This is a genomic window from Pseudomonas sp. Leaf48 (assembly GCF_001421885.1).
GTDB lineage: Bacteria > Pseudomonadota > Gammaproteobacteria > Pseudomonadales > Pseudomonadaceae > Aquipseudomonas.
In genome coordinates, this window is the sequence record NZ_LMLH01000030.1 from 1 (window position 1) to 57,267 (window position 57,267).

Sequence of the window (57,267 nt, forward strand, 5' to 3'; positions counted from 1 at the left end):
AAGCCAGCGTGTAATCGCGCTGACTGCGCCTTTTCCCCGAATCCATTGCTCCCTCCTGAAAATAGGTCAGAAGGTGTAAACCTTATTCAGGACGGGACACAGGAACAAAAAAAGCCCCTGTCACTGACGAAGTGACAGGGGCTTTTTCATGCCCGGCGATCAGGCGCGATCGCGTTCCAGCAGCGGCTTGAGGTAGTAGCCGGTGTGGGATTGCTTCATTTCGGCGACTTCCTCAGGCGTACCGACGGCAATGATCTGCCCGCCCTTGGAGCCACCCTCAGGACCCAGGTCCACCAGCCAGTCGGCCGTCTTGATCACGTCCAGGTTGTGTTCGATCACCACCACGGTGTTGCCGTGGTCGCGCAGGCGATGCAACACGTCGAGCAGTTGTTGTATGTCCGCGAAGTGCAGGCCGGTGGTCGGCTCATCGAGGATGTACAGGGTCTTGCCGGTATCACGCTTGGACAACTCGCGGGAAAGCTTCACCCGCTGGGCTTCACCACCGGACAAGGTGGTCGCCGATTGCCCCAGCTTGATGTACGACAGGCCGACGTCCATCAGCGTCTGCAGCTTACGCGCCAGGGCCGGCACCGCATCAAAGAACACCCGCGCTTCCTCGATGGTCATCTCGAGGGTCTCGTGGATGCTCTTGCCCTTGTACTTGATCTCGAGGGTTTCGCGGTTGTAGCGCTTGCTCTTGCACACATCGCAGGGGACGTAGATGTCCGGAAGGAAGTGCATTTCCACCTTGATCAGGCCGTCACCCTGGCAGGCCTCACAGCGTCCGCCCTTGACGTTGAAGGAGAAACGCCCTGGTCCGTAGCCCCGAGAGCGGGATTCCGGCACGCCGGCGAACAGCTCGCGGATCGGCGTGAACAGCCCGGTATAGGTCGCCGGGTTGGAACGCGGTGTACGGCCGATAGGGCTCTGGTCGATGTCGACGACCTTGTCCAGGTGCTCCAAGCCTTTGATGCTGTCGTGAGCCGCTGCCTCAAGTGTCGTGGCTCCGTTAAGGGCCGTGGCGCTCAAGGGGAAAAGCGTGTTGTTGATCAGGGTCGACTTGCCCGAACCGGACACACCGGTCACGCAGGTCAGCAGGCCGATCGGAATTTCCAGGTCGACGTTGCGCAAGTTGTTGCCGCGAGCGCCCTTGAGTGACAGCAACAGCTTTTTGTTACGCGGCGTGCGTTTGGCCGGTACTTCAATTTTCACCCGCCCCGACAGGTACTTGCCGGTCAGCGAATCCGGGTGGGCCATGACCTCGGCCGGCGTACCTTCGGCGACGATATGTCCGCCATGAACCCCGGCACCCGGGCCGATATCCACCACGTAGTCGGCCAGGCGAATCGCGTCTTCGTCGTGCTCGACCACGATCACCGTGTTGCCGATATCCCGCAGGTGCTTGAGGGTGCCGAGCAGGCGATCGTTATCGCGCTGGTGCAGGCCGATCGAGGGCTCATCGAGGATGTACAGGACCCCCACCAGGCCGGCGCCGATCTGGCTGGCCAGGCGAATACGCTGCGCCTCTCCGCCGGACAGGGTGTCGGCACTGCGGTCCAGCGACAGATAATCGAGGCCGACGTTGACCAGGAACTGCAGGCGCTCACGGATTTCCTTGAGGATCTTGTCGGCAATTTCGCCGCGCCGGCCGGTGAGCTTGAGCCCGCCGAAGTAGTCGCAGGCATCACCGATCGGCAGGTTTGTCACTGCCGGCAAGGTTTTTTCACCCACCCACACGTGCCGCGCTTCACGCCGCAAGCGGGTGCCACGGCAGTCCGGGCATGACTGGGTGCTGAGGAATTTGGCCAGCTCTTCGCGAACCGAGGCGGACTCGGTCTCGCGGTAGCGTCGTTCCAGGTTCGGCACGATGCCTTCGAACGGGTGTGAGCGCTTGACGATGTCGCCACGGTCGTTCAGGTATTTGAAGTCGACGTTCTGCGAGCCGCTGCCATGCAGGATGAATTTCTGCTGATCGGCGGGCAGCTCGTTGAAAGGAACTTCCAGGCTGAATTTGTAGTGTGAGGCCAGCGAGCCGAGCATCTGGAAATAGTAAACGTTGCGCCGGTCCCAGCCACGAATCGCACCTTCGGCGAGAGTCAGTTCGCCGTTGACCAGGCGCTTGATGTCGAAAAACTGTTTCACACCCAGGCCATCGCAGGTCGGGCAGGCGCCGGCCGGGTTGTTGAAGGAAAACAGCTTGGGTTCCAGCTCGCTGATGGCGTGGCCGCAGATCGGGCAGGCGAAACGCGCCGAGAAGATCATCTCTTCACCCGGCTCGTCGTCCATCGGCGCCACCAGAGCGATGCCGTCCGCCAGCTTCAAGGCAGTTTCGAACGACTCGGCAAGGCGCTGCTGCATATCGGCGCGGACCTTGAAACGGTCGACCACGACATCGATTGTGTGCTTCTTCTGCTTGTCGAGTTTGGGCGCTTCGTCCAGCTCATAGAGCTTGCCGTTGATCCGGGCGCGTACGAAGCCCTGGGCACGCAGCTCTTCGAAGACCGATAGATGCTCGCCTTTCCGCTCGCGGATCACTGGCGCCAGCAGCATAAGCTTGCTGCCCTCGGGCTCGGCAAGGACCAGGTCGACCATCTGGCTGACGGTTTGCGCTTCCAGCGGGATATCGTGATCCGGGCAGCGCGGGATACCGACGCGGGCATACAACAGCCGCAGGTAGTCGTAGATTTCGGTGATGGTGCCGACCGTCGAGCGCGGGTTGTGCGAGGTCGATTTCTGTTCGATGGAAATCGCTGGCGACAGGCCTTCGATCGTGTCGACGTCGGGTTTTTCCATCATCGACAGGAACTGGCGGGCGTAGGCCGACAGCGATTCGACGTAGCGGCGCTGACCTTCGGCGTACAGGGTGTCGAACGCCAGGGACGACTTGCCGGAGCCGGACAGGCCGGTGATGACGATCAGCTTGTCCCGGGGCAGGGTCAGGTCGATGTTCTTCAGGTTGTGGGTTCGAGCCCCACGAATCAGGATCTTGTCCAAGGTGGCCTCGCTCGGCGGGCGTCGAAAACGTAAGAGTATACGGCCAAATACTGGATGGATGCACACTATCAAATCAGGGATATGCCGGCTTACATGAAGAGTCTGTCAGCAATGCGCGGCAAAGCGTCGCGATATATCCTGTCAATCGATGGGACTGGTAGAATCGCCGCCGGTTCACATGAGGTTTTTCCATGCACGATCCCCACAGCGAACGCATGAGTGGTAGCGAGAACCGCGCAGCAAGCGGTCTGGCCCTGGTGTTCGCCTTCCGTATGCTGGGCATGTTCATGGTGTTGCCGGTACTGGCGACCTATGGCATGGACCTGGCGGGAGCGACGCCTGCCCTGATCGGGCTGGCGATTGGCGCTTATGGCCTGACCCAGGCGCTTTTCCAGATCCCGTTCGGCTTCATTTCCGACCGTATCGGTCGACGCCCGGTGATCTACCTGGGGCTGATCATCTTTGCCCTCGGCAGCGTGCTGGCGGCCAACGCCGATTCGATCTGGGGCGTGATCGCCGGACGCATCCTGCAAGGCGCCGGGGCGATTTCCGCCGCGGTCATGGCCTTGCTCTCAGACCTGACCCGCGAGCAGCACCGGACCAAGGCCATGGCCATGATCGGCATGACGATTGGTCTTTCGTTCGCCGTTGCGATGGTGGTCGGCCCGCTGGTGACCCATGCCTTCGGCCTGTCCGGGCTGTTCCTCGCCACGGGCGGCATGGCGCTACTGGGCATCCTGATCGTGATGTTCATGGTGCCGCGCTCCACCGGGCCGTTACAGCATCGTGAGTCCGGTGTCGCCCGTCAGGCGCTGATCCCGACGCTCAAGCATCCGGATCTGCTGCGCCTGGACCTGGGCATTTTTGTGTTGCACGCCATGTTGATGTCGAGCTTCGTCGCCTTGCCGCTGGCCCTGGTCGAAAAAGCCGGCCTGCCCAAGGAGCAGCACTGGTGGGTCTACCTCACTGCGCTGCTGATTTCGTTCTTCGCCATGATCCCGTTCATTATCTACGGCGAGAAGCGACGCAAAATGAAACGAGTATTACTCGGCGCCGTCGTGACGTTGATGCTCACTGAGCTATTCTTCTGGCAGTTCGGCGATAGCTTGCGGGCTCTGGTAGTCGGGACGGTGGTATTTTTCACCGCGTTCAATCTGCTGGAAGCTTCATTGCCATCGCTGATCAGCAAGGTTTCACCGGCGGGCGGTAAGGGCACGGCGATGGGGGTTTATTCCACCAGCCAGTTCCTCGGCTCGGCACTGGGTGGCATTCTCGGCGGCTGGATGTACCAGCATGGCGGTCTGTCGGTTGTGTTCCTCGGATGCGCCGGTCTGGCTGCCATCTGGCTGGTCTTTGCTGTTACCATGCGCGAACCTCCCTACGTCACAAGCCTGCGCTTGCCGTTATCGCCTGAGGCGATCCGTGAAGCGGGTCTGGTCGAGCGCCTGAAGGCGGTCGTAGGGGTAACAGATGCAGTGATCGTCGCAGACGAAGCGGCCATTTACATCAAATTGGACACCGAACTATTGGATCGCACCACCCTTGAAAGCCTGGTGAACAACCCGGCCGGGGCAGCGTGCGTAGCCTAGGAGAACGTTATGGCCCGTGGGGTTAACAAAGTCATATTGGTCGGCACTTGCGGCCAGGATCCCGAAGTTCGCTACCTGCCTAACGGTAATGCCGTGACCAACCTGAGTCTGGCGACCAGCGAGCAGTGGACCGACAAGCAAACCGGCCAGAAAGTCGAAAAGACCGAATGGCACCGTGTGTCGATGTTCGGCAAGGTTGCAGAGATCGCCGGCGAATACCTGCGTAAAGGTTCGCAGGTGTACATCGAAGGCAAACTGCAGACCCGTGAGTGGGAAAAAGACGGTATCAAGCGTTACACCACCGAAATCGTGGTCGACATGCAGGGCACCATGCAACTGTTGGGCGGCCGTCCACAGGGCGACCAGCAAGGCCAGGGTGGCGGTAACAACTACCAGCAATCCGCTCCGCGCCAGCAGGCTCCACGTCCTGCGCCGCAACAGCAGCCACAGCGTCCAGCCCCTCAACAGGCTGCTCCGCAACCGGCTCCGGATTTCGACAGCTTTGATGACGATATTCCGTTCTAAAGCAGCCGTTAGCCTCCAGCTACAAGTGGCAAGCTGAAATACCAAACCCGCACTTCGGTCAGAAGTGCGGGTTTTTTGTTTGTGGCGAAACTGTGTGAGATGAAACTCAGGCCGCGAGGAATTCGTCGGTGGACACTACGCTGGCGTAAGCAAAAGCCAGGGCTGCCATGAACGCCGCGTGCACGTGCGCTGCTGGAGCCGTCACGCCATTGAATTCCAGGTCACGGGTCGCACAGGCATCGTGAATCACCGTCACCGTGTAGCCAAAGTCCGCCGCGGCACGGGTGATGCCATCGACGCACATGTGGCTCATGCTGCCGACCACCACCAACTCCGTGATGCCTTGTTCGTCGAGGATCGATTTCAGCTCGGTTTCGCGGAACGAGTTGACGAAGTGCTTGAGCACCACCGGTTCGTCGGCGCGGTTGAGGACTTTGGGGTGCAGCTTCGCGCCTTCAGAGTTCGGAGTGAAAAACGGCGCCTCTTCGGAGGTGAATTCATGGCGGATATGCACCACCGCATCGCCAGCGTCGCGGAAGGCCTTGAGCAGTCGTACGGCGTTGTCTGCGGCGGCGTCGGCACCGACCAGCGGCCACTTGCCTTGGGGGAAGTAGTCGTTCTGGATATCGACTACGATGAGCGCTTGCTTGGCCATGACTGTTTCCTCGAAGTGTGTGTTTGGTGTGGAATGAAGTATTGGCTCCGGCAGGCCATTGCGGGATTGGCCGCACCGACAATAAGAGGGGGAAAACTGACAATGGACGCACAAAGGGCAATCGCCGAACTGGCTGTGCTGATCTACCCCGGTGCGCAGATGGCGGCGGTGCATGGCTTGACGGACTTGTTCGGCGTGGCCAACCGCATTGCTGCCGAGCATCAGGCCGCGCAGTTGCCGTTGTTGCGAGTCAGCCATTGGCAGGTCGAGGCTGAGCAGGCGCCGGTGCGAGTCTATGACAGCCTGCCCGGCCCGGACCGCAACCTGGTAGCGGTGCTGATTCCGCCCTCTATCGCCGGATTTTCCGAAGGCCAGGCGCCCCAGGGATTGATCCGCTGGTTACGCCAGCAACATGCCAGCGGTGCAACCCTGGGCGGGGTGTGCGTCGGCTCGATTCTGTTGGCCGAAAGCGGACTGCTCGATGGTCGCAGCGCCACCACCCACTGGACCTCGGCAAAAGCCTTCGCCGAGCGTTACCCGGCGATCAAGCTCAAGGCCGATACGCCGATTGTCGACGATGGCGACCTGATTACCACCGCCGGGCTGATGGCCTGGTCCGAGTTGGGCTTACGGCTGGTCGATCGCCTGCTTGGGCCGAGTATTGCCACCGCTACCGCGCGTTTCCTGGTGGTGGAGCACAGCGACAGTGCCAGCGAGTGCGGCAGTAACTTTGCGCCGATTCTCAGCCATGGCGACGCCTCGATCCTCAAGGTGCAACACTGGCTGCAAAGCAATGGGGCGACCGATGTTTCGCTGACGGCGATGGCCGACCGGGCGGGGCTGGAGGAGCGCACTTTCCTGCGGCGGTTCCGTGCGGCCACCGGGCTCAAGCCCACCGAATACTGCCAGCACCTGCGCGTTGGCAAGGCGCGGGAAATGCTTGAATTCACCAACGGCACCATCGACCACATTGCCTGGACCGTTGGCTATCAGGACCCCGGGGCGTTTCGCTCGACATTCAAGAAGATTACCGGGCTGGCGCCGAGTGATTACCGGACGCGGTTCGGGGTGACGCCGAGTGCTGCAACGCGCTGATCATTACACCGCAAAACCTGTGAGCGAGCGTGGCCGGCACACCCAACATCAGTGGCGACTGACACGCCGCCATCGCCGGCAGGCCAGCTCCCACAGGGGGGCTATGCCCTGTTTGGATCGTGCAAAATGCCAGAGCCTCAAGTCCTGTCGTGCAGAATAAGACAGGCAACATGCCATCACCAGTGACGCAACTGTCTGATTTGCCAACTGTTGTTTTACCCAGCGCCTTGGCCTGATCTCTGCACCCCTCCATCTACATCCATCAAGCGCCAATTGAAGGGGGATGCATGACCCCAGCGAACCGCAAAAAATTGGTAGTTGCCCATTCGGTGCTGCCCGATGCGCCGCTACACGAAGTCGAAACCAATCGCGCTTTGGCGCGCTGGCTGGCGCAGGTACTAGGGCTCAAGTACGGCGGTAGTTACGACATGGAGCAGCACAGCGGGCGGGATCTTTACCTGTTGCCGACCCAGACTCTGGTCGGCGCCGCTGCGGCACGGGAGCTGGGAGTCAAGGGGCCGCAGGATCTGTGGGGCGGCTATGTCGACCACGACTTCATCTGCACCAAAGCCATCAGCCACGGTTTACTCAATCGCCACGCGCATGCACCGCAGGGGTGGGAGCCACAGTTTTCCGCGCGGGTGCGCAGCGTAGTGCTCGATGGTCTCAGCGTGTTTGCCTTCGACGATGCACGGCCGGCGGCAGAGCATCTGCTGTACACCGGCCCCATTCGCCTCAAGCCGATACATGCCTGCGCCGGGCGAGGTCAAGAAGTGATCAGGAGCCTGGAGGAGTTCGATGCCGTTCTCGCCCGGCCCGAGGCCAAAGCCCTGTTCAGTGAAGGTGTGGTGCTGGAACAGGACCTTCAGGAGGTCATCACCCACAGCGTCGGCCAGAGTTTCGTCGGCGAAAAGGTGCTCAGTTACTGTGGTGAGCAATACTTGACCGAAGACGGTAATGGCGAGCCGGTGTATGGCGGTTCCGACCTGCTGGTGGTGCAGGGGACTTACGACGATCTGCTCAAGCTTGAATTACCGGAAGACGTGCGTCTGGCGATCCGCCAGGCTCAGGTGTTCGACAGTGCAGCGGATGAAGCTTATACGGGTTTCTACGCTTCGCGGCGCAACTACGATATCGCCCAGGGCCTGGACAACAGCGGCAAGCAGCGCAGTGGCGTGCTCGAACAGTCCTGGCGGCTGGGCGGCGCGAGCAGTGCCGAACTGGCGGCCTTGCAGAGCTTCGTCAACGACCCGGGAATGCGCGCGATTCGTGTGTCCTCAGTCGAGACCTATATCGATCAACCGTTGCCGGCAAACGCTATCGAGGTGTATCGCGGTCCGGCAGAGAGCAGTGATTTTCTCCTCAAGTACGTAACGGTTAAATCCTATGACGGCTAGAAGCGAACCCATACAGATCGACATCGACAATGAACAAATGAGCGGGACGTTTCTCAGTCCCAAATCGAAAGTCCCCGGCGTGCTCTTTGTGCATGGCTGGGGCGGCAGTCAGGAGCGCGACCTGGAGCGGGCCAAAGGCATTGCCGGGCTGGGCTGCGTGTGCCTGACGTTCGACCTGCGTGGGCATACCGGCGGCAGCGGTATTCCGCTATCCAGGGTCACCCGTGAAGACAACCTGCGGGACTTGCTGGCAGCCTACGATCGCCTGTTGGCGCATCCGGCGCTGGACACCTCGGCGATTGCCGTGGTCGGCACCAGTTACGGTGGTTATCTGGCCGCGATCCTCACATCGCTCAGACCGGTGCGTTGGCTGGCGCTGCGGGTGCCGGCGTTGTACCGCGACGATAAATGGCATACGCCCAAGCGTGATCTGGACAAGCTGGATCTGCGCGACTACCGCAGCACCCTCGTGCGCGCTGACAGCAATCGTGCGTTGCATGCCTGCGCGGAATTTACCGGGGATGTGCTGTTGGTGGAGTCCGAGACTGACGACTATGTGCCCCATGCGACGATCATGAGTTATCGCGCGGCGTGCCAGCAGACCCACTCGCTGACCCATCGCATCATTGATGGCGCCGACCACTCGCTGAGCGACCCGGTTTCGCAACAGGCCTACACCTCGATACTGGTGGACTGGATTACCGAGATGGTGGTGGGGGAACGGTTGAGCATTATTCAGTCCCATTGAATGGGGGTAAACCTTCGGACGCCTTCGCGAGCAAGCACGCTCCCACAGTGATCCCGGTCGCCACAGTTTCATGTACACCCATTAACCCTGTGGGAGCGGGCTTGCCCGCGAAGGGGCCATCAAGAACACCCCAAGAACACCCCGAATCACCCAGGTTTCTTCTCGATCCGCAACGCCTTGGCCTTGGCTTCCACCACCAGATACATCACCAAAGTGATCAACAACGGCAAGATGAAATAAATCGCCCGGTACGCCAGTAACCCCGCCACCAGGCTGCCCCGGGAAGCCTGGTGCTGCAGCAGCGCAACGAACACCGCCTCCAGCACCCCGAGCCCGGCCGGTATATGAGTGATGACGCCGGCGATGGCGCTGATCAACAGCACCCCCAGTACCAGTGGATAATCCAGCTTGCTCGGCAGCAGGGTGAAAATCACCGCGGCCATCAGCGACCAGTTGAGGGCCCCCAGACCCAGTTGCAACACCGCCATGCGCAGGGACGGCAGGTCGATTTCGATCCCGCGGATTGCCCACTCCCGGCGCTTGGCAAAGCGGCAGGCCGCCAGATACCCGGCACTCACCAACAGCAGCAGCGCACCCACGCCCTGCAGCGCACCGGTGCTGAGTTTCCAGCCAGGAGGCATGTGTACCAGGCCGCTACTGAATACCACCCCGGCAATGGTCATGTAACCGAACCAGTTGGTCGCCAGGCTCAGACCGAGGATCTTGGCGATGTTGCTCTTGCTGACCCCCAGCCGTGAATACAGTCGATAGCGCATGGCAATGCCGCCGACCCAGGCACTCAAGTTCAGATTGAACGCATAGCTGATGACACCTACAGGCAGGATCTGCTTCCAGGTCAGGTCCTGACGGATGTAGGTGCGGCCGATCAGATCGAAGCAGGCGTACACCAGGAAACTCACCAGCGTCAGTCCCGACGCGATGATCAAGGTGCGCACCTTGAAATCGGCCAGTGTGTCGAACACTTCGTTCCATTCGATGCGCTGGGCGAGCATGGTGAACAGCACGATCAGCAACAGGAAAAACAACATCGTCAGCGGCCGCTTCCAGCGACTCCAGCGGGACTTGCCCGGTGTCTTGGTCTGGCTCGCCGAGTGGGTGTCGGCGCGGTTCATTGATGTGCGCTCCCATCGGGGCGTGGAACAGGTTTGAGGCGCGGTTTATGCGCCGGCAGCCAGCCGGCCCAGGCCGGAAAGTGGCGCAGGCAGTGGAACACCAGAAAGCCTACGGTCATGTGCCATACCCGCCCACGCGGTGCGATCTCGGGTGACATTATTTTGCAGTGGTGATCGCTGAGGTCTTCGAGTCGCTCGAATAACAGCCGATTGAAGCTGCGGTCCCGGATCAGCACGTTGGCTTCCAGGTTCATCGACAAACTCAACGGGTCCAGATTGCTTGAGCCAACGGTGCTCCAGTCTTCGTCTACCAACGCAACCTTGCCGTGTAGCGGACGGTCGCAGTACTCGTAGATTTTCACCCCGGACTTGAGCAAGTAGTCGTAGGTCATGCGCGCCGCGAGTTTGGCCACCAGCATGTCCGGCTGGCCCTGCAGGATCAGCCGCACATCGACGCCACGGCGTGCGGCGTTGCGGATCTCGCGCAACAGCCGGTAACCCGGAAAAAAATAGGCGTTGGCAATCACCACGCGCCGTTGCGCCAGCCGCAGTACCTGGCGGTAGACCTCTTCGATATCGGTGGGGTGTTCGCCGTTGTCGCGAAACACCAGCCGTACCTGTCCATCATGCTCAGTGAAGGCCAGTTCCGAGCGCCGCTGCCTGCGCCGTTGCCACCAGTATTTGGCCCGCACCGGACGACCGCATTGCAGCAGGGCAAAGTGATGAATGTCGGCCACTGCCGGGCCTTGCACTTCAACGGAATAATCCTGCTTGGCCTCGGGACCGAAATCGGCCAGATGGTCGGCGGAAAAGTTGATTCCGCCGATGAACGCGATGGTGCCGTCCACCACTACGATCTTGCGGTGCAGGCGGCGGAACCAATTGGTGCGGATGCCCAGACGTTTCGGAGCCGGGTCGAACATCTGCAAATGCACGCCAGCCGCGCTCAGGGCTGAGAGAAAGCCACTACTGAGTTCGCCGCAGCCAAAGCCATCGAGGCTGACCGTGGTGCGTACGCCCCGTTGCGCGGCTTCGATCAGGATCTGCTGCAGTTCGTTGCCGACCTTGTCCTCGAACACAATGAAGGTTTCCAGAAGGATTTCATTCTGGGCCTGACGCAGCGCTTCGAACACCCGGGGAAAATACTCTTCGCCGTTTTCCAGCAGTTCAACCCGGTTACTGCCTTGCCAGCCGTACTCGACATCGACTGCTGTCGGCATTTGCAGCGGCGGCGCAGGGATGTGCTGCATCGTGGTTTTTTCCATTGGCTGGCTGCTCATAGCTCAATCTCCACCGAGAGCGGAACGTGATCGGAAAGATGTGACCATGGCCGGGTGGTCAGCACTTGCGGGCGGCTGGCCTTGAGGTTGCGTACGTAGATGCGATCCAGACGTAATGTCGGCATTCGTGCGGGAAAGCTGCGCGCCGGTTTGCCATGGTGTTCGGCAAAGACTTCGCGCAATCCGCAGGGTTTGAGCAGCGCATCGGCGCGCTGGCGCCAGTCATTGAAGTCACCGGCGACGATTACTGGCGTCTGGTCGTGCAAAGCATCCAGGCGTTGCGCCAGCAACTTGAGCTGGGCGTTACGATGGGTTTCGCGCAGCCCCAGATGCACGCAAATGGCATGCACTTCCCGGCCATTCCCGGGCAGGCGCAATACGCAATGCAGCAGTCCGCGGTTCTCGTGGCCACTGATGGAAACGTCGAGGTTGTCGTGGCGAATAATCTGGAATTTCGACAACAGCGCGTTGCCGTGATCGCCCGCCGGATAAACCGCGTTACGTCCATAGGCGAATTGCGGCCAGAGGGTGTCGGCGAGGAATTCATACTGCGGGATCGCCGGCCAATTGTCATAGCGCTTGGGGTGGTGTTCGTGGGTGCCGTGGACTTCCTGCAAAAACACCACGTCGGCAGCCACACCACGCACCGCTTCACGCAACTCCGGGAGGATGAAGCGGCGGTTGAGCGCGGTGAAGCCTTTGTGGGTATTGACCGTCAGTACTGTGAATCGGCGGACCTCGGAGTTGCTCGGAGGCTGAGTGTCAGTCATGCCGACAGGTTCGGGAATACTCATGACAACACGCCCTCAAAGTTTTCGTGGCAGATTTCCACGGCATGAAACATGGGCGTGCACGCTTGCAGTGTGGTGTGGTCGTTTACCTTGGCTTCGTGCTGGCGGGCGAGGGCGGCGGCCGGATCGGCACCCCTGGGGAGTGGCTCGAAACAACGATCATTTTGTTCAGTATTGAATATAAAATCGCGCGCAAACGGCCAAAGGCTGATGCCCGCCCGCGAGGCGAATAGCAATTCGCGCTTGTGGGTCAAACCCTTCGGGTAGTAGTCGCCCCGCCAAGGCATATAGCGCCAACCTGAAATACCCATATGAATTGCCGTCATGCCGCCTCCGGTGGGACTGGCCCTGTTTTTGAAGGACTGTCGGGTGGTGGCGAAAGTTTCGATGGTGCTACGGACGGTACTGCTCCAACGGTAGGAACAAGGTTTGTGGCGAGGGGGCTTGGCGGAACACAGCATCGCCCCGTTGGACTGCGCAGCCGTCCCCAATATCTGGATACTCTGTGGTCAGTTAGTACCCGATTTTTTGGATATGGGAGGGGCGTTTCGCGCCCCAACGGGGGCAAGCCCCCCCTCGCCACAAAGCCCCCTCGCCACAAGGCCCGCTGCTGCAGAGGTCATCGATGCCAGTGACGATCGCTTGCGGCCCATGCGTGGTAATGTCTGCCCCGAACGATAGGGCCGCTGTGGGCAATGTCCGAACTTGCCCGCCGTTTCCCGATCAGTTGCTTACAGTCACAGCCAAAGGAGCGGTTGCCTTGATCAAGCTCAAGACCGTGATACTACTGGGGGCGTTAGTGTTCCTGGGCAGCGAGGAGCTGGAAGCGGCAGCCATACCGGGGCTGCCGGGCGCTAGCACCGCGGCACCACAGGCACACCCTCAACCGCTGGTGCAAGGTGGGCTGCTCGGCGCCATCAGTTCAAGCATCGACGAGGTGCAGCAAAAGCTCGACCTCAACGAAAACCTGCTCGACGCCTGGCGCCTGCGCGCCGATCGCGCGGTCGACGAAGCGGATGAACTGGTCAATCAGCCCTCGGCCCGCTCGAGTTGGAGTGTCGTCAGGGACTTTATGCTGCTGACCTGCGTCTGGGTCGGCACTTTCGCCGTGCTCTGGCTACTCGGCCGGCAAGCCGCCCAACGCCTCTGCGAGCACCGCCTGCTGCTTAGCCGGGAGCGTGGCCAGGCCTTGCTCGGTTATGTATTGCCGTACACCCTTCCAGCATTGGCCAGTTTGCCGCTGACGATTTATACCAGTCAGTTTTTACCGGTTTCAGCCGGGCGGGCGCTGGCGCTCTGTCTTGCCTATGCGACCAGCGCCGGGATCTTTGCCGCATCGTTGGTGATGTCCCTGGTGGTGCTGTTCAACACCGGTCACAAGCGTCGGGCAGTGCAGATCATCCACCAGCACAGTCCTCGACCCTTGTTCGGCATCGGCTTTCTGGTGGCCCTGAGCGACGCCCTGACCAGCCCGCAGATTGCCCATCAACTGGGCAACAACCTGACCAGCAGTATCGCGGTGTTCACGGGCCTTGCGGCTTCGATTTCCTTCGGCCTGCTGGTCATCCGCATGCGTCGGCCTGTGGCCCACGTGATCCGCATTCTGCCGCTGGCCCAGCGCACCCGCCAACCGGCGCTGCGCGAAACCCTGCGGATCTTTTCCGGGCTCTGGTACTGGCCGATTCTGTTGATGGTGCTGGTCTCGATCATCAACCTGATCGGCATTGGCGATGACAACCAGCAAGTGTTGCGCAGCGCGTTGTTTACCACGGTGTTGCTGATTGCCACGGTGTTTCTCAGTACCACGCTGCATCACCTGTTCCGATCCCGTAATGAGTCAGATCCGCGTCGCAGCAGCGCCTATAAAGAACGATTTCTCAACCTTTCCCATGCCTTGCTGCGGATCGCCATGGCCATCGTGTTCATCGATATTCTGGGGCGGATCTGGGGCGTGTCGCTGTTCGAGTTTGCGGTGAGCAATGCGGTGGGTCGGGCAATCAGTGATTCGCTGAGCCACATCGGTTTGATATTCCTGGTGACCTGGATGGTCTGGGTTGTGCTCGACACGGCGATTCAGGAAGCCCTGAAGCCATCGGCCAACAAACGCTCGGCGCGCCAGCCGAGTACGCGGGTGAAAACCATCCTGCCGTTGTTGCGCAACGCGATCAAAATCATCCTGGTGGTGATCTGCGCCATCACCACCATGGCCAACCTGGGCATCAATGTCGCGCCGTTCCTCGCCGGTGCAGGGGTCATCGGCTTGGCGATCGGTTTCGGTTCCCAGCAACTGGTGCAGGATGTGATTACCGGCCTGTTCATCATCATTGAAGACACCCTGTCCATCGGCGACTGGGTGGTGCTCGACTCCGGCCACGCCGGCACCGTCGAAGGCCTGACCATCCGCACCTTGCGCCTGCGCGACGGCAAGGGCTTCGTGCATTCGGTTCCGTTCGGCCAGATCAAGGCTGTGACCAACCAATCGCGGCAGTTCGCCTACGCCTTCTTCTCGGTGCAATTCACCTACGACACCGATGTCGACAAGGCCATTGCCCTGATTCGCGAAGCCGGGCACTCCATCAGCGACGATCCCTTCCTCAAGTACAACCTGCAAGGGCCGCTGGATGTGTTCGGAGTCGACAAGATGGACCTCAACGGAGTGGTGCTGACGGCGCAGTTTCGCACGGTGTCTGGCGGCCAGTACGCGGTGAGCAGGGCGTTCAACCAGCGGTTGAAAAAGCTTGTGGATAACAGCCCCTGGGTGCATTTCGCGCAGACTTATCCACAGCAGGTGCTGGTGCCCAGGCATGCAGTGGAGTCGCCGGAGGAGCATGCGGTTGAGCCGGAGCATTCGGCGGTGTTGATGCCGGATCGGTCGCATTCCCAATAGGGTGGCGACTGCACTGGCCTCAATGCTGGATCAGCTTGCTACGCACCTCGGCACTGGCCTGCTGATCCAGCTCCAGCCAGAAATGCTGCTGGCCGGCAATCTCGGCAGCCGCCGGCAGGCCATCGCGATACACCAGCCGATTACCGGCCAGCGCCGGCACTTTCGCACCCGGCAAAAGCGTGCCGGCAAGGTTCAGCGGATCAACCCCGCACACCGCGATCAGACTGCCGTCCTTCGGTCGGCGGCGCACTTCGCGCAATAATCCAATCGCCTCTGGCAGGGCGAACTGCTCACCCGCCAAGCCGCTGACAAACCGCCCGCCACGAATCTCGCCGCGGGCCTCCAGCCGGTGGAAAGTACGCAGCAGCTCACGCCAGCTTGGCAACCAGTGCGCCTCGCGCTCCAGTAGACGCCAGAACACCACGCCATAGCGGCGCAACAGAGTCATGGCGATGTGCTCAAGCGTGTCGGAAGGCGTAGCCGCCGGACGCTGGTTATCCACAACCGACGCGGCAGTGGCGCGTCGTAACAGGGCCCAACGCCCGGCATCGTCCATGCCCCCGGAAAACGCTCCGCGCCCGCGACGAGTGCTGCGGTTCTGGCGTTTGCTGGCCGGGGTGATCAGCGCCCGCAGACCGGCGAAGCTGTCGGCGTTCACCAGGCCGGCGCCCACCAGTTCCTGCAGGGCGATTTCCAGCTCGGCACGCAGCAGGTGCGCTTCATGAACCAGCTCATCGAAAAACAGCGCGCCATGCTGGCTGAGGGCGGTGTGAACCTTCTGTGCCTTGGGTGACAGTTCGCTGGCTGGCGTCTGTTCGGTCAACCCGCTCCAAAGCCCGACCTGATTGCGAGGCAACAATACAATCGGCGTACTGCGCAGCGCCGTGCTGGCGCCCTTGTTGCTTGCGGTCAGGCGCACCCACACCAGCTTGCCGCTGCGGCACAGTTCATCCAGCCAGCTCGCCGAGTAATCCTTGATGCGCGCTGCCAGGACGTCGCTGTCCCAGGCCGAGGCAGCGGCGGGGTAGCCTTCGAATTGCGCGGCGATAGCCGGCAGCATCTTTGCGCCCTGGCCTTGGGTTGCGGTCGAGACATGCTGCCAGTCGAACAGAAAACGCATGAAGTCCTGCAATGCCACGGGCTCGATTTCCCGACGCAGACGCTTGACCGTATAACGATGAATCCGTGCCAGCAAATGCCGCTCGCACCATTGCTCCTCACTGGCGCCCGGGGTGAAGCGGCCACGCAAAACGTACCCCTCGCGTTCCAGTTGCGCCAGAGCCTGAGTGACTTGCGATGGTGCCATTGCAAGTGGCTCGGCGATGCTGTTCAGCGGTAGCGGGCCGAATGCACTGAGCCGTGCCCGAATTACTTCGAGTACAGCCTCATCCGTGCCCCAGCTTTCGTGGAACCCCGGCAGTGCCTGCAGCGGCGGCGATAAAACCGCCTGTGGATAAATCGCCTGCAGGCAAGTCAGGCGTTCCACGGCCAGCCACACGCAATGGCTGGCGTTGATTTGCAGGCGACTGGCGCGTCCACCTCCGGCCAGGGCGTTGAGCCAATCGAGCCACTGTGCATTGGCCTGGGCCTCGGCATCGGTGATGCACGCCAGGCTCATCAATGCCTCGTGCATTTCATCGACGCCATTGGGTGCGGGCCAGGCTTCTTCGCGCACGGCGGTGATGGCGTCGGCATCCAGCTTGCCAAGGTCATCGGTCGATTGCGGGTCGCTCCAGCGCCGGTTGAGCACGGCCTGTGTGCGGCGTTCCTCCAGCGGTGCATCGTCAAGAAAGGTGTAGGGGCGTGCGCTGAGAATTTCCGCTGCCAGCGGTGAAGGTGCCGGCAAGTCGCGGCTGATCAGGCGGATATCGCCGCCCTCGATACGACGTAACAACGCGAGCCAGCCTTCAGTGTCCATGGCCTCGTGCAGGCAATCGTCGAGGGTTTGTTCCACCAGCGGATGGTCAGGAATCTCCCGTTCACCCGCGAGGTTTTCCACGCAGGCGATCTGGTCGGGAAACACGCTGGCGATCAGGTCTTCGCTTTTCATCCGCTGGATCTGCGGCGGCACTTTGCGTCCGCCACTGTAACGCGGCAGGGCCAGGGCCACGCCGGCATTCCAGCGCCAGCGCACACCGAACAGCGGCGCATCGAGCACGGCCTGGATCAGGGTGTGTTCGGCGCTATTGCTGTGCAGGTAGCGCCAGACATCATCGAGTTCAAAACTGTGACTGGTGGACAGTGACAGCACGATGGCGTCTTCGCTGGCGGCGGCCTGCAATTCGAAGTTGAAGGTGCGACAGAAACGCTTGCGCAGGGCCAGGCCCCAGGCGCGGTTGATACGGCTGCCGAACGGCGTGTGGATGATCAGTTGCGTGCCGCCCGACTCGTCGAAACACCGCTCCATCAGCAGTGTGTCCTGGGAAGGCAGGGCCCCCATGGTCTGCCGCGCCGGGGCCAGGTATTCCACCATTTGTTCGGCACTGGCGAAGTTCAGGCCGAGGGTGTCGGTCAGCCAGTCGAGGGCCGGTTGCAGGTTGCCCGGCGTGGCACCGAGCAGGTCGTCGAGGTGCGCTTGCAGGCGCGCTACCGCCATCGACAGTTCGGCACTGCGCCCCGGGGCTTCACCGAGCCAGAACGGAATGGTCGGCGGCTGCCCTTGGGCATCTTCGACCCGGACCTTGCCGGTCTCCACGCGCAGGATTCGATAGGAGGTATTGCCCAGCTGGAAGACATCCCCGGCGATGCTTTCCACGGCGAAGTCTTCGTTGACGCTGCCAATGTTCAGCCCTTGGGGCTCCAGCAGCACGCTGTAGTCGGCGTTGTCCGGGATGGTGCCGCCACTGGTCACCGCCGTCAGCTTCGCGCCCCGGCGACCGCGCAGGGTGCGGCTCACGGCGTCGCGATGCAGATAAGCGCTGCGGATGCCCTGGCGACCGTTGTAGCCCTCGGCGAGCATCGGCAGCAGCGCCTGATAATGTTGGTCGTCGAGCCCGGCGTAGGGCGAGGCACGGCGCAGCATTTGCAGCAGAGCCTGTTCCTGCCATTGCTGGCAACTGACCTCGGCGATGATCTGTTGCGCCAGCACGTCCAGCGGTGCCACAGGGATCAACAAGGTGTCGAGTTCGCCCCGGCGCACGCAGTCCAGCAGTGCCGCGCATTCGATAAGGTCGTCGCGGGTCGTGGCGAACAAGCGGCCCTTGGGCGTTCCGCCGACCTGGTGACCGGAGCGGCCGACCCGCTGCAGGAATCCGGCGATAGAACGCGGCGAGGATATCTGGCAAACCAGGTCGACGTCGCCAATGTCGATCCCCAGCTCCAGCGAAGCGGTGGCAATCAGCACTTGCAGATCGCCGCGCTTGAGCCGCTGTTCTGCGTCCAGGCGAAACTCCTTGGCCAGGCTGCCGTGGTGGGCGGCCACGGCGTCCTTGCCGAGGCGTTCGCTCAGATGCCGACTCAGGCGTTCGGCCAGGCGCCGGGTGTTGACGAAAATCAGCGTGGTCCGGTGTTGCCGGGCGAGAGCGGCGAGGCGGTCGTAGACCAGATCCCAGACATCGTTGGACATCACCGCCGACAACGGCACGGGCGGTACTTCGATATCCAGATCCCGCGGGCGGGCGTGGCCGATGTCGACGATCTCACAGGGGCGGTCCTGCCCCACAAGAAACCGCGAGACGGCCTCGATGGGTTTTTGCGTGGCCGACAGGCCGATGCGCAGCAGCGGTTCGGCACACAGGGCTTGCAGGCGCTCCAGGCTCAGGGCCAGGTGACTGCCGCGTTTGCTGGCGGCCATGGCGTGGATTTCGTCGACAATCACCGTGCGCGTGGAACTCAGCATCTGCCGGCCCGAGTCGGACCCGAGCAGCACGTAAAGGGATTCGGGGGTGGTCACCAGGATATGCGGCGCATTCTTGCGCATCGCCGAGCGTTCTTTTTGCGGCGTATCGCCGGTGCGCACGGCGGTGTTGATCTGCAGGGGCGGCAAGCCCATCGCGTGCAGTTGTCCGGTAATCCCGGCCAGCGGGTCTTGCAGGTTGATCTGGATGTCGTTGGACAGCGCCTTGAGCGGCGAGACGTAGACCACCAGGGTTTCGTCGGGCAGGCCGTCGGGGCTTTCCAGGCCTCGGTGCACCAGGTCGTCGATCACCGCGAGGAAGGCGGTGAGGGTCTTGCCGGAACCGGTGGGCGCGGCAATCAGCGTCGAACGGCGCTGGCGAATCAACGGCCACGCACGGGCCTGGGCGGCGGTGACCGTCGCGAAAGTGTGACTGAACCAGGCGCTGACGGCGGGGTGGAAGCCGTTCAGGGCACTGTCTGCAGGGATGGGCAGGTTCATGGAGCCAGTTATGCGGGTGGGGGGCGCAAGATGCAAGTACCGCTTGGGATCTCCAGTGGCCGGCACGGGCACCGCAAAAGCAGGATAACTACACTTTACGGATGACGGTTGCGCACTAAACCCGCAAAATGCAACGATTCCGGCAATTGACAACGACATCGCCTGTACGCGGTGTCGATATAGCCATCGTTCCAATCAGACTGGGCCTGCTGACTCTATGCGAATGCGCCTTATGTTACTGGGCGGCGGAAATGCCCTTGGGCAGGCGCTGATTCGCCTCGGTGCAGAGGAAGATATCGGTTTCCTCGCCCCCCGCCCGCCGCAAGACGGCTGGGATGCCGCGAGCCTGACGCAACTGCTCGACGACACCCGACCGGATGCGTTGATCAACCTCGCCTACTACTTCGACTGGTTCCAGGCCGAAGCGGTCAGCGAGCAGCGTCTGGCCGGGCAGGAGCGGGCGATCGAGCGTCTGGCCGAGTTGTGCAAGCATCACAATATCGTGTTGCTCCAGCCTTCGAGCTATCGGGTGTTCGACGGCTCCCGCGCCACTGCCTACAGCGAAAAAGACGAACCGGTGCCCCTGGGCCTGCGCGGTCAGGCCCTGTGGCGGATCGAGCAAAGCGTGCGCGCGACCTGCCCACAGCATGTGTTGCTGCGTTTCGGCTGGCTGCTCGACGACAGCCCCGACGGCGCCCTGGGCCGATTCCTCGCCCGCGCCGAAACGCCTGCGGAGCTGTTGCTGGCCGACGATCGTCGCGGCAACCCGACGCCAGTGGATGACGCCGCCCGGGTGATCATTTCCGTGCTCAAACAACTCGATTGCGCCGCGCCGCTGTGGGGTACCTATCATTACGCCGGGCACGAGGCGACCACGCCGTTGGCGCTGGGGCAGGCAATTCTGACCGAAGCCCGCAGCCTGCATACGCTGGCCATCGAGGCACCCACCGCCCAGGCCCACGCCGCGCGCCCGGATGCCGCCGAAGAGCCGCAGCATGCGGTACTGGCCTGCAAGAAGATTCTGCACACGTTCGGCATCAAGCCACGCGCATGGCGCGCGGCACTTCCCGGTCTACTGGACAGGTTTTATCGCCATGGCTGACGGTCCCGTTTTAATCACCGGTGGTGCCGGTTTCATTGGTTCGCACTTGACTGACGCGTTGCTCGCCAAGGGCCATGCAGTGCGGATTCTCGACGACCTGTCCACGGGCAAGCGCAGCAATCTGCCGCTGGACAATCCCAAGGTCGAATTGATCGTCGGCGATGTGGCCGATGCCGCCCTGGTTGCCCGGGCGATGACCGGTTGCAGCGCCGTGGCGCATCTGGCGGCGGTGGCCTCGGTGCAGGCTTCGGTGGACGATCCGGTGAAGACCCACCAAAGCAACTTCATCGGCTCGCTGAACGTCTGTGAGGCCATGCGTCAGGCTGGAGTCAAACGCGTGCTGTTCGCCTCCAGTGCAGCGGTATACGGCAACAACGGCGAAGGCCAGTCGATCGACGAAGACACGCCTAAAGCGCCGTTGACGCCCTACGCCGTGGACAAGCTGGCCAGTGAGCAGTATTTCGATTTCTATCGGCGCCAGCATGCTCTGGAACCGGTGATTTTCCGTTTCTTCAACATCTTCGGCCCGCGCCAGGATCCCTCCTCGCCGTACTCCGGGGTGATCAGTATTTTCAGCGAGCGCGCGCTGAAAGGCTTGCCGATCACCGTGTTCGGTGACGGTGAGCAGACCCGCGACTTTGTCTATGTCGAGGATCTGGTCGACTTGCTGGTGCAAGCCATCGAGAAACCCCAGGTCGAAGTGGGCGCGGTCAACGTCGGCTGGAACCAGGCGACGACTCTCAAGCAGATGCTCCAGGCCCTTGAAGAAGTGGTCGGTGAGCTGCCGCCGGTGAGCTACGGCCCGGCACGCTCCGGTGACATTCGTCATTCCCGGGCCGACAACCGGCGCTTGCTGGAGCGCTTCGCTGCCAGCGAGCAAACCCCCATGAACGTCGGGCTGGCACGGTTGCTGGGACTGTAGGAGCGAGCACGCTCGCGATGGAATCAAGAGCACCACGGGGAACCAGACTCCCCGCGTTATCGTTATCGACCATCGCGAGCATGCTCGCTCCTACAGGGGAATGCGCTCGACTACTGTAGGAGCGAGCACGCTCGCGATGGACTCAAGAACACCGCGGGGAACCAGACTTCCCGCGTTATCGTTGACGACCATCGCGAGCATGCTCGCTCCTACATGGGAATGCGCTCGACTACTGTAGGAGCGAGCACGCTCGCGATGGAATCAAGAGCACCACGGGGAACCAGACTCCCCACGTTATCGTTAACGACCATCGCGAGCATGCTCGCTCCTTCAGGTAGCTATGAATGAAAAAGGCGCCTATCGAAGGCGCCTTTTTCACGGCCGGAATTTGCCACTACAAACTGTGCAATTCCAGTGGCGAGGGAGCTTGCTCCAGGTCGACCCTGTAACGGTCGCCATCAGTATTGAGTCTGCTCGCCACGGCCTCATTCACCACCACGTGAACGTTACTTAGAACTTGTAGCCCAGACCGATCATGTAGACAAACGGATCCACATCCACGTCAACCTTGGCCCGGGTGCCCGGTGCAATGGCGTTGTTTTCCACTGTGGCGGTGGTATCGATGTCGATGTAGCGCACCTGGGCGTTGATCATCACGTTGTCGGTCAACATGTAGTCGGCGCCGACCTGCCAGGCCAGGCCCCAGGAGCTATCCGCCTTGAAGTTGCTGAAGCCGGCGGACTCGGCTCGGCTGCCAACGTGTTCGTCGTAGATGTAGGTGTAGTTGATGCCGCCGCCGACGTACGGTTGGAACTTCGACTTCGGATCCAGCGGGTAATACACCAGGCTCAGGGTGGGCGGCAGCTGTTTGATACTACCGAGTTTGCCGTTGGCTGGGCCCAGCGCGGTGTTCTTGATTTTTACGTCATGTTCGAACGGGGTCGCGGCGAGCAGCTCGATGCCGAGGTGAGGGGTAAGCATGTAGGCAAAGTTCAAGCCCAGCTGCGTGTCGCTGCTCAGGGTTGCCTTGCCACCCAGGTCTGCACCTGCCAGCGGGCCTTGATCGACCTTGACGCTGGAGCTGTCAGCTTCCGGGTCAACGGTGATGGCGCCGGCACGAAGGATGATGTCACCGGCTTCGAAAGCGTTGGCGAGCGGGGCTGCGAGCGCTAGGGCAACCAGCGAAGCGCTGAGCAAGGACTTGTTCATGGGGGGCTCCAGAGGACATTAAAATTTTCTATGCCCAATGGTAGCTCGCTATTTAGTAGTTACCTTGATTTAGCTCAACAAAGTGAACGGGGTTTGTATTTTATTGTGGTTTTGATGAAGCCTTCGTCGGAGCGCCAGTCGCACCTGGGCTTAAAGTGGGAGCGGGCTTGCTCGCGAAAACTATTTTCTGAACGACGGCGGACCAATGGGGGCTCACTCCGGCAGCTCATACAGGTAAATCTTGTCCGCCTCCATCTGGTATCCGGCGTCCGCCAACTCGCTTGTAGACGCCTTTACCTGCAACGCACCCTCGATCCAGTACGGCTGATACAGCTCATCGAGTTTCACGCCCACTTCACTTCTGACATGCACGATCTGGTTCGACGGCGGTGGCGGTACGTGAATGCAGGCGCCGAAATACGGCACCAGCAGAAACTCCGTGGTGCGACCTTCCTCACTCACTTCCAGCGGCACGATGTAGCCCGGCAGGCGGATGTCCTGGCCGTCGAGGGCCTTGACCACTGGCGCGTTGGGCATGTCCTGCCTGGCTGCCGGCGCTGACTCGGCCGACAGCGCGCTGCTCATCTGCGAGAGGTCGTGCAGGGGCGTCATGTTCGGCACTTCCTTGGGCGCGTCCGGCGGAATCATTTGCGACCAGGTCAGGTCTTTTGGCTGCGCCGCCCACAGGGGCAGGGCAACCAGCATCAACAGCGCGAGTACAGCGCGGGGCATTTTCAACATCCTCATAAACGGATCGACAAACCATCGGCCAGGGATTGGCGGTAGGCCCGCCAGGCCGGCACGCTGCCCATCAGCAGCGCGGCGATCAGGATGCCAGCAAGCAGTGTCCATTCATATTGGCTGGGCCAGGCCAGCGGCAGATACAGACCGTAGTTGGCCTGCACATAACCCTGGGCCGCCGCGATGCACAGGTACAGCAGGGCGACGCCAGCAATCACGCCCGACAGCGCCAGGGCAAAGGCTTCCATCACCAGCAACGTCGCGATGTGCCAGGGGCGAGCGCCCACCGAACGCAGGATCGCCATCTCCCGGCGACGTTCGTTGAGGCTGGTGAGAATCGCCGTGAGCATACCGATCAATCCGGTCAGCACCACAAACAGCGAGACCACGAACAAGGCTTTTTCTGCCGTGCCCATCAAGCTCCACAGCTCCTGCAACGCCACGCCCGGCAGGATCGCCAGCATCGGTTCGCCACGGAATTCGTTGATTTCGCGCTGCAGGGCAAACGTCGAAATCTTGTTGTTGAGGCCGAGCATGAACGCGGTAATCGCTTGCGGCGTCAGGTCCATATTGCGCGCCTGATCAGCGCTGATGCGCCCATCGCCCCGGGCTGGAACGCCGTTGTGCCAGTCGATGTGGATCGCTTCCATGCCGCCGAGGCTGATGTGCAGCGTGCGGTCCACCGGGGTGCCGGTGCGCTTGAGGATGCCGACCACGTCGAACGGCTTGTCATCATGTTTGACCAGGCTGATCGCCGCCACACCATGGGCCAGCACCAGTTTGTCGCCGAGCTTGTAGTGCAGTGCCTCGGCGACTTCAGCGCCGAGCACCACTTCGAACGGGTCGCTGGCGAAGGGGCGGCCATCCGCCAGTTCCAGGTGCTGCTGGCGCCCATACTGGTAGTGCTCGAAGTACGCCTCGGTGGTGCCCATGACCCGATAGCCGCGATGGGAATCGCCGAGGGACATCGGGATCGCCCACTTCACCTTCGGGTTATTGGCGAAGTGCTCGAAGCTGTCCCAGCGGATGTTGTTAGTGGCGTTGCCGATGCGGAACACCGAGTACAGCAGCAGGTTCACCGAGCCGGAGCGGGCGCCGACGATCAGGTCGGTGCCGCTGATGGTGCTGGCGAAACTGGCCTTGGCTTCTGTGCGTACACGCTCGACGGCAAGCAGCAGGCACACCGACAGGGCGATGGCGAACGCGGTGAGGATCGCGGTGAAACGGCGGTTAGCCAGGCTGGCCATGGCTAGACGGAACAGATACATCTCAAACCTCTGCGGGCGTGGCGGCGCGATTGAGATCGGCCAGCGACAGGTTGTGATCGAACAGCGGCGCCAGGCTCTGGTCATGGCTGACGAACAACAGGCTCGAGCCGGCTTCGCGGCATTCGGCGAACAGCAGGCGAATGAAGTTCGACCGGGCGTCGTAATCGAGGGCCGAAGTCGGCTCGTCGGCGATCACCAGTTCCGGCTGACCGATCAATGCCCGCGCGGCCGCGACTCGCTGTTGCTGGCCGATGGACAGCGAATCGGCGCGGCGGCCGAGGATGTTGTCATCCTGCAAACCCAGGTGCGCGAGCAGAGTGGCTGCGGCCTTGTCGACGCTGCCGTGACGCTGCCTGGCCCGTGCGGCACGTAGTTTCGAGAAGTGGCAGGGCAGTTCGACGTTCTCGCGCACTGACAGAAACGGCAGCAGGTTGAACTGCTGGAAAATGTAGCCTGTGTGATCGACGCGAAAGTGATCGCGGGCACCAGCGGACATTTCGCTCAGTTCGTGGTCGAGCAGGCGAATACTGCCGCGATCCGGCTTTTGCACGCCGCCGAGCAGGCCCAGCAGGGTGGTCTTGCCGCTGCCGCTGGGACCTTTGAGAAACAGGGTTTCCCCTCGCTCCAGACGGAACGCCGGGATATCCAGCAAGAGCGGGTGACCGGGCCAACTGAAGCCCAGGTCGGACAGTTCGATGAGTGCTTGGGTCATTTAGCCGATTTCATGAATGTTGATGACCTGTGTTGGACCTGTTGGGCAGGGGACTTTTGGGCGGATCAGAATTTTAGGCTGGCAGCCTTGGCCGTCACTTCAACGCCTTGCTGGCCGCTCGGGCCGATCAGTTGTACCTGAATCTTCTGGGTCGCCGGGAAGGTGTTGAAAACATTTACCAGGTCCAGGGTTTTCAGCTCGCCAGGAGCGGCGCAGGTGAACTGGTAAAGCGCGTGGATTTCGCTGTGACCCTCATGGTGCTCGTGGGCCACTTCGGCCTTGGCGTCTTCATCGTGATCATCGTCGGCATGCGGTTTGTCGCCAAACAACGGGCTTTCCAGTCCCTGGTTTTGCACCACGCAACCTGCGGCCTTTGGCAGGCTGAAAAGAGCCAGGGGTTTTTCAAGGCGGGCGCGGGCGGAGGCGACTTTAGCCTTGTCGTCATCGCTGGCGCCAGCATGTTCGAACCCCACCAGATTCATCGCCGGGCTTTCCAGCTCCAGTTCCAGAGTCTGCCCGCTCAACGCCACATTCAGGCGGGCGACGCCGTGTTCATGGGCGCCAAGGCTGCCGTGCTCGTGATCATGTTCGTCGGCGGCCTGGGCGACAACCAGTGGCAACAAGGCAAACGGCAGAGCGAGAAGCAGACGACGCATGGCGATTCTCCGAAAGGTAAAGTGAAGAAAGTGTTATGTAATCTTATTACATAAGTGCGGAGAGTTTGACCGTCTGCTTGGCGTTGCACAAGTCCCGTGGGAGCATGCACGCAAGAAATGTGCGGGAGCAGAGCTATGTTGCGAATTCGCGGAAACATCGGCGACTGGCCGGTGGATTTGACGCTGGAGATGGATGACAGCGACTGGGCACGCTTGGGCGCGCAGCTGCAGGTGGAGAAAACCGCAGCCAGCGCGCCAACGGCAAAACCGCTGAATCAGGATGATGCCCTGTGGCAGATCGCCAGGGATTTGTTGCGCAAGGCCGGGCAACTCAGCGGGCCGGACTTGCTCGACCAGCTGGAAGGGTTGACCGGCAGTGCGGGGGCGGGCAAGCGCCTGTTGGTGCGGTTGCGCCATAGTCCCGACGTGAAGGTCGAGAGCGGCGGGGATACGCCGCTCTACCGCTGGCTCGAATAAACCGCAAAAGCTCGCGGCCTGCGCCAGCTCCTGCAGTGTCCGTGTGGGGCTGGCGCAGGCTGCGATCTGTTGATCTTAATAAAGCGCGGCAAACAACTTGCGACGGTAGGTGCCGACCAGCGGGTGGTCGTTGCCCAGCAGCTCGAACACCTGCAGCAAGGTCTTGTGCGGCAAACCTTCGCTGTAGCTGCGGTTGCGCATGAACAACTTGAGCAATGCATCCAGTGCAGCTTCGTACTGTTGACGGGCCAGTTGCTGGATCGCCAGTTGATACACCGCTTCGTCGTCCAGTGGGTCTTTCGCCAGGCGGGCTTTGAGGTCGGCGGCGTCCGGCAAGTCCCTGGCCAGGCCAAGAAACTTGATCTGTGCTTTGGCACCGGCCAGGGCGGCCTTGTGCTCGTCGCTCTTGACCGCATCGAGTACGGTTTGCGCTTCAGTCAGTTCACCGCGCTCGGTCAGGCAGCGGGCGTAGAGGATCAGCGCCTTGGCGTTAGTGTTGTCCTCGCCCAGCAGCACTTTGAGCTGGGCTTCGGCATCGGCGAAGCGGCTGTCGTCGAACAGCGCCTGGGCCTGTTCGAACGGGTCGGCGGCGGCCGGTGGCGGCATTTGCACGTGGGGTTCGAGCAGGGCGCGAACGGCTGACTCCGGTTGCGCACCGGCGAAACCGTCGACAGGCTGGCCATCCTTGAATAGCACCACGGTCGGCAGGCTGCGGATGCCGAAGCGAGCGACGATGTCCTGTTCGAGGTCGCAGTTGACCTTGGCCAGCAGCAGTTCGCCCTGATAGCTCTCGGCGATGGCCTGCAGCATCGGCATCAGCTGTTTGCAAGGCGCACACCATTCGGCCCAGAAATCCACCAGCACCGGCTTGTGAAAGGAGTTCTCGATTACTGACTGGTCGAAATCGGCAGTCGTGGCGTCGAAGATGTACGGCGTTGGCTGACTCATGGGGGATCTCGTAAAAGCGTGAATGGGGCAACTATACGGCTTGACGGGGGGCGGCCGGAAGACAGGACACCGATCGTTCCCACGCGTGGGAACTATCAATCAATCAAGGCCGGGAGGCGTGGTACAGGCTTACATGCCGAAATTCGTGTGGCTCGGCCAGATCCGGCAGGGTCATGGCTTCCAGCATCTCGATGCGCCGGTACAGCGGATGACGAAAATCGCGCACCCGTGAATCGGCTACCAACGCTTCCCGGCCGCGACTGAGAAATTCATCCAGCAACGGCAAGTTCGCCCGGTCGTAGAGCACATCGGCTACCAGGATCAAATCAAAGCGATCGGCCTCGGCAAAAAAGTCCGTCGAATAGCTGAGCTCGACATCATTGAGTTCAGCATTCGCCCGACAGGCGGCAATCGCCAGTGGGTCAAGGTCACAAGCCACCACTTCCAGCGCCCCAGCCTTCAGTGCGGCAATCCCGGCCACGCCGGAGCCGGCACCGAAATCCAGCACGCGCTTGCCCTTGACCCACTCAGGGAAGTCGGCGAGATGACGTGCCACCGCCAGGCCACTGGCCCAGCAAAAACACCAATAAGGCGGCTCATGCAGGATCCGCCGGGTTTCTTCCGGGCTGAAGGCCCGGTCCATGTTGTCGCCATCGATCAACCACAACTTCAGATCGGTCCCCGGTAATTGACAGGCGACCAGCTGCGCATCACCCAGCAATTCACCCAAAGCCTGTTGCAGGTCGTGCGGTGCACTCATGGCGCTTTGACGAATTGCAATTGGCCAAGCGCCTGGGTGGTCGGCTGGCTAATCAGCTGTGACGGCAGGTGCAGGATCAACTGGCCGGACTGACTGGCGCGGCCACGCAGCTCTACACGGGCACCAACCGGGAACGATTCGGGGTTGAAGCGCAGGTGAAACGGCAGCGCCTGGTTGTTGCCGATCAGGTTGGAACTGGCGAGCAATTGCTGCGGCCGATCTTTTTCGTCGATCACCAGCAGCGCCAGCTCCACTTCAGCCCCTGCCGGCACACCTTGCAGCGTACCGCTCAATTCGCGCTGATACGCCGGCAGTGGACCGAGATTCGCCGATTCCCGGGCTTTCTTCTGCGCCTGTTCTGGTGCAGGGCCTGGCGTTGGCGGCTGGGGCTTGGGGGCATCGCTGCTGCAAGCGACCAGCAGGCTGAAAAAACTGAGCAAAACGAGTGGTCTCAGGGACATTTGCGGCTCCGGCAAGACGTAATCCATATATAACCAATCTGTATACCGCAAACCCTATGGCTTGTCTTGCCACGGGGATGCGCTACCATGGCCCTCCCTTTTTTTGTTGCCTGCCACCATGCACTGTCCCTTCTGCGGTGCCAACGACACCAAGGTCATCGACTCGCGTCTGGTCGCCGAGGGCGAACAGGTACGCCGCCGGCGTGAATGCCTGGCCTGCGGCGAACGTTTCACGACGTTCGAGACGGCTGAACTGGTGTTGCCGCGCCTGATCAAAACCGACGGCAGTCGCCAGCCGTTCGACGAAGAAAAGCTCCGCGCCGGCATGCAGCGCGCGCTGGAAAAGCGCCCGGTGAGTGTCGAGCGCCTCGAATCGTCGCTGGTGCACATCAAACACAAACTGCGCGCCACCGGCGAACGCGAGGTCAAATCCCTCGTGGTCGGCGAACTGGTGATGGCCGAGCTGCAAAAGCTCGACGAAGTCGCCTATATCCGTTTCGCTTCGGTGTATCGCCGCTTCCAGGACCTCAACGAGTTCCGCGAAGAGATCGATCGCCTGGCCCGTGAGCCGGTGAAAGAATGACCTCGCCCGCAGAGCTTGCCATCCTCGACGCTCATTTCATGGCCCGTGCCCTGGAACTGGCGCGCAAAGGTCATTACACGACCCACCCCAACCCTCGGGTTGGCTGCGTGATCGTGCGTGACGGGCAGATCGTCGGCGAAGGCTGGCACGAGCGCGCCGGTGAGCCTCATGCCGAAGTCCACGCCTTGCGCGCCGCCGGTGCACTGGCCCGGGGTGCCACGGCCTACGTGACCCTCGAGCCCTGCAGCCACCATGGCCGCACGCCGCCCTGCGCCGATGCGCTGGTCAATGCCGGTGTCGCGCGGGTAGTGGCGGCAATGCAGGATCCGAACCCGGAAGTGGCCGGTCGCGGCCTGCAACGTCTGGCCCAGGCGGGCATCGCCACCGATAGCGGCGTGCTGGAAAGCGAGGCGCGCAAACTCAATCAAGGCTTCCTCAAGCGCATGGAACACGGCTTGCCGTTCGTGCGGGTCAAGTTGGCCATGAGCCTGGACGGTCGTACGGCGATGGAGAGCGGCGAGAGCCAATGGATCACCGGTCCGGCGGCGCGTTCTGCGGTACAACGTCTGCGCGCCCAGGCCAGTGTGGTGCTGACCGGCGCCGACACGGTGCTGGCGGACAACGCCCGTTTGACCGTGCGTGCCGATGAACTCGGTCTGGATGCCGCGCAAACTGCCCTGGCCATGAGCCGGCCGCCGCTGCGCGTATTGGTCGACGGTCGTTTGCGGGTGCCGCTGGATGCGCCGTTTTTCAAGGCCGGCCCGGCGCTGGTCGCCACTTGCGTGGCGGTTGAAGAGCAATACGCCAACGGCCCGGAATGCCTGATCGTGCCCGGCTACGATGGTCAGGTCGACCTGCGTCAGCTGCTGGTCGAACTTGCCGCTCGCGGAGTCAATGAAGTGTTGGTCGAGGCCGGCCCGCGTCTGGCCGGAGCTTTTGCTCAGCTCCGATTGGTGGACGAGTTCCAGATTTTCATTGCCGGCAAGTTTTTGGGCTCTTCGGCGCGGCCGCTGCTGGACTGGCCGCTCGTGCAAATGAAGGATGCGCCCGAGCTCAAAATTACCGAAATTCGCGCGGTTGGCGATGACTGGCGGGTCACTGCCATTCCTTCGCCAGCAGCGAGCGTATAATTCCCGGCCATCGCTATAGCGCTGGCCTTGTTCTCGAGGAGAACCCCATGTTCACCGGCATCATCGAATCCATCGGCAGTATTCGTGCATTGACCCCTAAAGGTGGAGATGTGCGGGTCCACGTAGCCACCGGCAAGCTCGACCTGAGCGACGTCAAGCTGGGCGACAGCATCGCGGTCAACGGCGTGTGCCTGACAGCGGTTGAACTGCCGGGCAACGGCTTCGCTGCCGACGTCAGTCGCGAAACCCTCGACTGCACCGCCATGAATGACCTGAAAAGCGGCAGCCCGGTCAACCTGGAAAAAGCCCTGACCCCGACCACTCGCCTCGGCGGGCACCTGGTCAGCGGCCATGTCGACGGCGTGGGCGAAGTGGTTGCCCGTACCGAAAACGCGCGTGCCGTGGAATTTCGCATCCGTGCGCCAAAAGATCTGGCCAAGTACATTGCCCATAAAGGCTCGATCACCGTCGACGGCACCAGCCTGACCGTGAACGCGGTCGATGGCGCCGAGTTCATGCTGACTATCATTCCGCACACCCTGAGCGAAACCATCATGGCGTCGTACCAGCCAGGCCGCCGGGTGAATCTGGAAGTGGACTTGCTGGCCCGTTACCTGGAGCGCCTGTTGCTCGGCGACAAGGCCGCAGAGCCAGCATCGGGCAGCAACATTACTGAAAGCTTTCTGGCCCAAAACGGCTACCTCAAATCCTGAAGCTCTAATTTCGAAAGAAGGGGGGTGCCTTGTGGCGCTCAATAGCATCGAAGAACTGGTTGAAGACATCCGCCAAGGCAAGATGGTCATCCTCATGGATGACGAAGACCGCGAGAACGAAGGCGACCTGATCATGGCCGCCGAGTGCTGCCAGTCCGAGCACATCAACTTCATGGCCAAGCACGCCCGTGGCCTGATCTGCATGCCGATGACCCGCGAGCGCTGCGAAACGCTCAAGCTGCCATTGATGGCACCGCGCAACGGTTCCGGTTTCGGCACCAAGTTCACCGTTTCCATTGAAGCGGCCACCGGCGTGACCACCGGCATCTCCGCCGCCGACCGTGCGCGCACTGTCCAGGCTGCCGCTGCCCGTGATGCCCGGGCTGAAGACATCGTCAGCCCCGGCCACATCTTCCCGCTGATGGCCCAGGCCGGCGGCACCCTGGCTCGTGCTGGCCACACCGAGGCCGCCTGTGATCTTGCGCGCATGGCCGGTTTCGAGCCCAGTGGTGTGATCTGCGAAGTGATGAACGACGACGGCACCATGTCCCGTCGCGCCGAACTGGAAGCCTTCGCTGCCGAACACGACATCAAGATCGGCACAATCGCCGACCTGATTCACTACCGGATGATCCACGAACGTACCGTTCAGCGGATTGCCGAGCAGCCGCTGGACAGCGAACTGGGCCAATTCAACCTGGTGACCTATCGTGATTCCGTGGAGGGCGATGTGCACATGGCCCTGACCCTGGGCACTGTCTGCGCTGAAGAACCGACCCTGGTCCGTGTGCACAACATGGACCCGCTGCGCGACCTGTTGATGGTCAAGCAACCGGGCCGCTGGAGCCTGCGCGCCGCCATGTCCGCGGTTGCCGAGGCCGGTAGCGGCGTGGTGCTGCTGCTCGGTCACCCACTCGATGGCGACGTGTTGCTGGCGCATATCCGCGAAACCGCCGATCACACAGCGGTGAAAAAACCGACCACCTACAGCACTGTGGGTGCCGGTTCGCAGATCCTGCGTGACCTCGGCGTACGTAAAATGCGCCTGATGTCGGCACCAATGAAATTTAATGCGATATCCGGTTTCGATCTGGAAGTTGTAGAATACGTGCCCTCCGAATAATGACCGGTTGTTCCCGGCCTTGAATTCGCGGTTCAAATATCACCGAGGGACGCGTACGAGACGCGTCCCGGCTCTTTAAGAGATCTATCGAATGACCCTGAAGACCATCGAAGGTACCTTCATCGCCCCTAAAGGCCGCTACGCTCTGGTAGTGGGCCGTTTCAACAGTTTCGTCGTTGAAAGCCTGGTCAGCGGTGCAGTTGATGCCCTGGTTCGCCACGGCGTGAGCGAAAGCGACATCACCATCATCCGCGCACCTGGCGCCTTCGAAATCCCGCTGGTTGCGCAGAAAGTCGCTCAGAAAGGCGAGTTCGCAGCAATCATCGCCCTGGGCGCGGTCATTCGTGGCGGTACTCCGCACTTCGAATACGTGGCTGGCGAGTGCACCAAGGGCCTGGCCCAGGTCTCCATGGAGTTCGGCGTTCCGGTCGCTTTCGGCGTCCTGACCGTTGATTCCATCGAGCAAGCCATCGAACGTTCCGGCACCAAGGCCGGTAACAAAGGTGCCGAAGCTGCCCTGTCCGCCCTGGAAATGGTCAGCCTGCTGGCGCAGTTGGAGGCCAAGTGATTAGCGACGAAAGCGATCGTTTCAACCCGCGCGATCCAAAGCCTGCGGACGCCGGCAAGCCATCGAAAAGCGTCAAGCGTCGCGAAGCCCGTCAGCTCGCGACTCAGGCGCTGTACCAATGGCACATGGCCAAGCAGTCGCTGAACGAGATCGAAGCGCAATTCCGGGTCGATAACGATTTCACCGATGTCGATGGAGCCTACTTCCGCGAAATCCTCCACGGGGTTCCGCAGTTCAAGACCGAAATCGACACTGCACTCACGCCTTGCCTGGACTTGACCATCGAAGAGCTGGACCCGGTTGAACTGGCGGTTCTGCGCCTGTCCACCTGGGAACTGCTCAAGCGCGTCGACGTGCCGTACCGCGTTGTGATCAACGAAGGTATCGAACTGGCCAAGGTCTTCGGTTCCACCGACGGTCACAAGTTCGTCAACGGTGTGCTCGACAAGCTGGCCCCGCGTCTGCGTGAAGCTGAAGTGAAGGCGTTCAAGCGCTAACCTGCGCTTGAATCCAGTGTCCTGATGGGCGAGTTTGAGCTGATCCGCAATTTCTTCGCCGCCGCGCCTTGTGCGCAGGGCGGCGAAGGCGTTGCCCTCGGGATCGGCGATGACTGCGCCTTGCTGGCTGTTCCTCCCGGGGAGCAGTTGGCGATTTCCACCGACACCCTCGTGGCCGGTGTGCATTTCGCCGACCCCTGCGATCCGTTTCTGCTCGGTCAGCGCTCACTGGCCGTGGCCGTCAGCGACCTGGCCGCCATGGGCGCCACCCCCGTTGCCTTTACCCTTGCCCTGACCTTGCCGACGGTGACTGCCGATTGGCTGCAAGCCTATGCCCGTGGTTTGGACCTCATGGCGCAAAGCTGCGGCGTGGCACTGGTGGGCGGCGATACCACCCGCGGGCCGTTGAGCCTGACCATGACGGTGTTCGGCCGTGTGCCGGCTGGATTGGCCCTGACCCGCAGCGGCGCGCAACCCGGCGACCTGTTGTGTGTCGGCGGTGAGCTGGGCAATGCCGCTGGCGCCTTGCCGCTGGTGCTCGGCCAGCGCAGCGCTGAAGCGGCCACTGCCGATCCTCTGCTGGCGCATTACTGGTCGCCGCAACCGCAGCTTCACCTGGGGCAAGCCCTGCGTGGCAAGGCCACTTCAGCGCTGGACATCTCCGATGGCCTGCTCGCTGACTGTGGACATATCGCGCTGGCATCGAAGGTTGGCATTGAGGTCGAGCGCGATCGTTTGCCGTTGTCCAGGGCGCTGGTTGCATTCCTTGGCCAAGCGGCTGCCCAAAACGCTGCGCTCAGCGGTGGTGACGATTACGTGCTGGCTTTTACCTTGCCGTCCGTCGAGTTGCCGCTGTTGCTGGCGGATGGCTGGCCGATCCATGTGATCGGGCGAGTGGTGGACGGGCAGGGCGTAACGCTGCTGGATGCCGATGGACAAGACATCACCCCGCAAACCCGGGGTTATCAACATTTTCGGGAGTCACCGTGACAGATCACCCCAAGCAGGTCCCGGCGGAATTCGTACCGCCGTCGGTCTGGCGTAACCCGTGGCATTTTCTGGCGTTCGGCTTCGGCTCGGGCACCTTGCCAAAGGCTCCGGGAACCTGGGGTTCGTTAGTTGCGCTACCCTTTATCCCGTTATGGCAGATGATGCCCGACTGGGCTTACTGGCTGATGCTCGGCATCACCATGCTGTTCGGCTTCTGGCTGTGCGGCAAAGTGGCCGACGATTTGCGCGTGCACGACCACGAAGGCATCGTCTGGGACGAGATGGTCGGGATGTGGATCACCCTGTGGCTGGTGCCGGAAGGTTGGCAATGGCTGCTAGCGGGTTTCCTGATGTTCCGCTTCTTCGATATTCTCAAGCCGTGGCCGATCCGCTGGATCGACCGGCATGTGCATGGTGGCGTTGGGATCATGCTCGATGACGTCCTGGCCGGGGTGTTTGCCTGGTTGGCGATGCAGGGGTTGGTGTGGTTTTTCAACTGACCAGACGGATGGCCAGGGGTTAATCAGGAGAACTGTCAGTCGGGAGAACTAAGGATGGCTCTGCGCGGGATATTGGTACTACTGTTTGCGGTGTTTTGCTCTTTCGCCCGGGCGGGAGACGTCGACACTCCGCCATCGGTGATTCAACTGGCGAGCGAAGAGTGGGAAGACTACACCGCCGCTGATGGTCATGGATTGGCGTGGGACGTGCTGCGACACGTCTTCGAACCGGCAGGCGTGAAGGTGAATATCCGCACCGAGCCCTACTTGCGCTCCGTGGGCCTGGCCGAGCGCGGCGAGGTCGACGCCTGTGTCGGTTCCTACCGTGACGAGTCCAGCGAAGTGCTGTATCCGCGCTGGAATTTCGATACCGATCATATCTACGCCCTGGGGCTCGCCAGCACTCCGGTGCCGACCTTACAAACCCTGGGCAACTACCGGCTGGCCTGGGTCCGCGGCTACGGCTACCAGCACTACCTTCCCAACGTGCGTCGCTATGACGAAGTGATGCGGCGAACCGGCATCGTGTCGATGCTGACCCGCAATCGCGCCGACTTCTACATTGATGCACTGACAGAAGTCGATTACGTCATGAGTCGCGCCAAGGATCCATCGCAGTTACGCCGCAGCCATATTGCGGAATTGCCGCTGTATCTGTGTTTCGCCAAGACCCCCAAGGCTCGAGCCCTGATGGCATTGTTCGACCAGCGCATGGAGCAACTGGTGAAAAACGGCGAGCTCAAGCCCGTCTTCGAGCGCTGGAAACAGCCTTATCCGTTTGACGAGAATTAACACGAATTCTGCCGCTGTGAATTACCCCTGTGGGAGCGGGCTTGCTCGCCAAAGCGGTAGGTCATGCAGCATTGATGTCGATTGATCTGACGCTTTGGCGAGCAAGCCCGCTGCCACAGGGGGTGTGTTGTCAGGGCGAATATCAAACATTTAGATCGTTATGGCCGATAATTCAGCCTAAGCGTCGGCTGGAACCTGCTGTTACAATGCCGGCTTTGCGAACTACAGACTTTAGATCAGGAGCACAACGGTGCCTGTCGTTTTTGTCGCCGCTTCCAAGCTGCCAACGCCTTTTGCGCAATTCACCATGCATGGCTTTCTCGATGAAGCCTCCGGCCGCGAGCACGTCGTGCTGAGCCTGGGTGAGTTCGCCGACGGTGCCCCGGTACTCGGCCGGCTGCACTCCGAATGTCTGACCGGCGACGCCTTGTTCAGCCAGCGTTGCGACTGCGGCTCGCAACTTGAAGCCGCATTGCAGGCCATCGCCCGTGAAGGTCGTGGCGTGTTGCTTTACTTGCGTCAGGAAGGTCGTGGCATTGGCCTGCTGAACAAGATCCGCGCGTATGAATTGCAGGACGGCGGCGCCGATACCGTTGAAGCCAACGAGCGCCTGGGCTTTGCCGCCGATCAGCGCGACTACGCCATGTGCCTGCCGATGCTGGAGCACCTGGGCGTCAAATCCCTGCGCCTGATGACCAACAACCCGCGCAAGGTCAAAGCCTTGACCGACATGGGCATCGTGGTTGCCGAGCGTGTGCCGCTGCATACCGGTCACAACCCGCACAACAAGCTGTATCTGGCGACCAAGGCGAGCAAACTCGACCACATGATGGGCAATGAACATCAGGGTGAGGTAGACCGGGCGTGACCCGCGGTCAGGTCCGGCGGCGACTGTCCGTCAACTGGTGGCAATACCTGGCGCTGGCGTTGTTGCCGCTGTTGGTGATCAACGCGGTGTTTGGTCAGGGTGAGGCGATTCTGCCGGTGCTGGCGATGCCGTTGTTCATCGCCGGCGTAGCCTCGATGTTTGTCAGCCTGAAGTTCTTCGGCGGCTACAAGCACGCGCTAATCGCTACCCAGAAAGCCCTGGACACTCCTGAAGAGCCCGCTGCCTGGGTCAGTCTCGCCGCCAAACGTCGCACGGCCTTCCTGGCCGCCGGGCTGCCCGCCTGGATTGGCGCCCTGGCGGTTTTCGTCGGCCTCGAAGCCGTGCCGCTGATGCTGTTGGCGCTGTCGACCACGGTGCTGTTCTACCTTTACCGTATTCCGCGTCAACTCGGTTGATGCGCGCTGTCTGGCTGGCGGTTTTGCTGCTGGCGGCCAGCGGCCCGGCAGTGGCGGTCGAACGGGTTGTCAGTCTCGCGCCATCGCTCTCGGAGATCGTCGTTGAACTGGGTTCCGCCGACCTCATGGTCGGTGTGCTGGACGCCGGTGAACGACCTGCCGAACTCAAGAGCCTGCCCTCCGTTGGCCGCTACGGCCAGTTGGACATGGAGCGCCTGGTCAGTCTGAAACCCGATCTGTTGCTGTTATGGCCCGGTAGCGTCGGCCCGGCCCAGCGTGACCAGCTCAAACGCTTGAACATCCCGACCTACGTTGCCGAGCCCCATAATCTGCAACAACTCACCGCGCAGATCGAGGCCATCGCTGCCCAGCTCGGTCGGGCTGAGCGTGGAGCTTCGTTGGCCGGCGATTTGCGCCGGCGCCTGGATGAATTGCGTCAGCGCTATCGACGTGACACGCCGTTGCGGGTGTTCTATCAGGTCTGGGATCGTCCGTTGTACACCATTGGCGGCGGACAGATCATCAGCGATGCGCTCGAAGTTTGCGGGGCGCGAAACGTGTTCGGCGACCAGACATTGCCGGCACCGCAGGTCAGCGTGGAAGCCGTGTTACAGCGTAATCCCGAGGTGATCCTGGCCAGCGATCAGGTCCAGCTTGATGCGTGGCAGGCCTGGCCGCAGGTGGCGGCGGTAGCGCAGGGGCAGTTGCGACTGGTGACGGATAAAGGGCTGGAGCGGCCGAGTGGGCAGATGATCGAAGCGACAGCAAAACTCTGCCACTTGATCGCGCCCGAGCGCTGAGACCGAGGCGCCTGCAATCGCGGGCAAGCCCGCTCCCACAGGATCGCGCTAAACCTGTGGGAGCGGGCTTGCCCGCGAAGAGGTCTATGCAGGCGATACAAATTTCAGATCAGATCTCCGGTGTCCAGCTCACCCCGAACATCCACGCCCGACCTTCCTCACGATACCCATACTGATTGCCGTCATGGCTGTACATCGCCCGGCTGTAACCCTTGTCCAGCAGGTTGTCGACCTTGAGCTCCAGCTGGATTTCACGGTTGAGCTCCCAACTGCTTCGTAGCCCCAACAACGCATACCCAGCCAACGACTGCTGGTTGTTCACGTCGTCATAGCTGCTGCTGACCGCCTGCCAACTGGCACCTAGACCGAGGCGATCGAACTGCCGATCCAGATCCAGGCTCAAGGTGCGCCGGGCGCGTCGGGCCAGGGTGTGGCCGGTGTCGCGGTCGCGCGGATCGATGATCGCCACGCCGAGGTTGCTCTGCCAGCCGAACAGTTCCTGCTTCAACGCCGCTTCGAAGCCGTTGATCCGCGCCGAAGCGACGTTCTCCGGGCGCGAGTTACTGCCGAAGATGATCGCGTCTTGCAGGTCTGTGCGGTATAGCGAGGCCTCCAGGCGACTGTTTTCGCTCAACTGGCTGCGCCACTGTAACTCGTAGCTTTTCGAGGTTTCAGGCTTCAGGTCGGGGTTGCTGAAGTCGGGGTAGTACAGGTCATTGAAGGTCGGCGCGCGGAAGCCTTCGCTGAAGGTCAGCAGTACTTCGTTATCCGGGTTCAGCGGCAGGGTAAAGGTGCCGCTCCAGGTATTTTGGCTGCCAAATTGCTGGTTATCATCGTGACGCAGGCCAAGTTCAGTGGAGAAACGGTCGGCCTGATAGCGATGCTGGATAAACGCCGCGCGGTTCCAGCGGCTGTCTTCATCGTACGCCGTACTGCTGTTGACCCGGTCCTCATACCAGTCGCCACCAACCATCAGGCTGTTGCGCTCGGTGAGTGTCAGGTCGTTCTGCCAGTTCAGCGAGTCGCGGTAAGTATTGAATACGGTGCGTTCGTCACTGAGCTTGTCGCGGGTCTTTTCGCGGTTTTCGCTGTGACCGAGTTCGACACGGGTTTTCCAGCGTTCATTGATCCGCGCATCGGCGTAGCTGCTGACGCTACTCACATCGAAATCGCTGTAGGGCTGCTGTTGGACCGACTCGAAAGTGGTCATGTCGAAGCGCCCGAACGGGTTGTCGAATTCGCTCTTGCCGCTGTTGTTCAGCACATTGGCACCGACTTCGAAGTCATCGCTGAGGGCATGACTCAGGCTCAGGCTCAGCGATTTGTTGCGGTACTCGTCGTGGTCGCCATCGCTGGGGTAAGACTCGTGGGTGCGATTGATCCCGGCGGTTTCATCGAGGCTGGCACCGAGATTGAAACGGGTTTTTTCATCGCCGCCGGACAACCCGAGGCTGCGCTCCCAGGTCTGGTTGCTGCCAACGCCCATGTGCAACCGTGGCTGCAGGCCTTGCTCGCCACCGCGTCGGGTGAAGATCTGCACCACCCCGCCAATCGCATCGCTGCCGTAGATCACCGAACGGGAGCCACGCAGCACTTCCACGCGCTCGACCTGTTCGATGTTGAGGTGTTGCAGGTTGCTGTCGCCAGAGGTCGAGCTGCCGATGCGCTGACCGTCCACCAGCACCAGACTCTGGGCCGATTGCGTGCCGCGGATGTAAACCCCCGGCAAACTGCCGCGCCCGCCAGTCTGAGAGACTTGCACGCCCGGTACGCGACGCAACAGGTCGGTGACGCTGTCGGGTTGCAGGCGATCGATGTCCTCGCGGGTGAACACGGTATTGGCAGCGCTGCTGTCGTTGCGCGCTTCGACCTGGCGGTTGGCGCTGATCAACACGTCGGGCAGTTTCAGGGCCTGATCGCGTTCGAAGGAGTCGGCCAGCAGTGGGCCGGCTGGCAGCAAGGTCAGCGTCAGGGCGAGAGGGGAGAGTTTCATGGCAGTCCGTTGGTACTTGGAGCGAGCACATTCTTGAAGGGTTGTACAAAACCAATGTGGGAGCGGGCTTGCTCGCGATGACGGTGTGTCAGTCAATGAAGAGGTGACTGTCAATCCGCTATCGCGGGCAAGCCCGCTCCCACAGGGTTTCGCAAATGTCTGATGTTTAAATGTTCAGCAGTTGCAGGCGCTCGCGAATCGACGCTTCAATGCCTGCTTCATCCAGCCCGCACTCGGCCAGCATCTGCGCAGGCTTGGCGTGTTCGACGTAGATGTCCGGCAAGCCCAAGTGCAACATCGACTTTAGGATGTTCTCGCGGGCGAGGAACTCGCTGACCGCGCCACCGGCACCGCCCATGATCGCGTTCTCTTCGACGGTCACCAACAACTCGTGGCTGCCGGCGATTTCCCGTACCAGGGCTTCATCCAGCGGCTTGACGAAGCGCATGTCGACCACGGTCGCATCGAGCTTCTCGGCGACGTTCAGTGCTTCGGCCAATTGCACGCCGAACACCAGCAGGGCCACTTTGCTGCCTTGGCGGCGCACCACACCCTTGCCGATCTCGATCGGTTCGAGGTCTTTCTCGATGGTGGCGTTCGGGCCGCTGCCGCGCGGGTAACGCACCGCCGCCGGACCGTTATGCAAGTGACCGGTGGTGAGCATTTTGCGCAGTTCGTTTTCGTCGCTCGGGGTCATGATGACCATGCCGGGGATGCAGCGCAGGTACGATAAATCGAAACTGCCGGCATGGGTCGGGCCGTCTTCGCCCACCAGACCGGCACGGTCGATGGCGAACAGTACGTCGAGGTTCTGCACCGCTACGTCATGCACCAACTGGTCGTAGCCACGCTGCAGGAAGGTCGAATAGATCGCCACCACGGGCTTTGCGCCTTCACAGGCCATGCCGGCCGCGAGGGTCACGGCGTGTTGCTCGGCGATCGCCACGTCGAAGTAGCGCTGCGGGTAACGCTCGCTGAAAGCCACCAGGTCCGAGCCTTCCTTCATCGCCGGGGTAATCCCGACCAGGCGCGGGTCGGCCGCCGCCATGTCGCACAGCCATTCGCCGAACACACCGGAATACTTCGGCCCGCTGGCTTTTTTCGGCGCAGCGGCCGGAGCGTCCAGTGGTTCGAGCTTGGTGATGGCGTGGTAACCAATCGGGTCGACTTCCGCCGGGGCGAAGCCTTTGCCCTTCTTGGTGACGATGTGCAGGAACTGCGGGCCTTTCAGATCGCGCATGTTGCGCAGGGTGGCGATCAGGGTCGGCAGGTCGTGGCCATCGATCGGGCCGATGTAGTTCCAGCCCAGCTCTTCGAACAGGGTGCCGGGGACCAGCATGCCTTTGGCGTATTCTTCGGTACGACGGGCGATTTCCCAGGCGCCGGGCAGGCGCGACAGGACCTTCTTGCTGCCCTCGCGCATGCTTGCGTAGGTGCGGCTGGAAAGAATTTTCGCCAGGTAATTCGACAGCCCGCCGACGTTGCGCGAGATCGACATGTCGTTGTCGTTGAGGATCACCAGCATGTTGGCGTTCACTTCCGGCGCATGGTTCAGCGCCTCGAAGGCCATGCCGGCGGTCAACGCGCCATCGCCGATAACGGCAATGGCCTTGCGCTCACTGTTCTGCAGGCGGGCGGCAATGGCCATGCCCAGCGCTGCGCTGATCGAGGTGCTGGAGTGGCCGACGCCGAAGGTGTCGTACTCACTCTCGGAGCGGCGCGGGAAAGCGGCAATGCCGTCCTTCTGGCGCAGGGTGCCCATGCGCTCGCGACGATCGGTGAGGATCTTGTGTGGATAAGCCTGGTGACCCACGTCCCACACCAGCCGGTCATCCGGGGTGTCGAACACGTAATGCAGCGCGATAGTCAGCTCGATAACGCCCAGGCCGGCGCCGAAATGCCCACCGGTCTGGCCGACCGTGTAGAGCAATTCCAGGCGCAACTCATCAGCCAGGGTTTCCAGCTCGGCTTCGCCTAACCGGCGCAACCCGTCCGGCGTGTTGGCACGGTCGAGCAGTGGCGTGGTCGGGCGCTTGCGGGGAATCTCATGAAACGTCGTGGGCATCAGGCGAATCGTTATAGGTATAAAAGATGCGGCAGTTTACCTGATGGATCGCACCCTGCCCACGCATAGGTCTTTTTTGGCGGAAACGCCGTCAGCTGCGCCGGTCGACGATATACCGGGCCAGTTCACGCAATGGCTCGGCCGCCGCGTCAAACGGTCGCAGCGCGTGCAGGGCCTGGTCGCGCAACTCCAGGGCGTAAGCCTTGGCGGCGTCGAGGCCGAGCAGCGACGGGTAAGTCGGCTTGTCCCGGGCAATGTCGGCACCCTGGCGTTTGCCGAGGGTTTCGGTATCGCTTTCGACGTCGAGAATGTCGTCCTGGACCTGAAACGCCAGGCCGATGGCCTGTGCATAAGTCTGCAGCGACGTCAGCTCGTCCTCCTCGGCCAGGCCGCTGGCCAAAGCGCCGAGCTTGACGCTGACCTCGATCAACGCGCCGGTCTTGTGCCGGTGCATGTATTCGAGGGCTTTCTGGTCGAGTTTCAAACCCACCGAACCCAGGTCGATGGCCTGACCGCCGACCATCCCCGCAGGGCCTGCCGCTTGTGCCAGTGCACTGACCATTTGCAGGCGAATCTCGGCGTCTACCGTGCTCAGGCGCGGATCGAGCAGGGCGGTGAACGCCAGGCTCTGCAAGCCATCGCCGGCCAGGATCGCGCAGGCTTCATCGAATTTCTTGTGGGTAGTCGGTTGGCCGCGACGCAGATCGTCGTCGTCCATCGCCGGCAAATCGTCGTGTACCAGCGAATAGGCGTGGATCAACTCCACTGCGCAGGCCGCGCCGTTGGCTTGCTCGGCCTTGCCGCCCAGCGCTTCGCATGCGGCGTAGGCCAGCAGCGGACGTACGCGCTTGCCGCCGTTCATCACGCTATAGCGCATGGCCTCGTACAACCGCGCCAGCTCAGGGCTTGGCGCACTGAACAAAGTCTCCAGGGCAGCATTGACGCGGGCCTGGCTGGTCGCCGAATACGTTGCAATCATTCTGGCTGATCCGCGTCGAAGGGTTCCTCGGCCAACTCGCCATCACGCTCGAGCAGCACCTGAACCTTTTGCTCGGCCTGGGCCAGCGCCGCCTGGCAATCACGGGTCAGACCGATGCCTTGCTCGAAAGCGGCCAGCGAATCCTCCAGCGACAATTCGCCATTCTCCAGACGCTCCACCAGCGTTTGCAGGTCGGCGAGGGACTGTTCGAAATCCAGTGCAGCTTTTTTGCGGGCCATGGCGGCGATTTCCGGTTGACGTTAAACCGGCGCGACACTAGCAGACATGGGGTTTATGGGCAAATGGGCGGGGTGTTTCGGCCGCTGTTTGTGGGCTCAGGTTTCAGCTTCATCGGGGTATCTGATCTGATACCGAGTGCTGCGCCCGCCGCCCGGTAGACGGTGCAGGCATCCTTTATCCAGTAGTTCAGCCAGATGGCGGGTCGCGGTAGCCTTGGATACTTTCGCAACAGTTTGATACTGCGCTGCGCTGATTCCTCCCTCGAACCCACGCTCTCCACCGTCGAGCAAGCGGTTGACTACCTTGGTCTGTTCTGCCGACAGTCCGGATTCCCTGTGAGCCTGCCAGAAGCTCGACTTGGCGAGCACTGATTCGATCCGCGCCATTGCCTGTTGCAAGCTGCGCAGCAAGGTTTGTAGAAACCACTGCAACCATGAGGTGATGTCCAGCGTGGATTTTTGGCTGCCTTCCAGTATTGAGTAATAGCCGGAGCGATCCTCGAGGATGCTCGCGGACATTGCGTAGAAACGGATCGCCTGAGCCTCGCCCTGGGCCAGTGCAAGGTCGGTGATGGTCCGCGTCAGGCGGCCGTTGCCATCATCAAAAGGGTGCAGCGTGACAAACCAGAAATGCGCAATCCCGGCCCGCAGTAATGGATCGAGCCCCGCCTGATTTCGGCTGCTTCCAAACCAGCCGAGGAAGGTGTCGAGTTGGCGTTCAAGGCCATGGCGCGGTGGCGCTTCGAAGTGAACAGTGGGTCTGTCGAGTCGACCGGATACCACTTGCATCGGCTCATCACCACGTAACGCGCCAACACGGATGTTCCGGGCAGCGAGGGCGCTTTCCTGATCCGGAAACAACCATTCGTGCCAGTCGAGTAATCGTTCCAGCGTCAGTGGTTTATCGAAATGTTGCGTGGCGTCGAGCATCAACTGCGCCAAGCCTTCGCTGCGCATGCTGACGTTGTTACCCTCAACCAGTTCCAGCCCCAAACGTCGCGCCAACGAAGAACGAACCGAGCCCACATTCAGTTGCTCGCCTTCAATAGCGGAAGAGGTGACGATGTTCTGCAGCAATGCATCCAGCTCACTTTGCGCGCTGAGTGAACTGCCGACGGAACTGGCCATACCCATCAATCGACCTTGCGCCTGAATGCACTCGCGCAGCAGCGGTGCCAGACACTCGTCGCGCCAGGTGAAATTCGGCCAATCCGGCTGTTGCCAGATCCATTTGGGTGCCATGAGCTCGGACCTCTTGGGGGGTGTGAGCCGATTAGAAATATTATTCGGCTCATGGGGTGAGCCGAATATGGCGCTTATTCGGCTCATCGTCCAGCCATTCTCTCGAATTCATCCGAACATGCAGATACCAGCGATTGTAAAAAAGGAATCAGCGGGGCCGCGTAGGTAGGAGTGGCGGGGGTGGTAGTCATGCTGCGTGCCTACCCGTGAAGGCCCCCCGGGTTCTGGTTGCGCCTTGAGCATGTCATGCCGGACTATGCGCAGAGCAAGGCCTGGCTGGCCAAACACGGAATTGATGTTGAAGGGATCTGAAGACGATGGCGGACTATTTCACGAGCGACCACTTCGAGCTGCTGAACAAGTGGAAGGGACAAAAGCGCGACGAGTCGAACCTCGAGCAGACCCGCGCCTACGATGAACTAAAAAAGGCCTATGAGGTGACGGGGGCGTGGGCTAACGAAGTCAAAGAAATGCTTTTCCCTGTAGGGCGCGTCGAGCTTCGCAAACGACCTACCAACCAAGGTAACAACTTTGCCAGTTACAACTGGGCCAAGATCTATCCCTCGCCCGAAGCGCCAAAGGAGTTGGCCTACACCGTAGGCATTGATGCCAATAACGGCTTCATCGTTAAGATCGATACCGTCGGTCTCGATGAGTCGGGCACAACGCGAACGTCATATCTGGCGTTGCGTGGCAGCCTTGACAACTCACCCTTTGTTGCCACGCTTCCTGCGGCCGACGGGCTGGGGAAATCGCTAGACCAACTCGCTACGTGGAGCGTTGAGGCTATCCGCAACTTCAAGCAGCGATACGATGAGGTAGTCAGCAAGCTGAACCTTGGAAAGGTGCTGAGCGATGAGGATCTGCTCAAGCACTTTGATGGCAAGCCAGCGTTTCAGACTTTCCGCGCCTCATGGTCGCCCCAGGATAAGGCGCTTTTTTGTCGGCTGGCGGGAGCTGTTCACGCCGCCGGTCTAGACTGGTGGCACATGGGAAAAGGTATCCAGGTACGCTTTGGCCGCAAAAATCCCGGCAGTGAGCGGGCGGTCGGTGTTCTCGGCATGATTCGGGGTACCCGCACGCGGAAGATCTCGTGGACGCGAGAGGTCGGCACGATACCCAAGCTCCATCGCGAACCGTTGACGGAGGAAATAATCGCGCAGATCGAGACAGCCCTGTCGGCCGAGCTTGACTCACTGGACGACTGGCTGGTGCTTGAAACGGAGCGGCCGGGACTGTGGCCCGATCAATTGCGGGACGATCCTGTCGATCCTGAAGAAGACTCGGATGAGGAGGAGGCGAACGATACCGATTTCGTGAGGCAGCCCGTCAATCGCATCTATTACGGCCCGCCGGGCACGGGTAAGACCTACGAGTTGTCGAAGCTGCTCAAAAGAGAGTACGAACAAGCAATGACCTCGGTCTCCAATGAGGAGTGGCGCAACCAGTTCATCGCGGAAAAAATCGCGGTGCTGAAGTGGTGGGAGGCTACCGCCGCAGCACTGTATGACCTGGGCGGTAGCGGCAAGGTCAGTGACCTTATGGAACACCCATTTATTCAGGCGGTGATCGCCGCCAACGGCACGAATCAGAGTCTGCGCCAAACACTTTGGCAGACTCTGAATTCCCATGCGGTAGAGGACTCTGCCACGGTCAAACTGAAGAAACGCCGCGCGCTTGGGATATTCGACAAGTCGGCAGAATCGGTCTGGCAATTGGCTGGTGATTGGCGCGAGGCCTGCGAAGACCTTGCCGGCTTGGTCGAAGAGCTGAAGTCTGGGCATCACGACACAGGGGCCGTTCAGCGCTACAGCTTCGTTACCTTCCACCAGTCTTACGGCTATGAAGAGTTCGTCGAGGGGCTTCGGCCGGTTCTTGACGGAGATGCAGAAGGTGGTGAAATTCAATACGAAATCCGTTCTGGCACCTTCAAGGAGCTGTGCCGTCGGGCGCGATCGGCACCAGATCAGCGATTCGCGATGGTGATTGACGAGATCAACCGGGGCAACATCAGTAAAATATTTGGCGAACTGATTACCTTGATCGAAGCCGATAAGCGCGAGGGCGCCGAGAACGCCCTATCGGTGACTCTGCCTTATTCTGGCGAGAGCTTTTCGGTGCCAGGTAATGTCGACATCATCGGTACAATGAACACCGCGGACCGCTCGCTCGCGCTGTTGGACACCGCACTGCGTCGCCGGTTTGAGTTTGTGCCGGTTATGCCGGATGCTCGCGATGAACCGGGCGCACCGCTCGCAGGTCTGCGCGTCACTCTGGGTGAACAGGTGATTGACGTACCTCGAGTGCTCCATGCGATCAATCAACGCATCGCAGCGCTATACGACCGGGACCATTGCATCGGCCACGCCTACTTCACATTGTTGGCCAAGACTCCTGATGGAGACGAACGATTGGTGGCACTTCAACAGGTGTTCAGCACTCGTATCCTGCCCTTGCTCGAAGAGTATTTTTTTGAGGACTGGCAGAAAATCCGTCTGGTACTGGCCGATAACCAGAAGCCAGTGGGCGCGCAATTTGTCGTTGAGGGCCAAGATCTCGAGGATGATCTGGCTCGCTTATTTGGTAATGACCACGGCCTAGATAGCTACACCACCAAGCGCCGCTTCACAGTGCAAGACGCTGCGTTCTCCAATCCAGATGCCTACACGGGCATTTACTTGACCTTGTCGAGCTGAATGGAGGCGCATCAGTGAGCGGTATCACGATTTTTGAGTTCGACACACTGATGGCAGCGTCTTCGAATTTCGCAGGCGCCGAGGGCTTACACGCTGTTCCCGAAAAAGTCTATGCATGGCTTGAGACTCGGTGCCTCCGGGCTTCAGATGACGGTGAAACGGCGTGGCTGCGACTGACTCAGCGACGTGGGCGTCGTGTCGTTCAGGTCACCAGTTTTGTCGGGGTGATTTGCACTCCGGATGGATACCAGATCGAGGTGTTGCCCAAGGTCGGCAAGGCAATAGGGGGCGGTGTCGTGGAGGCGCGTCAGCTTCTTGTCGAGATGCTCTGTTGTCTCCAAGGCTTTCGCCACGTTCAAATCGACAGCGCTAGAATCGCTGCGGCACGTATGCCCTTGCTGGAGGTCTTCATTGCGGAATACCTGCGCTCGGTCGACCACATCGTCAAGCGTGGCCTGCGAAGCGCCTATTCAAGCAGAAAAGATAATCTCTTCGCCCTAAGAGGCAAGCTGCTGATGGCGCCGCATCTACGGCAGAACCTTTTCCGAGCAGACCGCTTCTTCACCCAGCATGACGAGTATTCGACAGACCGGCCGGAGAACCGCGTGCTGCGCGCTGCGTTGCGGCGCGTATTGATGCTGGCTTCATCGCAGGATAGCCAGCAATTAGCCCGAGAATTGGAATTCGTGTTTGCTGACGTCCCGGTGTCAGCGTTGCCCCAGATTGACTTTCAGCGGGTGAGGCTGGATCGAGGAATGGGATACTACGCTGACGCTCTAGCCTGGGCTCGCCTCATCCTCGACGAGAAGTCACCCTTGACGGGCACCGGTGGTCACAGCGCGCCGTCACTTCTGTTTCCGATGGAAGCAGTATTCGAGGCGTTCGTCGCCAAGCACCTATCGAAGCAACTGGCTCGGCCCCTGATCCTGAAAACGCAGGTGCGTAGTCATCACCTGGTTCGCCATCGTGGGCAGAACTGGTTTCGGTTAAAGCCGGATCTGTTGATCCGTGACGACGATTTGGATGTGTTGGTGCTGGATACTAAGTGGAAGCTGTTGGATGGTCTTAAGGTGAATGGAACAGATAAGTATGGCCTTTCGCAAAATGACTTCTACCAGTTGCAGGCCTACGGCCAGAACTACCTGGACGGCCAAGGGGATGTGGTGCTGATTTACCCGAAGACCGCCTCGTTCTACCAGTCTCTGCCTGTGTTCGAGCTCCCTAAAGTGGAGAAGCTACGACTCTGGATTTTGCCGTTTTGCCTGAAGTCACGGCGGCTTGCGATCCCGAACGGAGCGCCGTTTGCCAATGTGTTTACAGATAAAAACCAAGTAGAAGCTGCCGGCGTGTAGTTGCCGACAATTGGCCGATTTCTGCCTGTCACGAGGGGTAGAAGTCGGCCAAAAGCTGTCATCAAGTGTCTACGAAACCCCGGGCGATTCACACATTAAAGGCGCGTGAGGGCTTTCTGGCTGGAAATGGACCAAAGCGCGTAGACCGCCATGCCCGCCGTACTTTAGTGCCATTGAATTGACCGCTTTGCGCGACAGGCCCCGTACTTTAGTGCGGGGTGGGTAGCGCGGACGCCGTTAGGCGCCCCGTTCTCGCGAGCAGTCGATTGGTTGGATATAGTGCCTGCATGATGCCCTTTCCTGCATGGAATGCTCAGAGCACAACCACCGTATCTAGTGTGGCCAGTCATAGGACGAGAGAACCACATGCGTCACACCCCGAGGCAACCACATGCACCAACGCACAATCACCGAACACTTCATCCACATTGGCGCACCGCTCAGGAATCACCGCAACTCATGGGGCGCCCTGCGTGACGATGGCGTCATTTTCCTGCGGGTCTGGATGCACGAGAGCAAGACCATCAATGGCGTGTCGCACTACGCTGTGCTGCGTCGCAAGGTCTACAAGCGCACCAACGGTTACAGCGAGCGAGAGGCGCACCTTGACCTGATCGCCCAAGGCGCACCCTGCTATCTCGTCAACTGCAGGGCAAAGGATCAGCACGCCGATGACATGGAGATAAGGTCGCACGAAGGCGCCTACGTCTGGCCGACTGGCAAGATCGTTGAGCATGAAGGGGATCTGTACATCGAGTCGTTCGACCGGATCAACGTCAAAGACGTGCTACCCAAGACGGTGGCGTAATGGGCGCTCTCACGTTCGACAACAACGAAACCGGCTTCCTAGATTGGATGGCCGCTAATCCCGCCGGATTCGTCGCCAACCGCGACAGACGCGGCACGTCCAAGTACTACCCTATGGCGCACAGGGCGAGCTGCAAGGCCCTGCACACCCGCGACAACTACACCACAAACGACTACTACAAAGTTTGCGCCTACACCGTGGCCGACCTTGCGCAATGGGCTGCGACTGACAGCCACCGCAAGCTGCGCCACTGCGAACTCTGCCGTCCAGAATGAGGCATGGATATAGTGTCGACACCCATTTGACACTATCGACGCCATTCGATCTCGAAGGTGCCGTGCAGATCCAATTCCAGCACCTGGGCGATCACCACGAAGCCGGCATCGATCTCCACTTCGAACCCGTCGATCACCAAGACGAAGCCGCCGTAGACCACCAAGACGTCACCGTCAGTTCCATGTCGAAGGTGCCGAGCAAACCCAACTCCAGCACTTGGACGATCACGACGAAGGCGCTGTCAGCTCCACCTCGACGTCACTGTCATGTCGATCTACTTCAGAAATTGCAGGGGCGTCGCCCCGGACTTTCCCCTTCTAATCCCTTTGCAACCCACTGATTTATGAAGCGTTATGCGCGCTGGTAAGTTTTTTCAACGCGCCCTGTCATGCCCACTGTTACCGATCTAATACCTACCCGTTCCACGCACCGCCCGCAGCAGCGCGCGTTTTTACACAAGATCGTTCGAACCACTGCCCATTATCTCTCGTACCAAATCCTCAGTGTCGCCTGCAAATGACTCGGGGCTATCGCGACCTTCCAAGATATAGTCAGGAATTGGTTTCGGCATCGGAACAGCCTCTTTCGAAAGTCGCTTTAATGTGTCTTCGACTTTAGCTTTTAGCTTCACATAACCAACGGTGCCGGCGTAGCCTATTAACTCGTTGAGCATCGCCCTGTGCATTGTGATAACGAACTGCCGCTTGTGTTTCTGGCGAATGAGATTAAAAAACTCGTCAGTACCTGATTGCCCATGGTCCAGATCGGCTCTATATGCTCCGGGATCTTCCATCACGATTCGCTGTCGGTATAAAACCAACATTCGGCTGTAGTCTCTTGCTATGGCGATCAAATCGTCCTCGGCCGGAGGGTTCTTATCTCCAAGCCACGCAAGATTTAAACGACCAGGCATGAAGACCTGAAAGTCGATACCGGACAGGAATGACATCGCGTGCGCCACCATTGCTTGTTGTTCAGGTCGAGGAAAGCACCCTTTTGCGAGGGCAAGCCGCTGATCTGCGGAAAAGAGTTGCAGATAATTTTCACCGAGATTTAGAGCAATAAACTCATACAGGTGCTCTGGTCCCAGTTCGATTTCGACCTCTAGAACCCCAACATTGAGCAAGCCGGACTCATCGTTTTTTTTCACAAATGGGTTGAGATTAAATTCGGTGTAAAGGGCTGCACGGCAGGGTGACGTTGCCAGCGCTGCCAGCAGTTCGTTCACTGAGTTCTTTTCATGATGGCCCAATGCGGCTTCTACGAATTCACCAAGCACTCGCTTAAACATCAACGAACTAAGCCCTGCGGTATGTACAATTGCCATCCGAAGGAATCGGATCATGGCATCCATTGCTCTTCGGGTACCGTGCTCCAGATCGCAGTGAGTCAGCACCTGGATGCACTCAGCGACATTTTCAGAAATTTGCGCTGCGTTAAACACCGCGTCATTACGCTTAATGTCCTCGATGAAATTTCTATAAATGCCTGCCTGCGCTCCGTACGGGTCTTTGCAGCAGACAAAGTCGCCTAAATAAGCTTCGACGTGTTGAAGCTGTTCGGGCGTTATCGAGGGCGCTATGGCAATAAGTGATCTTTCTCGGACATGACGCCATTCGTCTATACATACGGCCGTGTCGCGCCTCGGCCTGTCCAATATAAAGGCCGGAGTGAGCTTCATTAACTCCTGCAGGCTGAAGCAGTTTTCGGGGAATACCGGACCCCAAGCTTCCGCGTATCGCTCGCAAAAGAGAGTTGAAGCGGCTATGTTGAAATTGATCGAATGGGCGTGTGAGTAGGGCTTGCCGTTGTTCCCAGTTGCTGGTTGCTCCCAGGCTGGAAAGGCCGATTGAATCTGATTCCCTCGAACCTGTATTCGGACTTTCAAAGACTTGAGAGGGGTATCTATCAACGCATAGCCGAAAAGGACTCCAGCCGGCTGTTCCTTCGTCGGATGGGTGGAGTCCTCTCGGTCCAGATTATCGAAAGCCTCTGTCAAAACCTGGATGATGTCTTCTTCTGAGTATCCTACCGGGTACAGCGTTTTCCAAAGATACCCTGACTTGTAATGGGAGTCCGGCATCATGGTGATGCTGGCGGCGTCGCCTGTGAACATCTTCCGAGGAATCTTCAGAGTGATGACGCCATTCTGTAGCTCGCGCGCGTAAAACCAATCGTCGTGGCGATCAACGTCGTACCCCAGCAGATGTGCTACACGGGGATGTTGTTTGGAAAACACTTCCCACCCTTCCCATGTGTGGAGCCCTCCAGAAAGGACGACTTCACTCGAGCGCACCCCGTTTTCGTTGATCGGGCGCACTGCTGTGTCGCCAGCGAGGATATGCTTCATAGCTTTTTCAGATAGCTGGTACTTTCCATGCTCTCCGAACTGAATCGGATATGTCCTGGACATTTCTGGCCTTAACGTGAGAGTTATGAATTCGCATACTACGGCGACTGCGGTTCTTAAGCTTCTTCGATTTCTGGAATTGAAAGGGATGCGAGGTTTCTCGCTCTCCCCGACGAGACACTTTGCCGGCAGCTACCCATGATGACCTGCTGCAATCGGCCTGAACCGGCCTTACGCGGATTCGCCGCTTCCGGCCATAGGAACTTCGAGCGCGAGTAAGGGCGACTATTAAAATTAATCTAGAAGGGAAGCCCGCGACCGGTTTTGGCCGTTCACCGCCAGTCATGTTTGCCAATGGCGGGTTAAATCCCGTGCAGATACTCGGTTAGGCAGAATGCAAATGGGTAGCGAGTTAGTGTAATTGCTCAAGCTTCTGCGGATCTGGAGAAGTGACTCGAGCCAGCGGCGAGTTCAGCTAATCTTCGCGCACCATTTAGTCAAGGACGATACCCAGGTCAGATAACTCTCAAGCCAACATAGCCACAGCAGACGCACTCACGCTGCTCCTGCATAACCAGCACGCAATATGTGCGGCCATCGAGGAGGTAATCAAGTGGCTTTCTGATAATGGAGTGGAAAGCGTTGGCGCTAACGCAATTGTGGCCATGGAAACGCTGGACCGGAATGCTCAAGACATAACAGGCGCAATCATGCGACTACGGCAGTTATAAATATGCCTTAGCTGCTACGCGCACATTCAAATTTATTTGCCCTTTCCGCTTGATAAGTGACACTCATAGTGCAACAGTATTGGTAGAGCACCCTAACTGATACGGAAGGCACATCATGTTCATCCGAGCATATCTCCGAGCATCCACTGAAGAACAAGACGCCGGCCGCGCCCAAGCCTCGCTTGACCAGTTCGCCAGCGAACATAACAAGGTCATCGCGAGCGTGTATTTGGAGAATACTAGCGGCGCCTCCGCAGACCGGCCCGAGTTGCTGCGTCTGCTCAAAGATGCGCGCAAGGGTGACGTGCTGCTGGTGGAGTCGATAGACCGACTTTCCCGCTTGCCGGTGGAGGACTGGCAGAAGCTCAAGGCCACGATTGATTCCAAGGGCCTGCGCATCGTCGCGCTCGATCTGCCGACCAGTCACCAGGGAATGCAGGACACGAAGGGCGACGAGTTCACAGGGCGGATGCTGGGCGCTATCAACTCGATGCTAGTGGAAATGATGGCCGCCATTGCGCGCAAGGATTACGAGCAACGCCGCGAGCGTCAGGCCCAGGGTATCGAAAAGGCGAAAGCTGCCGGTAAGTATCAGGGCCGGCCGATTGATGAAGACCTGCACAAGCGCGTTACGGAACTGCTCGGTGCAGGCCTTGGCATCCGCGCGACAGCCAGGCACGCCAACTGCTCAACCACCACAGTCCTCAGGATCAGGGACTTGGCCAGCGCTTGTTAGCACCTATGAAAAAACTTTACGGCCATCTGTCGCCACCTAAATGCCAGCACTGCGCTGGCATCTCCGATCTGAGTTGGCGATATTACACACCCCCGATGGAGTCGCTCCCCACGAGCGAATCACTCACAATTTCCCAGCGAGACGATAAGACACCCTCGCAGTCGGGAATCCGCGTACCACCGCACCGGAGTGCCTAAACACGCTTGGCGTGTAACTGTATTGCACTCAGCGTCTGCAGCCGCTGCCATTATCTATTTCCTTTACCTCTGCACGTCATGATAAAAAATCCAACCATCACGGCAACAGTTCAATATTTATCAATAAACTCAACCGGATTTAGTACAGCCCAACCCTCAATGGCAGGGGCGTCGGCAACATACATCGCTATACGATGATCGGGCCACGCAGCTGCGACCTCTGCGACCACCAGTTCCTGGGCATTCATGACTTCGTAACCAATCACGGGAACCCCAAAACCTTTGTGTCGACCGTGCATAAGCCCGCCATGCACTGCAAGATCGGCTAGTGCTATAGCCTGCTTCCAGTCGTCAGCAACGATGCTCTGCTCACGACGCAAACGATTAAGTATCTGCATGTTTTGAGTCGAGATAAACATGTGGTCGTGCAGCGGCTGTTTACGGTGACAGTCAGCACAGAGGGGGCGAAGGTTTACGGTGCTGTTGTCCTGTTTTACGCCGTTGACGTGGTGAACGTGCAGTAAATGACGATGCTCTGTGAGGCTCACAGCACATGCCTCGCAAGTGAATCCACAACGCCGCCTCACATCCGCAGAAATTTCAGCCCAGTCCTTGGTGTAATCATTCCCGAGAGCACGCTGCGTCAAGCTGCGCGGTAGGTGGCGAAAGCTCGTACTGTAAGTTTCAAAGAATTTGCCAATCTCAAAACCATTCCAGATAGTCGAGCGTGCGCTCTCATGGCAGTAATTCTGGTAATTGAGCTTTTCTAGGCAGTTCTTACATACAAGCAGACGAGAATCCAGTTCCTCACGGACACCTCGGCTGCTCTTGCCACTAATGGGGAAAATCCCGCTCAGATTATTAGTCACCACGTAGCGTTCAAATCGACCTTTGCTGCGCATGTCGTTCAGCGTTTTGCAGTCCGCCACATGGAAACGCTTACCTTTATCTGGAGAAAGCTGCACTACGTCAACTGGGGAGAACTGGTCAGGGATGTACAGTAACACCTGACGCCCATCGACACTCAGCAGCCCATTAATGACATTTAAATCGTCGAGCCGAACCTCGCGCCCCTCCAACAGCGCGATATCGATAGGGTCAAGCTGTGCGGCGGCCGTCCAATCGAAATCAACCGTCTCCGCATTTAGCCGCTTGACCTGAGCCCACAGCCCGGAAAAATCAACGTTGATTTCCATCGAGTCTCTCAATGATTGTGCGGATCTGCAGCTCGGAATTAGTGAACACCCGAAAGTTAACGCGTCGGGAGCGTGCGGCGTCTTCAGCGGTGCTACTTGCATCCACAAGTCGCCTTGACGAGGAGTAGCCCACTGCCGCAAAGCTCGAACGAACCCAGTCCCTATCTGCTCCGGATGTCAACTTCGATAGTACGTACTGCAGCACTGAGCGCGTCCGATCCTGTGACAGCGCCATGTTCGGAAAATAGGCTTCATCGCCATGCAGCGTTCCCCAATCACTGCTGGTATGCCCTTCGATACGTATCTCATCAATCGCCCCCCTGTAGCGGGAAAGCACAGCCACATAACGTGGAAAGAAGTCGGAGAGCATTGCTTGGAACTGTGTACTTAGCTCCGGTGAGCCTGAGCGAAACAGTACCTCGGGGTTGTTGAAGGTCACTTGCAGAGTATTGCGATCTATCGACGCATTCCAACGTGGGAGGTCACTCTTAAACTCATTGTTCAGGTCGTTGTAAATTGCTACCTGCGTGTCCTTATAGGCGACCGCGATCTCCTTGATGTTTTCTCGTTCGACCTGCACGTAGTACATGTAGGCAACAGCGATGAACAAGAACATCATCATTAGTCCGGACATAAGATCGGAAATACCAATCCAGTGCTCGGCATCGTCCTTTTTCGAGTGCCGACTGCGGAACAAATTATCCAGAGAGCTCATTACGAACGCGTCCTGCTAACAAGTTCTGCATGATCATCAGCAATCCTGCGAGAGATAGTGGCCAGGGCCGATCCCATTTCCCTGAAGACTTTCTCTAACTCACGCCCGATGGCTTGATCCATAGCATTAAGCTGCGCCTGCAGGGATGCGTTCGCCCGCTCGGTGGCCTCTCTGACCTGAGCTTCCACGGACCCCATAGTGCGGTTAGCAGAGCCTTGAATTAGGGACTCAGTTTGGCTGAGGTTGCCTTCTACGGTTGAACGCAACGTATTCAGCGCGGCATCAACTGTCGATGTAAGGCTGTCTTGAATCTTACCGGTCGCTTGTTTAAATGTTTCCGTCAATGAGCCAGACGCCTGCTCGATCGCCAGCCCCATTTGCTGCTCCAGGGACTTCGAATTATTCAGCATGCTTTCTAGGGTGCCGCGTACAGAGGAGCCGAACTCCTGCGCCGCATCCTTCATATTCTCGTTGATCTGTTCCGTCTGGCTGCTGATCACATGCGAGGCCTCGGTCAAGGCTGTATTGGTGAGATCAACTGAGCGCCCGAACTCCATTGAGCCCTCGTGCATGGTAGATATGACGCCCTGCATGCCATCTGAGAGCGCCTTAGAGAGAGTATCCATATGCTGTTGCAGTTCTGGCACCGCGCTTGTGGCTTTATCGCGCATAGCAATGAACACATCCAGATGCCGTTGCAGCTCCTGAATTTGGTGCTGATTGACCTGCAGAACTGGCTCTAGCTGGCCGATAGCAGTTGGAATGCTCTGGCAGTGATTATCAATTGAGCCAATGGATTGTTCAGAGGTCGTTAACGAACGACTGATAGCCTCATTAGCTGTAGCAGTACGTTCAAGCTCACGGACAGCCGTTTCGATACGTGCCTCCAGCACTTCTACATGCTGCTTGTACTGCTCCTGCCAGTCGACCATCTTACCGACAGACTCATTAAGTGCCTTGAAGTTGTCGCCAAACTGCTCCACCAAGTGCTTATTGAAGTCCTGAATCACCTGTCGAAGTGCATTGATCACCGTCTCTGTGGCAGATTGCGCCAGCATCTCGCTAAACAGAGCCAAGTGTTTAAAAAGCTTGTCCTGAAACTCGTGCTGTCCACGATCCAAGCCATTCCGGAAGTCGCCCATATCTGACCGTAATAACTTGAGTTGCCCCGCTACCGAGCCTTCCTCACTGCCCGCTAGGGAGTGATTAAGCGCCTCTAACAGCTTTTCCTGCCGGCTCATCACGCCGTAGATATGCTCAGGTGTAACTGAGTCAGGCTGCTCTGTCTTCCCGCGCGCGGGCTCAAACCACCAAGCATCCAAAGCCTTCAGCACAATTGACAGCGTCATGCCGACCAGGCTTGTGATAAATGCGGTCTTCAGACCATCGAGGAGGTCCTCAATGCTGCTTTTGATGTCGTGTGCATTGAAGTCCAGCAAACCGATAACGATACCTATGAAGGTACCCAAAATACCCAGCGATACCAGTACCGCGGGCGCATGCTCGACAAAAAAGCCGTGCTTGCCAGTTTTGCCTTGAATGATTGCCATGGCAAAGATTGCCAACATTACCCAGATGAACAACTCAGTCATCGTCCCCGCTGAGGCGGATCTCAGTGCACCCTCAAGGTATTGGCTAATCATTTGCAAGCTCCAGAATCAGGCACGGAAGAAAATCCAGGGGAAGATGTCGCGCTCTCGGAAAAAGCCCAGGCTATATGGTAGTCGGCTTCTCGGTTGGCGAGCGTGACAGGGGCGGTGTAGCGAATAGTACGGTCAGTCGAATTCGATTTTAGTAAGCCGATCCGTTGCATCAGCGGTTTTAACAAGGGAAGCGTGCCCTGGACCTGCGCAATGAGGGGGGTGATATCCATTTCCTGACCTTCAGTCCTGAGTTAACGAATATTACCGAAAGTAAGCGTAAGTTGTTGGCGCTGATTGAACGCTGACCCAAGCATGCAACGAACCTCGTACCGGGTATGGGCGTGAGCCATGAGATGATACAGATCGTTGGTGTCACAGAAATC

At 59.9% G+C, this 57,267-nt stretch carries 53 protein-coding genes; 27 read left to right on the forward strand and 26 right to left on the reverse strand.

Annotated elements, in window-relative coordinates; translation table 11 throughout:
- Nucleotides 1-159 precede the first annotated feature (159 nt).
- Nucleotides 160-2,994 carry an excinuclease ABC subunit UvrA gene (uvrA, locus tag ASE98_RS20715; protein ID WP_060543196.1) on the reverse strand — a complete coding sequence of 945 codons (2,835 nt, stop codon included), beginning with the start codon at nt 2,992-2,994 and terminating at the stop codon, nt 160-162.
- 191 nt (nt 2,995-3,185) lie between these two features.
- Between uvrA and ASE98_RS20720 the strand changes: the two genes are divergently transcribed.
- Nucleotides 3,186-4,583: an MFS transporter gene (locus ASE98_RS20720; protein ID WP_060543197.1), complete on the forward strand. Its 1,398-nt coding sequence runs from the start codon at nt 3,186-3,188 to the stop codon at nt 4,581-4,583.
- Between the two features lie 9 nt (nt 4,584-4,592).
- Entirely contained in the window at nt 4,593-5,108 is a 516-nt protein-coding gene (locus tag ASE98_RS20725; protein ID WP_007970128.1) for a single-stranded DNA-binding protein, read from the forward strand.
- A 106-nt stretch (nt 5,109-5,214) separates the two neighbouring features.
- Here ASE98_RS20725 and ASE98_RS20730 read toward each other — a convergent pair whose 3' ends face one another.
- Nucleotides 5,215-5,763 carry a cysteine hydrolase family protein gene (locus ASE98_RS20730; RefSeq protein WP_060543198.1) on the reverse strand — a complete coding sequence of 183 codons (549 nt, stop codon included), beginning with the start codon at nt 5,761-5,763 and terminating at the stop codon, nt 5,215-5,217.
- A 102-nt stretch (nt 5,764-5,865) separates the two neighbouring features.
- Between ASE98_RS20730 and ASE98_RS20735 the strand changes: the two genes are divergently transcribed.
- The 3 genes from ASE98_RS20735 to ASE98_RS20745 all read left to right on the forward strand — a co-directional run bounded on the left by ASE98_RS20735 (nt 5,866) and on the right by ASE98_RS20745 (nt 9,003).
- Nucleotides 5,866-6,858, forward strand: a complete 993-nt coding sequence (locus ASE98_RS20735) for a GlxA family transcriptional regulator (RefSeq protein ID WP_060543199.1) — start codon at nt 5,866-5,868, stop codon at nt 6,856-6,858.
- A 287-nt stretch (nt 6,859-7,145) separates the two neighbouring features.
- The gene (locus ASE98_RS20740) at nt 7,146-8,255 is read left to right on the forward strand and encodes a DUF3182 family protein (RefSeq protein ID WP_060543200.1); all 1,110 of its coding nucleotides are present in this window, start codon (nt 7,146-7,148) and stop codon (nt 8,253-8,255) included.
- Nucleotides 8,245-9,003: an alpha/beta hydrolase family protein gene (locus ASE98_RS20745; RefSeq protein ID WP_060543201.1), complete on the forward strand. Its 759-nt coding sequence runs from the start codon at nt 8,245-8,247 to the stop codon at nt 9,001-9,003. The genes ASE98_RS20740 and ASE98_RS20745 overlap by 11 nt, the downstream gene beginning before the upstream one ends.
- Nucleotides 9,004-9,149: 146 nt before the next feature.
- Here the strand turns inward: ASE98_RS20745 and ASE98_RS20750 are convergent, their stop codons facing one another.
- Genes ASE98_RS20750 through ASE98_RS27330 form a run of 4 tightly spaced genes read right to left on the reverse strand, consistent with a single transcriptional unit; the run spans nt 9,150 to nt 12,533 of the window.
- Complete coding sequence (locus ASE98_RS20750) at nt 9,150-10,136, reverse strand: lysylphosphatidylglycerol synthase domain-containing protein (RefSeq protein ID WP_060543202.1); 987 nt, start codon at nt 10,134-10,136, stop codon at nt 9,150-9,152.
- The gene (gene clsB, locus ASE98_RS20755; protein WP_060543203.1) at nt 10,133-11,416 is read right to left on the reverse strand and encodes a cardiolipin synthase ClsB; all 1,284 of its coding nucleotides are present in this window, start codon (nt 11,414-11,416) and stop codon (nt 10,133-10,135) included. The genes ASE98_RS20750 and clsB overlap by 4 nt, the downstream gene beginning before the upstream one ends.
- On the reverse strand, nt 11,413-12,210 hold the full coding sequence (locus tag ASE98_RS20760) for an endonuclease/exonuclease/phosphatase family protein (protein WP_060543204.1): 798 nt from the start codon (nt 12,208-12,210) through the stop codon (nt 11,413-11,415). The genes clsB and ASE98_RS20760 overlap by 4 nt, the downstream gene beginning before the upstream one ends.
- Entirely contained in the window at nt 12,207-12,533 is a 327-nt protein-coding gene (locus ASE98_RS27330; RefSeq protein ID WP_082457601.1) for a hypothetical protein, read from the reverse strand. The genes ASE98_RS20760 and ASE98_RS27330 overlap by 4 nt, the downstream gene beginning before the upstream one ends.
- A 434-nt stretch (nt 12,534-12,967) precedes the next feature.
- Here ASE98_RS27330 and ASE98_RS20770 point away from each other — a divergent pair, with 434 nt between their 5' ends.
- On the forward strand, nt 12,968-15,094 hold the full coding sequence (locus ASE98_RS20770; RefSeq protein WP_060543205.1) for a mechanosensitive ion channel family protein: 2,127 nt from the start codon (nt 12,968-12,970) through the stop codon (nt 15,092-15,094).
- A gap of 19 nt (nt 15,095-15,113) precedes the next feature.
- Here the strand turns inward: ASE98_RS20770 and ASE98_RS20775 are convergent, their stop codons facing one another.
- A complete protein-coding gene (locus ASE98_RS20775) occupies nt 15,114-19,430 on the reverse strand; it encodes a DEAD/DEAH box helicase (protein WP_060543206.1) in 4,317 nt (1,438 codons plus the stop codon).
- A gap of 217 nt (nt 19,431-19,647) precedes the next feature.
- On the opposite strand from ASE98_RS20775, the gene ASE98_RS20780 reads away from it, so the two are divergent.
- Nucleotides 19,648-20,532, forward strand: a complete 885-nt coding sequence (locus ASE98_RS20780) for a sugar nucleotide-binding protein (protein WP_060543207.1) — start codon at nt 19,648-19,650, stop codon at nt 20,530-20,532.
- Entirely contained in the window at nt 20,525-21,454 is a 930-nt protein-coding gene (locus ASE98_RS20785; protein WP_060543208.1) for an NAD-dependent epimerase/dehydratase family protein, read from the forward strand. The genes ASE98_RS20780 and ASE98_RS20785 overlap by 8 nt, the downstream gene beginning before the upstream one ends.
- Nucleotides 21,455-21,964: 510 nt before the next feature.
- Here ASE98_RS20785 and ASE98_RS20790 read toward each other — a convergent pair.
- The 5 genes from ASE98_RS20790 to ASE98_RS20810 all read right to left on the reverse strand — a co-directional run bounded on the left by ASE98_RS20790 (nt 21,965) and on the right by ASE98_RS20810 (nt 26,040).
- The gene (locus ASE98_RS20790) at nt 21,965-22,663 is read right to left on the reverse strand and encodes an OmpW/AlkL family protein (RefSeq protein ID WP_060543209.1); all 699 of its coding nucleotides are present in this window, start codon (nt 22,661-22,663) and stop codon (nt 21,965-21,967) included.
- Between the two features lie 213 nt (nt 22,664-22,876).
- Nucleotides 22,877-23,395: a DUF3299 domain-containing protein gene (locus ASE98_RS20795; protein WP_060543392.1), complete on the reverse strand. Its 519-nt coding sequence runs from the start codon at nt 23,393-23,395 to the stop codon at nt 22,877-22,879.
- An 11-nt stretch (nt 23,396-23,406) separates the two neighbouring features.
- Nucleotides 23,407-24,672, reverse strand: a complete 1,266-nt coding sequence (locus ASE98_RS20800) for an ABC transporter permease (RefSeq protein WP_060543210.1) — start codon at nt 24,670-24,672, stop codon at nt 23,407-23,409.
- A gap of 1 nt (nt 24,673) precedes the next feature.
- Nucleotides 24,674-25,384: an ABC transporter ATP-binding protein gene (locus ASE98_RS20805; RefSeq protein WP_060543211.1), complete on the reverse strand. Its 711-nt coding sequence runs from the start codon at nt 25,382-25,384 to the stop codon at nt 24,674-24,676.
- 65 nt (nt 25,385-25,449) lie between these two features.
- Nucleotides 25,450-26,040: a DUF2796 domain-containing protein gene (locus ASE98_RS20810; RefSeq protein WP_060543212.1), complete on the reverse strand. Its 591-nt coding sequence runs from the start codon at nt 26,038-26,040 to the stop codon at nt 25,450-25,452.
- A 135-nt stretch (nt 26,041-26,175) separates the two neighbouring features.
- On the opposite strand from ASE98_RS20810, the gene ASE98_RS20815 reads away from it, so the two are divergent.
- Nucleotides 26,176-26,517: a hypothetical protein gene (locus tag ASE98_RS20815; RefSeq protein ID WP_060543213.1), complete on the forward strand. Its 342-nt coding sequence runs from the start codon at nt 26,176-26,178 to the stop codon at nt 26,515-26,517.
- 75 nt (nt 26,518-26,592) lie between these two features.
- On the opposite strand, the gene trxA is transcribed toward ASE98_RS20815, so the two are convergent.
- The 3 genes from trxA to ASE98_RS20830 form a co-directional block, all read right to left on the reverse strand.
- Nucleotides 26,593-27,465 (reverse strand): thioredoxin, encoded by an 873-nt coding sequence (trxA, locus tag ASE98_RS20820; RefSeq protein ID WP_060543214.1) that lies wholly within the window; start codon nt 27,463-27,465, stop codon nt 26,593-26,595.
- 103 nt (nt 27,466-27,568) lie between these two features.
- The gene (locus tag ASE98_RS20825; protein WP_060543215.1) at nt 27,569-28,225 is read right to left on the reverse strand and encodes a class I SAM-dependent methyltransferase; all 657 of its coding nucleotides are present in this window, start codon (nt 28,223-28,225) and stop codon (nt 27,569-27,571) included.
- Complete coding sequence (locus tag ASE98_RS20830) at nt 28,222-28,686, reverse strand: YbaY family lipoprotein (RefSeq protein ID WP_060543216.1); 465 nt, start codon at nt 28,684-28,686, stop codon at nt 28,222-28,224. The genes ASE98_RS20825 and ASE98_RS20830 overlap by 4 nt, the downstream gene beginning before the upstream one ends.
- 118 nt (nt 28,687-28,804) lie before the next feature.
- Between ASE98_RS20830 and nrdR the strand changes: the two genes are divergently transcribed.
- From nrdR to ASE98_RS20890, 12 genes are all read left to right on the forward strand, one after another.
- Nucleotides 28,805-29,269, forward strand: coding sequence for a transcriptional regulator NrdR (nrdR, locus tag ASE98_RS20835; RefSeq protein ID WP_003228656.1), 465 nt, complete (start codon nt 28,805-28,807; stop codon nt 29,267-29,269).
- Nucleotides 29,266-30,399 carry a bifunctional diaminohydroxyphosphoribosylaminopyrimidine deaminase/5-amino-6-(5-phosphoribosylamino)uracil reductase RibD gene (gene ribD / locus ASE98_RS20840; RefSeq protein WP_060543217.1) on the forward strand — a complete coding sequence of 378 codons (1,134 nt, stop codon included), beginning with the start codon at nt 29,266-29,268 and terminating at the stop codon, nt 30,397-30,399. The genes nrdR and ribD overlap by 4 nt, the downstream gene beginning before the upstream one ends.
- Nucleotides 30,400-30,446: 47 nt before the next feature.
- The gene (locus ASE98_RS20845) at nt 30,447-31,112 is read left to right on the forward strand and encodes a riboflavin synthase (protein WP_060543218.1); all 666 of its coding nucleotides are present in this window, start codon (nt 30,447-30,449) and stop codon (nt 31,110-31,112) included.
- A 31-nt stretch (nt 31,113-31,143) separates the two neighbouring features.
- Nucleotides 31,144-32,235, forward strand: coding sequence for a bifunctional 3,4-dihydroxy-2-butanone-4-phosphate synthase/GTP cyclohydrolase II (gene ribBA, locus ASE98_RS20850; protein ID WP_060543219.1), 1,092 nt, complete (start codon nt 31,144-31,146; stop codon nt 32,233-32,235).
- Nucleotides 32,236-32,326: 91 nt separating this feature from the next.
- Nucleotides 32,327-32,803 (forward strand): 6,7-dimethyl-8-ribityllumazine synthase, encoded by a 477-nt coding sequence (gene ribH, locus ASE98_RS20855; protein WP_003228649.1) that lies wholly within the window; start codon nt 32,327-32,329, stop codon nt 32,801-32,803.
- On the forward strand, nt 32,800-33,300 hold the full coding sequence (gene nusB, locus ASE98_RS20860) for a transcription antitermination factor NusB (protein WP_008053839.1): 501 nt from the start codon (nt 32,800-32,802) through the stop codon (nt 33,298-33,300). Before ribH ends, nusB begins: the two co-directional genes overlap by 4 nt.
- Before the next feature lie 24 nt (nt 33,301-33,324).
- On the forward strand, nt 33,325-34,290 hold the full coding sequence (gene thiL, locus ASE98_RS20865; protein WP_060543220.1) for a thiamine-phosphate kinase: 966 nt from the start codon (nt 33,325-33,327) through the stop codon (nt 34,288-34,290).
- Nucleotides 34,287-34,790 (forward strand): phosphatidylglycerophosphatase A family protein, encoded by a 504-nt coding sequence (locus tag ASE98_RS20870; RefSeq protein ID WP_060543221.1) that lies wholly within the window; start codon nt 34,287-34,289, stop codon nt 34,788-34,790. Before thiL ends, ASE98_RS20870 begins: the two co-directional genes overlap by 4 nt.
- Before the next feature lie 54 nt (nt 34,791-34,844).
- Nucleotides 34,845-35,582: a substrate-binding periplasmic protein gene (locus ASE98_RS20875; RefSeq protein ID WP_060543222.1), complete on the forward strand. Its 738-nt coding sequence runs from the start codon at nt 34,845-34,847 to the stop codon at nt 35,580-35,582.
- Between the two features lie 250 nt (nt 35,583-35,832).
- Nucleotides 35,833-36,450, forward strand: coding sequence for a GTP cyclohydrolase II (ribA, locus tag ASE98_RS20880; RefSeq protein ID WP_060543223.1), 618 nt, complete (start codon nt 35,833-35,835; stop codon nt 36,448-36,450).
- Nucleotides 36,447-36,866 carry a hypothetical protein gene (locus tag ASE98_RS20885; protein ID WP_060543224.1) on the forward strand — a complete coding sequence of 140 codons (420 nt, stop codon included), beginning with the start codon at nt 36,447-36,449 and terminating at the stop codon, nt 36,864-36,866. Before ribA ends, ASE98_RS20885 begins: the two co-directional genes overlap by 4 nt.
- Nucleotides 36,866-37,666, forward strand: coding sequence for a cobalamin-binding protein (locus ASE98_RS20890; RefSeq protein WP_060543225.1), 801 nt, complete (start codon nt 36,866-36,868; stop codon nt 37,664-37,666). Before ASE98_RS20885 ends, ASE98_RS20890 begins: the two co-directional genes overlap by 1 nt.
- A 109-nt stretch (nt 37,667-37,775) precedes the next feature.
- Here ASE98_RS20890 and ASE98_RS20895 read toward each other — a convergent pair whose 3' ends face one another.
- From ASE98_RS20895 to ASE98_RS20915, 5 genes are all read right to left on the reverse strand, one after another.
- Entirely contained in the window at nt 37,776-39,659 is a 1,884-nt protein-coding gene (locus ASE98_RS20895) for a TonB-dependent receptor domain-containing protein (RefSeq protein WP_060543226.1), read from the reverse strand.
- 166 nt (nt 39,660-39,825) lie between these two features.
- Nucleotides 39,826-41,724: a 1-deoxy-D-xylulose-5-phosphate synthase gene (dxs, locus tag ASE98_RS20900; protein WP_060543227.1), complete on the reverse strand. Its 1,899-nt coding sequence runs from the start codon at nt 41,722-41,724 to the stop codon at nt 39,826-39,828.
- A 91-nt stretch (nt 41,725-41,815) separates the two neighbouring features.
- Nucleotides 41,816-42,703: a (2E,6E)-farnesyl diphosphate synthase gene (gene ispA / locus ASE98_RS20905; RefSeq protein ID WP_060543228.1), complete on the reverse strand. Its 888-nt coding sequence runs from the start codon at nt 42,701-42,703 to the stop codon at nt 41,816-41,818.
- The gene (locus tag ASE98_RS20910; protein WP_007970180.1) at nt 42,700-42,942 is read right to left on the reverse strand and encodes an exodeoxyribonuclease VII small subunit; all 243 of its coding nucleotides are present in this window, start codon (nt 42,940-42,942) and stop codon (nt 42,700-42,702) included. The genes ispA and ASE98_RS20910 overlap by 4 nt, the downstream gene beginning before the upstream one ends.
- A 96-nt stretch (nt 42,943-43,038) precedes the next feature.
- Complete coding sequence (locus tag ASE98_RS20915; RefSeq protein WP_060543229.1) at nt 43,039-44,184, reverse strand: Fic family protein; 1,146 nt, start codon at nt 44,182-44,184, stop codon at nt 43,039-43,041.
- Between the two features lie 317 nt (nt 44,185-44,501).
- Between ASE98_RS20915 and ASE98_RS20920 the strand changes: the two genes are divergently transcribed.
- The 4 genes from ASE98_RS20920 (at nt 44,502) to ASE98_RS20935 (ending at nt 49,315) form a co-directional block, all read left to right on the forward strand.
- Complete coding sequence (locus tag ASE98_RS20920) at nt 44,502-46,880, forward strand: McrB family protein (RefSeq protein WP_060543230.1); 2,379 nt, start codon at nt 44,502-44,504, stop codon at nt 46,878-46,880.
- A 14-nt stretch (nt 46,881-46,894) separates the two neighbouring features.
- Entirely contained in the window at nt 46,895-48,232 is a 1,338-nt protein-coding gene (locus ASE98_RS20925; RefSeq protein WP_060543231.1) for an McrC family protein, read from the forward strand.
- A 391-nt stretch (nt 48,233-48,623) separates the two neighbouring features.
- Nucleotides 48,624-49,040 (forward strand): hypothetical protein, encoded by a 417-nt coding sequence (locus ASE98_RS20930; RefSeq protein WP_060543232.1) that lies wholly within the window; start codon nt 48,624-48,626, stop codon nt 49,038-49,040.
- Nucleotides 49,040-49,315 carry a hypothetical protein gene (locus ASE98_RS20935; RefSeq protein ID WP_060543233.1) on the forward strand — a complete coding sequence of 92 codons (276 nt, stop codon included), beginning with the start codon at nt 49,040-49,042 and terminating at the stop codon, nt 49,313-49,315. Before ASE98_RS20930 ends, ASE98_RS20935 begins: the two co-directional genes overlap by 1 nt.
- 32 nt (nt 49,316-49,347) lie before the next feature.
- Here the strand turns inward: ASE98_RS20935 and ASE98_RS27500 are convergent, their stop codons facing one another.
- Nucleotides 49,348-49,479, reverse strand: a complete 132-nt coding sequence (locus ASE98_RS27500) for a hypothetical protein (protein ID WP_269084480.1) — start codon at nt 49,477-49,479, stop codon at nt 49,348-49,350.
- Nucleotides 49,480-49,767: 288 nt separating this feature from the next.
- A complete protein-coding gene (locus ASE98_RS20940) occupies nt 49,768-51,666 on the reverse strand; it encodes a hypothetical protein (RefSeq protein WP_177336990.1) in 1,899 nt (632 codons plus the stop codon).
- A 506-nt stretch (nt 51,667-52,172) separates the two neighbouring features.
- On the opposite strand from ASE98_RS20940, the gene ASE98_RS27335 reads away from it, so the two are divergent.
- Together ASE98_RS27335 and ASE98_RS20945 are read left to right on the forward strand one after the other, a co-directional pair.
- Nucleotides 52,173-52,397, forward strand: a complete 225-nt coding sequence (locus ASE98_RS27335; RefSeq protein WP_082457602.1) for a hypothetical protein — start codon at nt 52,173-52,175, stop codon at nt 52,395-52,397.
- A gap of 115 nt (nt 52,398-52,512) precedes the next feature.
- Nucleotides 52,513-53,133, forward strand: a complete 621-nt coding sequence (locus ASE98_RS20945) for a recombinase family protein (RefSeq protein ID WP_060543235.1) — start codon at nt 52,513-52,515, stop codon at nt 53,131-53,133.
- Between the two features lie 307 nt (nt 53,134-53,440).
- Here the strand turns inward: ASE98_RS20945 and ASE98_RS20950 are convergent, their stop codons facing one another.
- The 4 genes from ASE98_RS20950 to ASE98_RS26710 are packed head-to-tail and all read right to left on the reverse strand — an operon-like array spanning nt 53,441 to nt 57,114.
- On the reverse strand, nt 53,441-54,526 hold the full coding sequence (locus ASE98_RS20950; protein WP_060543236.1) for a hypothetical protein: 1,086 nt from the start codon (nt 54,524-54,526) through the stop codon (nt 53,441-53,443).
- Complete coding sequence (locus ASE98_RS20955) at nt 54,510-55,241, reverse strand: OmpA family protein (protein WP_082457603.1); 732 nt, start codon at nt 55,239-55,241, stop codon at nt 54,510-54,512. The genes ASE98_RS20950 and ASE98_RS20955 overlap by 17 nt, the downstream gene beginning before the upstream one ends.
- Complete coding sequence (locus tag ASE98_RS20960; RefSeq protein WP_060543237.1) at nt 55,241-56,884, reverse strand: hypothetical protein; 1,644 nt, start codon at nt 56,882-56,884, stop codon at nt 55,241-55,243. The genes ASE98_RS20955 and ASE98_RS20960 overlap by 1 nt, the downstream gene beginning before the upstream one ends.
- On the reverse strand, nt 56,881-57,114 hold the full coding sequence (locus tag ASE98_RS26710; protein WP_156465536.1) for a hypothetical protein: 234 nt from the start codon (nt 57,112-57,114) through the stop codon (nt 56,881-56,883). Before ASE98_RS26710 ends, ASE98_RS20960 begins: the two co-directional genes overlap by 4 nt.
- Between the last annotated feature and the right edge of the window lie 153 nt (nt 57,115-57,267).

Coding starts and splice junctions, on each gene's coding strand:
- thiL (WP_060543220.1), top strand. CDS start 33,325: ATGGGCGAGTTTGAGCTGATCCGCAATTTCTTCGCCGCCGCGCCTTGT.
- ispA (WP_060543228.1), bottom strand. CDS start 42,703: ATGATTGCAACGTATTCGGCGACCAGCCAGGCCCGCGTCAATGCTGCC.
- ASE98_RS20875 (WP_060543222.1), top strand. CDS start 34,845: ATGGCTCTGCGCGGGATATTGGTACTACTGTTTGCGGTGTTTTGCTCT.
- ASE98_RS20895 (WP_060543226.1), bottom strand. CDS start 39,659: ATGAAACTCTCCCCTCTCGCCCTGACGCTGACCTTGCTGCCAGCCGGC.
- ASE98_RS20960 (WP_060543237.1), bottom strand. CDS start 56,884: ATGATTAGCCAATACCTTGAGGGTGCACTGAGATCCGCCTCAGCGGGG.
- ASE98_RS20825 (WP_060543215.1), bottom strand. CDS start 28,225: ATGAGTGCACCGCACGACCTGCAACAGGCTTTGGGTGAATTGCTGGGT.
- ribH (WP_003228649.1), top strand. CDS start 32,327: ATGACCCTGAAGACCATCGAAGGTACCTTCATCGCCCCTAAAGGCCGC.
- ASE98_RS20745 (WP_060543201.1), top strand. CDS start 8,245: ATGACGGCTAGAAGCGAACCCATACAGATCGACATCGACAATGAACAA.
- ASE98_RS20845 (WP_060543218.1), top strand. CDS start 30,447: ATGTTCACCGGCATCATCGAATCCATCGGCAGTATTCGTGCATTGACC.
- ASE98_RS20810 (WP_060543212.1), bottom strand. CDS start 26,040: ATGCGTCGTCTGCTTCTCGCTCTGCCGTTTGCCTTGTTGCCACTGGTT.
- ASE98_RS20800 (WP_060543210.1), bottom strand. CDS start 24,672: ATGTATCTGTTCCGTCTAGCCATGGCCAGCCTGGCTAACCGCCGTTTC.
- ASE98_RS20915 (WP_060543229.1), bottom strand. CDS start 44,184: ATGGCACCCAAATGGATCTGGCAACAGCCGGATTGGCCGAATTTCACC.
- ASE98_RS20940 (WP_177336990.1), bottom strand. CDS start 51,666: ATGAAGCATATCCTCGCTGGCGACACAGCAGTGCGCCCGATCAACGAA.
- dxs (WP_060543227.1), bottom strand. CDS start 41,724: ATGCCCACGACGTTTCATGAGATTCCCCGCAAGCGCCCGACCACGCCA.
- ASE98_RS20720 (WP_060543197.1), top strand. CDS start 3,186: ATGCACGATCCCCACAGCGAACGCATGAGTGGTAGCGAGAACCGCGCA.
- ASE98_RS20910 (WP_007970180.1), bottom strand. CDS start 42,942: ATGGCCCGCAAAAAAGCTGCACTGGATTTCGAACAGTCCCTCGCCGAC.
- ASE98_RS20760 (WP_060543204.1), bottom strand. CDS start 12,210: ATGAGTATTCCCGAACCTGTCGGCATGACTGACACTCAGCCTCCGAGC.
- ASE98_RS20830 (WP_060543216.1), bottom strand. CDS start 28,686: ATGTCCCTGAGACCACTCGTTTTGCTCAGTTTTTTCAGCCTGCTGGTC.
- ASE98_RS20785 (WP_060543208.1), top strand. CDS start 20,525: ATGGCTGACGGTCCCGTTTTAATCACCGGTGGTGCCGGTTTCATTGGT.
- ASE98_RS20725 (WP_007970128.1), top strand. CDS start 4,593: ATGGCCCGTGGGGTTAACAAAGTCATATTGGTCGGCACTTGCGGCCAG.
- ASE98_RS20790 (WP_060543209.1), bottom strand. CDS start 22,663: ATGAACAAGTCCTTGCTCAGCGCTTCGCTGGTTGCCCTAGCGCTCGCA.
- ASE98_RS20730 (WP_060543198.1), bottom strand. CDS start 5,763: ATGGCCAAGCAAGCGCTCATCGTAGTCGATATCCAGAACGACTACTTC.
- trxA (WP_060543214.1), bottom strand. CDS start 27,465: ATGAGTCAGCCAACGCCGTACATCTTCGACGCCACGACTGCCGATTTC.
- ASE98_RS20750 (WP_060543202.1), bottom strand. CDS start 10,136: ATGAACCGCGCCGACACCCACTCGGCGAGCCAGACCAAGACACCGGGC.
- ASE98_RS20930 (WP_060543232.1), top strand. CDS start 48,624: ATGCACCAACGCACAATCACCGAACACTTCATCCACATTGGCGCACCG.
- ASE98_RS20780 (WP_060543207.1), top strand. CDS start 19,648: ATGCGAATGCGCCTTATGTTACTGGGCGGCGGAAATGCCCTTGGGCAG.
- ASE98_RS26710 (WP_156465536.1), bottom strand. CDS start 57,114: ATGGATATCACCCCCCTCATTGCGCAGGTCCAGGGCACGCTTCCCTTG.
- ASE98_RS20735 (WP_060543199.1), top strand. CDS start 5,866: ATGGACGCACAAAGGGCAATCGCCGAACTGGCTGTGCTGATCTACCCC.
- ASE98_RS20740 (WP_060543200.1), top strand. CDS start 7,146: ATGACCCCAGCGAACCGCAAAAAATTGGTAGTTGCCCATTCGGTGCTG.
- ASE98_RS20815 (WP_060543213.1), top strand. CDS start 26,176: ATGTTGCGAATTCGCGGAAACATCGGCGACTGGCCGGTGGATTTGACG.
- ASE98_RS20890 (WP_060543225.1), top strand. CDS start 36,866: ATGCGCGCTGTCTGGCTGGCGGTTTTGCTGCTGGCGGCCAGCGGCCCG.
- clsB (WP_060543203.1), bottom strand. CDS start 11,416: ATGAGCAGCCAGCCAATGGAAAAAACCACGATGCAGCACATCCCTGCG.
- ASE98_RS20805 (WP_060543211.1), bottom strand. CDS start 25,384: ATGACCCAAGCACTCATCGAACTGTCCGACCTGGGCTTCAGTTGGCCC.
- ASE98_RS20945 (WP_060543235.1), top strand. CDS start 52,513: ATGTTCATCCGAGCATATCTCCGAGCATCCACTGAAGAACAAGACGCC.
- ASE98_RS20955 (WP_082457603.1), bottom strand. CDS start 55,241: ATGAGCTCTCTGGATAATTTGTTCCGCAGTCGGCACTCGAAAAAGGAC.
- ASE98_RS20775 (WP_060543206.1), bottom strand. CDS start 19,430: ATGAACCTGCCCATCCCTGCAGACAGTGCCCTGAACGGCTTCCACCCC.
- ASE98_RS20920 (WP_060543230.1), top strand. CDS start 44,502: ATGGCGGACTATTTCACGAGCGACCACTTCGAGCTGCTGAACAAGTGG.
- ASE98_RS20935 (WP_060543233.1), top strand. CDS start 49,040: ATGGGCGCTCTCACGTTCGACAACAACGAAACCGGCTTCCTAGATTGG.
- ASE98_RS27330 (WP_082457601.1), bottom strand. CDS start 12,533: ATGACGGCAATTCATATGGGTATTTCAGGTTGGCGCTATATGCCTTGG.
- nrdR (WP_003228656.1), top strand. CDS start 28,805: ATGCACTGTCCCTTCTGCGGTGCCAACGACACCAAGGTCATCGACTCG.
- ASE98_RS20950 (WP_060543236.1), bottom strand. CDS start 54,526: ATGGAAATCAACGTTGATTTTTCCGGGCTGTGGGCTCAGGTCAAGCGG.
- ribD (WP_060543217.1), top strand. CDS start 29,266: ATGACCTCGCCCGCAGAGCTTGCCATCCTCGACGCTCATTTCATGGCC.
- ASE98_RS20795 (WP_060543392.1), bottom strand. CDS start 23,395: ATGCCCCGCGCTGTACTCGCGCTGTTGATGCTGGTTGCCCTGCCCCTG.